Origin of the sequence: Akkermansia sp. JRP_AM1 (assembly GCF_049262625.1) — a bacterium.
Taxonomy (GTDB): Bacteria; Verrucomicrobiota; Verrucomicrobiia; order Verrucomicrobiales; family Akkermansiaceae; genus Akkermansia; species Akkermansia massiliensis.
This window is the reverse complement of sequence record NZ_CP118234.1, coordinates 459,132-516,802: the sequence shown is the minus strand read 5'-3', so window position 1 is coordinate 516,802 and position 57,671 is coordinate 459,132. Positions and strand designations below refer to the sequence as shown.

At 55.8% G+C, this 57,671-nt stretch carries 48 protein-coding genes, 3 tRNA genes and 2 pseudogenes (1 of these 53 only partly in view); 36 read left to right on the top strand and 17 right to left on the bottom strand.

Translation table 11 applies throughout. The annotated features are described in order from the left end of the window. Positions 1-35 precede the first annotated feature (35 nt). The 11 genes from PVA48_RS02380 (at position 36) to PVA48_RS02330 (ending at position 10,608) form a co-directional block, all read left to right on the top strand. Positions 36-109, top strand: a tRNA-Gly gene (locus PVA48_RS02380). 186 nt (positions 110-295) lie between these two features. Then, on the top strand, positions 296-820 hold the full coding sequence (locus tag PVA48_RS02375) for a hypothetical protein (protein WP_146019308.1): 525 nt from the start codon (positions 296-298) through the stop codon (positions 818-820). A gap of 21 nt (positions 821-841) precedes the next feature. After that, the gene (locus tag PVA48_RS02370) at positions 842-2,056 is read left to right on the top strand and encodes a hypothetical protein (RefSeq protein WP_102749521.1); all 1,215 of its coding nucleotides are present in this window, start codon (positions 842-844) and stop codon (positions 2,054-2,056) included. A gap of 92 nt (positions 2,057-2,148) precedes the next feature. Next, positions 2,149-2,388 (top strand): Wzz/FepE/Etk N-terminal domain-containing protein, encoded by a 240-nt coding sequence (locus PVA48_RS02365; RefSeq protein ID WP_215841482.1) that lies wholly within the window; start codon positions 2,149-2,151, stop codon positions 2,386-2,388. Further along, positions 2,367-4,355 (top strand): polysaccharide biosynthesis tyrosine autokinase, encoded by a 1,989-nt coding sequence (locus PVA48_RS02360; RefSeq protein ID WP_022396235.1) that lies wholly within the window; start codon positions 2,367-2,369, stop codon positions 4,353-4,355. Before PVA48_RS02365 ends, PVA48_RS02360 begins: the two co-directional genes overlap by 22 nt. 11 nt (positions 4,356-4,366) lie before the next feature. After that, a complete protein-coding gene (locus PVA48_RS02355) occupies positions 4,367-4,972 on the top strand; it encodes a polysaccharide biosynthesis/export family protein (RefSeq protein ID WP_022396234.1) in 606 nt (201 codons plus the stop codon). Between the two features lie 581 nt (positions 4,973-5,553). Further along, positions 5,554-6,087 carry a helix-turn-helix domain-containing protein gene (locus PVA48_RS02350; protein ID WP_102722427.1) on the top strand — a complete coding sequence of 178 codons (534 nt, stop codon included), beginning with the start codon at positions 5,554-5,556 and terminating at the stop codon, positions 6,085-6,087. A 65-nt stretch (positions 6,088-6,152) separates the two neighbouring features. Next, the gene (gene ruvA / locus PVA48_RS02345; protein WP_102714792.1) at positions 6,153-6,746 is read left to right on the top strand and encodes a Holliday junction branch migration protein RuvA; all 594 of its coding nucleotides are present in this window, start codon (positions 6,153-6,155) and stop codon (positions 6,744-6,746) included. Positions 6,747-6,970: 224 nt separating this feature from the next. Further along, entirely contained in the window at positions 6,971-7,996 is a 1,026-nt protein-coding gene (gene gap, locus PVA48_RS02340) for a type I glyceraldehyde-3-phosphate dehydrogenase (protein ID WP_022396231.1), read from the top strand. A 168-nt stretch (positions 7,997-8,164) separates the two neighbouring features. Next, complete coding sequence (locus tag PVA48_RS02335) at positions 8,165-9,382, top strand: phosphoglycerate kinase (RefSeq protein WP_102727368.1); 1,218 nt, start codon at positions 8,165-8,167, stop codon at positions 9,380-9,382. Positions 9,383-9,642: 260 nt separating this feature from the next. Further along, positions 9,643-10,608 (top strand): hypothetical protein, encoded by a 966-nt coding sequence (locus tag PVA48_RS02330; protein ID WP_102728938.1) that lies wholly within the window; start codon positions 9,643-9,645, stop codon positions 10,606-10,608. Between the two features lie 176 nt (positions 10,609-10,784). Here PVA48_RS02330 and PVA48_RS02325 read toward each other — a convergent pair whose 3' ends face one another. Both PVA48_RS02325 and PVA48_RS02320 read right to left on the bottom strand, forming a co-directional pair. After that, positions 10,785-11,150 carry a glycoside hydrolase family 97 C-terminal domain-containing protein gene (locus tag PVA48_RS02325; protein WP_290503844.1) on the bottom strand — a complete coding sequence of 122 codons (366 nt, stop codon included), beginning with the start codon at positions 11,148-11,150 and terminating at the stop codon, positions 10,785-10,787. A gap of 42 nt (positions 11,151-11,192) precedes the next feature. Further along, a pseudogene (locus tag PVA48_RS02320) lies at positions 11,193-12,601 on the bottom strand (glycoside hydrolase family 97 catalytic domain-containing protein); the annotation flags it as partial. A 497-nt stretch (positions 12,602-13,098) separates the two neighbouring features. Between PVA48_RS02320 and PVA48_RS02315 the strand changes: the two are divergent. Beyond that, positions 13,099-15,645 carry a protein kinase domain-containing protein gene (locus tag PVA48_RS02315; protein WP_423232180.1) on the top strand — a complete coding sequence of 849 codons (2,547 nt, stop codon included), beginning with the start codon at positions 13,099-13,101 and terminating at the stop codon, positions 15,643-15,645. A gap of 142 nt (positions 15,646-15,787) precedes the next feature. Here the strand turns inward: PVA48_RS02315 and mfd are convergent, their stop codons facing one another. The 5 genes from mfd to PVA48_RS02290 all read right to left on the bottom strand — a co-directional run bounded on the left by mfd (position 15,788) and on the right by PVA48_RS02290 (position 23,747). Then, positions 15,788-17,851 (bottom strand): transcription-repair coupling factor, encoded by a 2,064-nt coding sequence (gene mfd / locus PVA48_RS02310; RefSeq protein ID WP_423232483.1) that lies wholly within the window; start codon positions 17,849-17,851, stop codon positions 15,788-15,790. Then, on the bottom strand, positions 17,764-18,963 hold the full coding sequence (locus PVA48_RS02305; protein ID WP_423232179.1) for a hypothetical protein: 1,200 nt from the start codon (positions 18,961-18,963) through the stop codon (positions 17,764-17,766). Before PVA48_RS02305 ends, mfd begins: the two co-directional genes overlap by 88 nt. A gap of 124 nt (positions 18,964-19,087) precedes the next feature. Further along, positions 19,088-20,272 (bottom strand): SHD1 domain-containing protein, encoded by a 1,185-nt coding sequence (locus tag PVA48_RS02300; RefSeq protein ID WP_022396224.1) that lies wholly within the window; start codon positions 20,270-20,272, stop codon positions 19,088-19,090. Positions 20,273-20,307: 35 nt separating this feature from the next. After that, positions 20,308-22,860: an MFS transporter gene (locus PVA48_RS02295; RefSeq protein ID WP_423232178.1), complete on the bottom strand. Its 2,553-nt coding sequence runs from the start codon at positions 22,858-22,860 to the stop codon at positions 20,308-20,310. 35 nt (positions 22,861-22,895) lie between these two features. Then, entirely contained in the window at positions 22,896-23,747 is an 852-nt protein-coding gene (locus PVA48_RS02290; protein WP_215451196.1) for a hypothetical protein, read from the bottom strand. Positions 23,748-24,030: 283 nt separating this feature from the next. On the opposite strand from PVA48_RS02290, the gene PVA48_RS02285 reads away from it, so the two are divergent. Further along, positions 24,031-24,864 (top strand): hypothetical protein, encoded by an 834-nt coding sequence (locus PVA48_RS02285; protein ID WP_146020134.1) that lies wholly within the window; start codon positions 24,031-24,033, stop codon positions 24,862-24,864. 157 nt (positions 24,865-25,021) lie between these two features. On the opposite strand, the gene PVA48_RS02280 is transcribed toward PVA48_RS02285, so the two are convergent. Then, positions 25,022-25,831 carry a histidinol-phosphatase gene (locus tag PVA48_RS02280; RefSeq protein ID WP_102728931.1) on the bottom strand — a complete coding sequence of 270 codons (810 nt, stop codon included), beginning with the start codon at positions 25,829-25,831 and terminating at the stop codon, positions 25,022-25,024. Between the two features lie 141 nt (positions 25,832-25,972). On the opposite strand from PVA48_RS02280, the gene PVA48_RS02275 reads away from it, so the two are divergent. Then, the gene (locus PVA48_RS02275; protein ID WP_022396219.1) at positions 25,973-27,064 is read left to right on the top strand and encodes a phosphate acyltransferase; all 1,092 of its coding nucleotides are present in this window, start codon (positions 25,973-25,975) and stop codon (positions 27,062-27,064) included. Here PVA48_RS02275 and tilS read toward each other — a convergent pair. Both tilS and PVA48_RS02265 read right to left on the bottom strand, forming a co-directional pair. Further along, positions 27,018-28,025, bottom strand: coding sequence for a tRNA lysidine(34) synthetase TilS (gene tilS / locus PVA48_RS02270; RefSeq protein WP_102728930.1), 1,008 nt, complete (start codon positions 28,023-28,025; stop codon positions 27,018-27,020). The genes PVA48_RS02275 and tilS overlap by 47 nt on opposite strands. 104 nt (positions 28,026-28,129) lie before the next feature. Next, entirely contained in the window at positions 28,130-28,405 is a 276-nt protein-coding gene (locus tag PVA48_RS02265; protein WP_022396217.1) for a type B 50S ribosomal protein L31, read from the bottom strand. A gap of 159 nt (positions 28,406-28,564) precedes the next feature. On the opposite strand from PVA48_RS02265, the gene PVA48_RS02260 reads away from it, so the two are divergent. From PVA48_RS02260 to PVA48_RS02240, 5 genes are all read left to right on the top strand, one after another. Further along, the gene (locus PVA48_RS02260) at positions 28,565-29,431 is read left to right on the top strand and encodes a hypothetical protein (RefSeq protein WP_146021181.1); all 867 of its coding nucleotides are present in this window, start codon (positions 28,565-28,567) and stop codon (positions 29,429-29,431) included. Between the two features lie 134 nt (positions 29,432-29,565). Beyond that, positions 29,566-29,641: transfer RNA gene (locus PVA48_RS02255), tRNA-Phe, on the top strand. A 35-nt stretch (positions 29,642-29,676) separates the two neighbouring features. After that, positions 29,677-29,753: transfer RNA gene (locus PVA48_RS02250), tRNA-Pro, on the top strand. Between the two features lie 178 nt (positions 29,754-29,931). Further along, positions 29,932-30,993 (top strand): ligand-binding sensor domain-containing protein, encoded by a 1,062-nt coding sequence (locus PVA48_RS02245; RefSeq protein WP_423232177.1) that lies wholly within the window; start codon positions 29,932-29,934, stop codon positions 30,991-30,993. A gap of 132 nt (positions 30,994-31,125) precedes the next feature. After that, complete coding sequence (locus PVA48_RS02240; RefSeq protein ID WP_423232176.1) at positions 31,126-31,872, top strand: hypothetical protein; 747 nt, start codon at positions 31,126-31,128, stop codon at positions 31,870-31,872. A gap of 28 nt (positions 31,873-31,900) precedes the next feature. Here the strand turns inward: PVA48_RS02240 and PVA48_RS02235 are convergent, their stop codons facing one another. The 3 genes from PVA48_RS02235 to PVA48_RS02225 all read right to left on the bottom strand — a co-directional run bounded on the left by PVA48_RS02235 (position 31,901) and on the right by PVA48_RS02225 (position 33,561). After that, positions 31,901-32,329 (bottom strand): hypothetical protein, encoded by a 429-nt coding sequence (locus tag PVA48_RS02235; protein ID WP_423232175.1) that lies wholly within the window; start codon positions 32,327-32,329, stop codon positions 31,901-31,903. A 136-nt stretch (positions 32,330-32,465) separates the two neighbouring features. Next, positions 32,466-32,939 (bottom strand): hypothetical protein, encoded by a 474-nt coding sequence (locus PVA48_RS02230; protein ID WP_146021178.1) that lies wholly within the window; start codon positions 32,937-32,939, stop codon positions 32,466-32,468. A 265-nt stretch (positions 32,940-33,204) separates the two neighbouring features. Next, entirely contained in the window at positions 33,205-33,561 is a 357-nt protein-coding gene (locus PVA48_RS02225; RefSeq protein ID WP_102728926.1) for a hypothetical protein, read from the bottom strand. A 174-nt stretch (positions 33,562-33,735) separates the two neighbouring features. On the opposite strand from PVA48_RS02225, the gene PVA48_RS02220 reads away from it, so the two are divergent. Beyond that, on the top strand, positions 33,736-34,479 hold the full coding sequence (locus PVA48_RS02220; protein WP_102728925.1) for an outer membrane beta-barrel protein: 744 nt from the start codon (positions 33,736-33,738) through the stop codon (positions 34,477-34,479). A 105-nt stretch (positions 34,480-34,584) separates the two neighbouring features. On the opposite strand, the gene PVA48_RS02215 is transcribed toward PVA48_RS02220, so the two are convergent. Beyond that, the gene (locus PVA48_RS02215; RefSeq protein ID WP_423232174.1) at positions 34,585-35,457 is read right to left on the bottom strand and encodes an IS1595 family transposase; all 873 of its coding nucleotides are present in this window, start codon (positions 35,455-35,457) and stop codon (positions 34,585-34,587) included. 243 nt (positions 35,458-35,700) lie between these two features. Here PVA48_RS02215 and PVA48_RS02210 point away from each other — a divergent pair, with 243 nt between their 5' ends. From PVA48_RS02210 to PVA48_RS02190, 5 genes and pseudogenes are all read left to right on the top strand, one after another. Beyond that, positions 35,701-36,171 (top strand): hypothetical protein, encoded by a 471-nt coding sequence (locus tag PVA48_RS02210; RefSeq protein ID WP_146021177.1) that lies wholly within the window; start codon positions 35,701-35,703, stop codon positions 36,169-36,171. Next, positions 36,152-37,783, top strand: a complete 1,632-nt coding sequence (locus PVA48_RS02205) for a hypothetical protein (RefSeq protein WP_146020135.1) — start codon at positions 36,152-36,154, stop codon at positions 37,781-37,783. The genes PVA48_RS02210 and PVA48_RS02205 overlap by 20 nt, the downstream gene beginning before the upstream one ends. Positions 37,784-37,854: 71 nt before the next feature. Then, positions 37,855-39,165, top strand: a complete 1,311-nt coding sequence (locus PVA48_RS02200; protein ID WP_418990577.1) for a hypothetical protein — start codon at positions 37,855-37,857, stop codon at positions 39,163-39,165. A 254-nt stretch (positions 39,166-39,419) separates the two neighbouring features. Beyond that, complete coding sequence (locus PVA48_RS02195) at positions 39,420-39,704, top strand: hypothetical protein (RefSeq protein WP_102722378.1); 285 nt, start codon at positions 39,420-39,422, stop codon at positions 39,702-39,704. Between the two features lie 54 nt (positions 39,705-39,758). Continuing rightward, positions 39,759-40,738 (top strand): annotated as a pseudogene (locus tag PVA48_RS02190) (Amuc_1434 family mucin 2-degrading aspartic protease). 109 nt (positions 40,739-40,847) lie between these two features. Here PVA48_RS02190 and PVA48_RS02185 read toward each other — a convergent pair. After that, on the bottom strand, positions 40,848-42,170 hold the full coding sequence (locus tag PVA48_RS02185) for a UDP-glucose dehydrogenase family protein (protein WP_102728919.1): 1,323 nt from the start codon (positions 42,168-42,170) through the stop codon (positions 40,848-40,850). Positions 42,171-42,359: 189 nt separating this feature from the next. Between PVA48_RS02185 and PVA48_RS02180 the strand changes: the two genes are divergently transcribed. The 6 genes from PVA48_RS02180 to PVA48_RS02155 all read left to right on the top strand — a co-directional run bounded on the left by PVA48_RS02180 (position 42,360) and on the right by PVA48_RS02155 (position 51,207). Further along, the gene (locus PVA48_RS02180) at positions 42,360-43,349 is read left to right on the top strand and encodes a malate dehydrogenase (protein ID WP_102722376.1); all 990 of its coding nucleotides are present in this window, start codon (positions 42,360-42,362) and stop codon (positions 43,347-43,349) included. Between the two features lie 143 nt (positions 43,350-43,492). Further along, complete coding sequence (locus PVA48_RS02175) at positions 43,493-44,929, top strand: hypothetical protein (protein ID WP_423232173.1); 1,437 nt, start codon at positions 43,493-43,495, stop codon at positions 44,927-44,929. After that, on the top strand, positions 44,926-45,642 hold the full coding sequence (locus PVA48_RS02170; RefSeq protein WP_423232172.1) for a hypothetical protein: 717 nt from the start codon (positions 44,926-44,928) through the stop codon (positions 45,640-45,642). The genes PVA48_RS02175 and PVA48_RS02170 overlap by 4 nt, the downstream gene beginning before the upstream one ends. Positions 45,643-45,660: 18 nt before the next feature. Further along, positions 45,661-47,565, top strand: coding sequence for an NPCBM/NEW2 domain-containing protein (locus PVA48_RS02165; protein ID WP_180975249.1), 1,905 nt, complete (start codon positions 45,661-45,663; stop codon positions 47,563-47,565). A gap of 77 nt (positions 47,566-47,642) precedes the next feature. Further along, complete coding sequence (locus PVA48_RS02160) at positions 47,643-50,033, top strand: LPS-assembly protein LptD (RefSeq protein ID WP_146021368.1); 2,391 nt, start codon at positions 47,643-47,645, stop codon at positions 50,031-50,033. Between the two features lie 532 nt (positions 50,034-50,565). Next, positions 50,566-51,207, top strand: coding sequence for an NAD(P)H-dependent oxidoreductase (locus PVA48_RS02155; RefSeq protein WP_022396205.1), 642 nt, complete (start codon positions 50,566-50,568; stop codon positions 51,205-51,207). Between the two features lie 11 nt (positions 51,208-51,218). Here the strand turns inward: PVA48_RS02155 and PVA48_RS02150 are convergent, their stop codons facing one another. Then, entirely contained in the window at positions 51,219-51,995 is a 777-nt protein-coding gene (locus PVA48_RS02150) for an RluA family pseudouridine synthase (protein WP_102728948.1), read from the bottom strand. A 14-nt stretch (positions 51,996-52,009) separates the two neighbouring features. Continuing rightward, entirely contained in the window at positions 52,010-52,702 is a 693-nt protein-coding gene (locus PVA48_RS02145; RefSeq protein WP_102728915.1) for a pseudouridine synthase, read from the bottom strand. Positions 52,703-52,839: 137 nt separating this feature from the next. Here PVA48_RS02145 and PVA48_RS02140 point away from each other — a divergent pair, with 137 nt between their 5' ends. The 5 genes from PVA48_RS02140 to PVA48_RS02120 form a co-directional block, all read left to right on the top strand. Continuing rightward, positions 52,840-54,222: a tetratricopeptide repeat protein gene (locus PVA48_RS02140; protein ID WP_180970968.1), complete on the top strand. Its 1,383-nt coding sequence runs from the start codon at positions 52,840-52,842 to the stop codon at positions 54,220-54,222. Between the two features lie 301 nt (positions 54,223-54,523). After that, a complete protein-coding gene (locus tag PVA48_RS02135; protein ID WP_205597318.1) occupies positions 54,524-55,075 on the top strand; it encodes a cysteine hydrolase family protein in 552 nt (183 codons plus the stop codon). 447 nt (positions 55,076-55,522) lie between these two features. Next, a complete protein-coding gene (locus PVA48_RS02130; RefSeq protein ID WP_412673797.1) occupies positions 55,523-55,828 on the top strand; it encodes a hypothetical protein in 306 nt (101 codons plus the stop codon). Positions 55,829-56,119: 291 nt separating this feature from the next. Further along, positions 56,120-56,965 carry a hypothetical protein gene (locus PVA48_RS02125; RefSeq protein ID WP_102728913.1) on the top strand — a complete coding sequence of 282 codons (846 nt, stop codon included), beginning with the start codon at positions 56,120-56,122 and terminating at the stop codon, positions 56,963-56,965. Continuing rightward, positions 56,962-57,671 carry the 5' portion of a hypothetical protein gene (locus PVA48_RS02120; protein WP_102722367.1) on the top strand. The gene runs 208 nt beyond the window's last position, so 710 of the gene's 918 nt are visible here — the first part of the coding sequence; the start codon lies at positions 56,962-56,964; its stop codon lies beyond the right edge, outside the window. The genes PVA48_RS02125 and PVA48_RS02120 overlap by 4 nt, the downstream gene beginning before the upstream one ends.

The following is a 57,671-nucleotide window of genomic DNA, read 5'->3' as shown; positions in this document are numbered from 1 at the left end:
CTTACCCCGAGGCTTGAACATAATGCCTCTGTTGTGCGGGTATAGCTTAATGGTAAAGCTCCAGCCTTCCAAGCTGATCACACGGGTTCGATTCCCGTTACCCGCTCCATTTTTTCATTAAATTCACCTGCTAGATACTTCCTTTATGAAAGCCAGGTTCATGACAAAGACGGCGCTCAGTGCGCTGGCACTTGCGTTTGCGGGCGCCCTCCCCGGTGTGGCTCAGCAAACTGCTTCTCCGGCAGCCGTTCCGGCTGTTAATAAGGTTAAAGCCTCTGCTGTTGAAAAGGCTTTTATGAATCAAATGGCAGGTGTTGTCCAGGCCAGCCTGAAGGCCGGCGCCCTGGATATGAAAGCCGTGACCGAGATTCTGAACGCCGCTGTCAAGGCCGGCGTGTCTGACCAGGTGATGGGCTCCCTGGTATCCATGGCCGCAGGCGCTTTCCCGGGCAGCGCGCCCGCTGTTGCTTCCGCCGCCGTTAAAAGCTATGGAACCCAGGTAACGGAAGCCAACGTACGCAACGTGATTGCCTCTGCTGTGGCTGTGCAGCCCCACCCGTATGCGTCCGTCTCTCCCATCTCGGAAGCGGTTACGAAAGCTCTGGGCAGCTCCATGGTAGCCAATGCCGTTCCCGGCATTGCCGTGGGCGTGGCGGCCCAGACGCCTGACAATCCTCTGCAAGGGGTGACCACTCAGACCAGCGGTCTGGTGAGGCCTGGTGAAGAGGCATCCGGAGGGGCCCTGGTCCTGCCGGGCGGTCTTCCCGTGGGCGGCTCTGCTACAAGCCCCGCTCCCATCTCCAATCCTGCCGGAAATTAACCCGATCCATTTATCAATAGCATGAAGAGTCTTTTTTATCTCTCCTTGATGGCTGCCGGCATGCTTGCCGTCCATGCCAACGGGCAGTCCCTGTACACCCTGGCAGGACCGGTCGGTCTGGAAGAATCCCTTCCCCTGAAGTGGACATTCAATCTGGCCGGCGGTTATGACGACAACGTCAACGCTTCCAACTATGACCAGCAGGAAGCCGCTTTCATCAGCACGGACATCGGCGCCTCCCTGGCCAACTACGATTCCGTGACCCAGTACTCCTTCTCCGCCAAGCTTGGGGGTATCTTTTACCTGAAGGACCTTGAGGGAGAGACGAACGAATCACTTTCCAACTCCACGCTCTCCGCCAACCTTTCCCACAGCTTTGACCAGACCCTGCGCTACAACGGCAGCGTGTCCTTTGCGTGGCAGCCGGAACCCAACTATTCCAACGGCATTGCCAACGCTCGCCGGGACGGCGACTACATTTACGTGTACGTCTCCAGCTCCGTGAGCAAGGCATGGACCTCCCGCTACTCCACCACGCTGGGCGCCAACTTCTCCATGATCAACTATCAGGAGGACTCCGCCAAGACGGACAACCGCGACTATGTGGGCATGGACTTCACCAACCGCTACAAGTGGACGGAACGCCTGGCTATTTCCCTGAGCTGGAACGGTTCCTACTGCGACCGCGAATACGGCAACAACGAATTCTCCAACTTCGTCATGGCCGGCGCTGAATACGCTGTGGCTGAAAATACGTCCGCCACGCTCCGCGTAGGTCCCCAGTTCAAATATGTGGAAAGCTACGGTACCAGGACCTATCCTTCCGCAGAATTTGGTTTGAACCACCGCATGAGCGACCGCTTCATGATCGGCACGTTCATCCGCTACTCCAACGAAGCGACGAATACGTACATTCCCTACAGCGGTGCCAGTTACTATTCCAATGAAACGTGGCGCTTCGGCGTGAACAGCACGCTGAAACTGACGCACCGCGCCAGCCTGAACTGCGGCGTAAACCTGATTTCCAGCGAGTACAGCCGCCTGAGCTCCGGCAGCAACAGTGATACGTCTGACCTGACCTTCAATGCTACGGCCGGCATCAAGCTGCTGCTGACTAATGCGCTGGCTCTTACGGCCCAGTACTCCTACACCAACGGTTCCTACGGCGGCTATAACTACCCGATGCCCTCCTACAACCGCAACGTGTTCTCCTTCGGCGTGAATTACAGCTTCTAAGTCTTGACTGACCATTAATGTCCTTACTCCTCTAATTGCGAATGTTCATTCACAATTAGAGGAGTTTTTATCTTACTACCTCACTATCTTTCATGAATGCCCAGGATCAGCAGAACAGTGATCGCATCGTACGCAACATTGACTATTTGCAAGTTTTAAAAAATCGCTGGAAAGAAGTCTTCCTGGTCTTCCTTCTGGTGCTGGTCATTTCCGTGGTAGTGACTTTCCTGATGCCGCCCTCCTACCGGGCGACGAGCCAGTTCCAGATCAAGCTGCCCAAGCCCGTAATGGAAATCGGCCAGGGGGGGACGTGGTCGCCTCCTCCAACGTGACGGCTAACTACATTCCCATGCAGTATTCCGTGCTGACTTCCACTGAAGTTCTGAAGGTGGTGTCCAGGAAGCTGAATCTTGCCGCGGAATGGGGCATGACGGATGAAATGGCGGCATCCAATCTGGCCGGCATGATCAAGGTGGCTCCCGTGCGTGCGACGGACCTGGTGGACGTCATTGTCTCCGGCCCGGATCCCAAACTGGTGCAGAACATCGCCAAGACGGTTCCCGAGGCTTACAAGCAGGACCGTGAAATGCGTGAAAACCGCCTGGTGGAAACCGCCATCAAAAGTTTGAAGGACGTTCTCCGGGAACAGGAGGATACCGTCAATGAAAAGATGATGTCCCTCAAGAAGCTGATTGCGGAAAGCTCCTACCTTCCCACTACCTGGAGAAACGGTGAAAACCGGAGCACTCTGACGGCCGGCATGGAAGAGGAAGACTTCCGGAACGCCAAATCCCAGGCCATGCAGTTTGAAAAGGATGAAAAGGAACTGGCTTCCTACGTGCAGGAACTGCAGCGTCTGCCTGACGACAAGCTGCTGGATTACGTCATCAGTTCCGACCTGCTGAATGCGGAATCCGTAGGAGCCAAGGCCCTGCGTGAAACCTATGCCGAATTTTCCGACAAGCTCAAGGAGAAGGAAAACCTGAAAGCCCAGAACATCGGGGCCAGGCACCCCAAGATGCTGGCGCTGCTGGAGACGGAAAGGATTCTGGGAGAGAAGCTGAACAAGGAGCTGATCGGGCTGCGCTCCTCCCTGAAAAGCAAGCTGGAAATGGTTTCCGCAAGCCGGAAGCACTGGGAGGCGACCGTCGCTCAAAAGGAGGAAGCTCTCCAGAAGCATGTCCTGCAGGTTCCCATGTATGAACAGGCCAGCCGTGATTATGACGCCGCGCTGGACCAGCTCAAGGACCTGGATTCCCGGTACAAGGATGAAATCGCCCGTCTGCGCGTTCCCCGTGAAGCGATTGAAATGTACCAGCTTCCGACCTATCCTGCCGCTCCCTACAAGCCGAACGTGACCATCAACCTGGCGGTGGGCGCCGGGGCCGGGCTGCTTCTGGGCATCGGGCTGGCCCTGCTGCTGGAATTCATGGACACTTCCGTGAAGACGATGGAGGACGTGGAACGGGCCCTGCAGGTTCCGGTGCTGGGCATTATCCCCAAGAATGTGCCGATCCTTCATTCTTCCGATGTGATGGGCCCGGACGCGGAAGCCTACCGTATTCTGCGAACAAATATAGAATTCAATAAAAAGGGATTGGAGGAAATTTCCTTGACCTTTGTTTCCGGCAGTGCCGGGGAAGGGAAGACCACCACCTTGTGCAACCTGGCCTATATCTGCGCCCAGGGCGGCTATGCCACCCTGATGATTGACGCCGACCTGCGCCGTTCCAAGCTTCACCGGTATTATGAACTGGACAATGAAGTGGGACTGACCTCCTATCTGCTGGAAGACTACCCGCTGGAGGAAGTGATTTTCCAGACGCCCATTGAAAACCTGTACGTGATGCCTGCGGGCCCCACGCCCTTCGACCCGTCGGGCGCGTTGAATTCCCGCAAATTCAATGAACTGCTCCAGGAAGTGAAGCAGCGCTTTGACATCGTGCTGGTGGACTCCCCGCCCATCCTCGGCGTCAGTGATTCCGCCGTCATCGTGAGCGAGGTGGATATGACGCTCATGGTCGTCCAGCCCCGCAAACTGCCGCTGAAAGCCCTCCTGAGGCAGAAGCAGGTGATTGAATCCGTAGGCGGCAACCTGGCCGGCGTGGTGATGAATAATGTGGACATCACGTCCGATCACCAGTATCAGTATTACACGACTTATTACTCCTATTATTCTGCGGATGGCGGTTCCTCCGGCGAGAATGCGGACGCCTCTTCCATGAAGAAGGCCGAGCGTTCCGGAAAGGCCAAGGAGCTGGCGGCCACCCAGTCCCATGATAGTGAAGATCTGTACTAACCCATTGCTCCATGAAAAAATACATTTGTTCCCTCCTTTGCCTCTTGCTGGGTGCGGCGGGGCTGGCGTCCGCCCAGTCTCCGGACGCCGTGCCTGCGCAGGGCACCATTGAAATTCAGGTGCGCGGCATTCCTGCGGATGACGCTACGGCCATTTCCGGCCAGTATCTGCTGGACGGCAACGGGACGATACGCATGCCCCAGCTTCCGCCGGGCCACGACGTGCTGCGCGTGGTAGGCAAGACGGCGCGCCAGATTGAAGATATGCTGATGGCCGCCTATAAGAAGGCGGAATTGTACACGGCCCCCACCTTTCTGGTGAAGGTGCAGAGTTCGGACGCGCGGCTGACGGAGCACATTGTGCTGGTGAGCGGCGGCGTAGCCATGAAGAAAAACGTCCTGTGGCGGCGCGGCATGACGCTTCTGGAAGCGATTGTGGGCGCGGGCGACATTACGGACTGGGGTTCCCGGTACGTGCAGGTGACGCGCGGCGGAAAAACCGTGACGTACGATTACTTCTCCATCAAGGACAGGGCGATTCCCATTCAGCCCAATGACCGCATCTTCGTTCCCCAGCGCGGGATTTTTGAAGGGCGGCCCGCGAAGCTCCTGCCCTGAAACATTCTTTTTCATGCCCGGCTTTCCATAGGGAAGCCGGGTTTTTTATTGCCCCGGTTCCCGGAAAATCCATGGAATGCCGGAAAAAACACGTGGGCCGGCGTCCGGGATGGGAACAGGCCGCTGGGGAGATGGAACGCGGAAGGCCTGTCATGAAATTTCCCAGGCCCTTTTCTGGAAATGGGCCGTGCATGCGTGGAACCGTATGGTAGAATCATAGCGGGAAAAAAGTTTTCCCTTGAACCGTACGGCGCCAGTAAAAACGCTGGTGGAAGGGGTTTTTTCCCTGTGCCCGTGAACCTCTGTATTCACCGGAACGGAAGGCCTGCGGGGCGGAAAGAGTTGAGGAACATGCTGTTTCCGCCGGGGGCGTAGGCCCTTTTCCCGTGATTGGCTGATACGGCCTCCGGGCATATATTGCGATGAAATGAGTTCAGTATGAATGTAAAAAACAGAAAAACAAAGAAAAATGTTGAATATTCTTGGACTCAATGCATTTTTGGAATCTTCCAAAAATGTTAGAGTTTCGTGCGGAATGTCTGCATGGAGCTTCGCAATCCCAATGTAAAAACTCATTAACCATGATATACCATTTTAAGAAAACATTCATCGGAGTAGGAGGACGGGAATACATTAACAATCCCAAGCTGAGCTTCCCGGAACATGTGAAAATCCGCCGTCGGGGAACGAATCCCAAATCCGGCCAGCCTTATGCGGAAGCGGGCAGCGCGTTCGTGGAAACGTCCTCCATTGCCTCGCGGCTCTGCTGCAGCGCGTCCGCCGCCCGCCAGTACCTGCACCGTCACGGAGCCCGCTTCCGCGTGGTCCGCAAGGGTACGGGTTCCCTGGCCCTGTACTGGCGGCGTGCGGATGTGGACCGGATTCTCGCCCGGCGGGAGCCTGTACGCCGCCGCGTGCCACCGTGCTACATGGACATGGCCGAGGCTATCGACATGCTGGGGGTGGTGCGCAGCTACATTTACAGGCTCGTGAAAAAGGGGCTGCTGCGCGAATACCGGTGCCGGATGAAGACCGCCCGCGGCCTCCGGGTGCGCTGTTTTTATCACCGGGAGGACCTGGAGCATATCAGGCTGCACGTGCTCCAGAAAAGATGATGGGGCCGGTTTCCGCAGATGCGTTTTTGGCTTGAGCGCGGGCCGGATTGTGTCACGTTATGGGCATGATAGCTTTTCTGCGCGGCACGGTGGCGGAATCATATCCCCAGCGGTTGATTCTGGATGTTCATGGCGTGGGGTATGAGGTGATTGTGCCCCTCTCCACCTTTGACAGGCTGAACCCTCTTCCCGGCAGGGAGCTGACGCTGAAAACCTACCTGCATGTCCGGGAGAACATGCAGGTGCTCTACGGCTTTGCCACGGATGCGGAGCGGGACATTTTCCTGCTGCTGATCGACCGCGTTTCAGGCATCGGCCCTGCCACGGCCATCGCCATTCTTGGTTCCCTGTCCGTGGAGCAGTTCAAGCAGGCGGTGGTGAGCGGGGACGTTTCCGGCATTGCGCGGGCCAAGGGCGTGGGCAAGAAGACGGCGGAACGCATTGTCCTGGAGCTGAAGGACAAGGTGGGACTGGCCGCTACGTGGGAGGCCCAGGCGCAGGGCGCCACCTCCCAGGCAGCGGGGGATGCGGAGCTGGCGTTGATTGCGCTCGGGTTCAAGCAGGTGGAGTCCCGCAAGGCAATCGCCGCCCACCTGAAAGACCATCCGGACGCGGATGCGGACGAACTGATCCGCGCCGCCCTGCGCTCCATGAACTGACCGGCTCCCCCACCCGGGGACCGGCTCCGCAAGCATTTGACTTCCATGCGGGAGCATGCCCGCGGGCAGGGCTTCCTGCGGTCCGCGCAGGCGCGGGAGCATACTGCCATGATGGGGGAACAATAGTGTTGACGGCTGGTTGAATCGTTTTTAAACTTACGGCGTCCATGGTACTTAAATAAGTCCGGGACTAGTAATTAATCAAATCTGAAGCCCTCAATCTTATGGCCAAATATGCTATTAACGGTTTTGGACGTATTGGTCGCAACGTACTGCGCGCCATGTCCAAGGAAGAACGCAACAAGGTTGTTGCCATCAATGACCTGACCCCCATTGAAATGATCGCCCACCTGCTCAAGTATGACTCCACGCAGGGCAAGTTTGACGGTGAAATTTCCATTGATGGAGAATATCTGGTCGTTGACGGTCACAAGATCCTCATCACCGTGGAACGCGACCCCGCCAACCTTCCCTGGAAGAAGCTGGGCGTAGACGTCGTTCTGGAATCCACCGGCCTGTTCACCAAGCGTGACGCCGCCAAGAAGCACCTTGAAGCCGGCGCCAAGAAGGTGCTCATTTCCGCTCCCTCCCCGGATCCTGACCTGACCTTCGTTCTGGGCATCAACGACAGCGAATACGATCCCGCCAAGCACGACATCGTTTCCAACGCTTCCTGCACCACCAACTGCCTCGCTCCCATGGTGAAGGTGCTGGACGACAAGTTCGGCATTGAAAAGGGCATGATGAGCACGATTCACTCCTACACGAACGACCAGCGCATCCTGGACCTTCCCCACTCCGATCCCCGCCGCGCCCGCGCCGCCGCGATCAACATCATCCCGACGACCACCGGCGCCGCCAAGGCCATCGGCGAAGTGATGCCGAACCTGAAGGGCTCCCTGAACGGCGCTTCCTTCCGCGTGCCGACCCCGACCGGTTCCCTGACCGACTTCGTGGCCGTTCTCAAGAAGAACGTGACCGTGGAAGAAGTGAACGCCGCCATGAAGGAAGCCGCTGAAGGCCCGCTGAAGGGCATTCTGGATTACTCTGAAGAAGCCCTCGTTCTCCAGGACATCGTTTCCGACCCCCACTCCTGCATCTTTGACTCCGGCTTCACGTATGTGGTCGGCGGCAACCTGGTGAAGGTCTGCGGCTGGTACGACAACGAATGGGGCTACTCCAACCGCGCCGCTGAAGCCATGAAGAAGCTGGGCGACAGCGTGAGCTGCGGCTGCTCCTGCGGCAAGTAAGTTCTTCCGAACAACGCTTGCTCTTCAGTTGCACGACAAGTCTTGCCGGTTGCCTGCTTCAACCTTCCGGTTCCTGAACCGGGTTTGTCCAGGCGGCCGGGGATTTATCCGGGAGGGCAGAAATGCCCTCCCTTTTTTATTCCATTGAACCAAACAATATAAACCGATATGGCTAAACTTACTGTACGTGACCTTGATGCCAAGGGAAAGGAAGTCCTGATGCGCGTGGATTTCAACGTCCCCCTCAAGGATGGGGAAATTACCAATGACGCCCGCATCGTGGCCGCCCTCCCCACCATCAAGTTCCTGCTGGACCAGGGCGCCCGCCTTGTCCTCACCTCCCATCTGGGCCGTCCCAAGAACGAACCCGATCCCGCTTTTTCCCTGAAGCCCGTTGCCGCCCGCCTTTCCGAACTGCTCGGCAAGGAAGTGAAATTCGTTCCCGCCGCCATCGGCCCGGAAGCGGAAGCCGCCCGCGCCGCCATGAAGGACGGCGACGTGGTCCTGCTGGAAAACGTCCGCTTCTATCCCGGTGAAAAGAAGAACGATCCGGAATTTGCCAAGGCTCTTCTGGGCAATGCCACGCTGTTCGTGAACGACGCGTTCGGCACCGCCCACCGCGCCCACGCTTCCACGGAAGGGGTGACGCATTTTGCGGAAAAGAGCGCCATGGGCTTCCTGATCGAACGCGAACTGGAATACCTGGAAGGCAAGCTGGAAAACCCGGAAAAGCCCTTCGTGGTAATCATGGGCGGCGCCAAGGTGTCCGACAAGATTGAAGTGCTTTCCAAGCTGATGGAAAAGGCTGATACGTTCCTGATCGGGGGCGCCATGGCCAACACGTTCCTGGCGGCTGAAGGGTATGACCTGGGCGCTTCCAAGATTGAAGGCGACAAGCTGGATCTGGCCCGTGAAATCCTGGCGGAAGCCAAGGCCAAGGGCGTGAAATTCCTGCTTCCTGCGGACGTGCGCGTAGCCATGAAGTTTGAAGACGGCGCTGAAACCTTCTGCACGGCTCCCTTCGCGGAAGGCGGCAAGGTGCCGGAAGGCGGCATGGCCATCGACATCGGCGACAAGGCTATTGAAGAATTCTCCGCCATCATCAAGGACGCCAAGACCGTTCTGTGGAACGGCCCGATGGGCGTGTTTGAAATGGACTGCTTTGCCAAGGGCACCAAGGAAATTGCGGAAGCCCTGGCGGATTCCTCCGCCATCTCCATCGTGGGCGGCGGCGATTCCGTGACGGCGGCCAAGAAGTTCAAGGTCCAGGACAAGCTTTCCTTCTGCTCTACGGGCGGCGGCGCTTCCCTGGAACTGCTGGAAGGCAAGGTGCTTCCCGGCGTGGGAGCCCTGACCGACAAGTGCGGCTGCTGCTGCCAGAAGTAACCGTTCACGGCCGGCGGATTGCTTTCCGCATGGTGCCTTGAATGAACCTTTTCATTCCCCGTGCCCGTCTCCGGGTGCGGGGATTTTTTTGCTCCCTGCTGACGCGGCGGAAACTGCGGAAGTTTGCCGGCTCCCGCGGTTTAAGGAAAACCCGTTCGTGCTCCGGTGGCTGCCGGTTCCGGAGAGGGGGATGCAGGGAAAGGCGGCACAGTCCTTTTTTGGGCTTGCTCTGCGTGTGGCCCGCGCTAGGCTGGACATGTATGAAAATGCTGCGCAGCTTCCTGGCCGTGTTCCTGTTGTGCTCTCCCGCGCTTGCGGCGGACGCCTCCGTTGCGGGGAAGAAGGAGCATGGGGGGTATCCGGCCCGGTACATGCTTCTGGAATCCTCGTCCCGCAACAGCCAGAGCCTGTCTACGCCCGTGGCCGCGTATGTGAATGACGAAGGCGCGGAAGTGGCGCTTATCGGGGCCATTCATGTGGCGGAGGCTGATTATTATGCCTGGCTGAACAAGCTGTTCGGCAGTTATGACGTGCTGCTGTTTGAAATGATCGGCGGGGAGGGGCTCCGGAGGGAGGAGGAGCTCCGCCGTAAAATAGACCGCAATAAGCCTATGGGAGGGCTGACGCTGGAGGAGGCGCGGGAATGGAACCGGATGGTGGAGTGGAGGAAGAGAGCCGCCCTTGAGGAAAAGTCTTTTTTGCTGGGGCTGCTGGGAAGCGCGTACCGGGAATTGAGCGCCGCGCTGGGCCTTCAAACCCAGCATCAGGGCATTGATTATTCCGCGCCCCATTTTATCCATGCGGACATGACGCTGGCGGAATTCCGGCAGGCGCAGGCCAGTAAGGGAGAAAACTTCGCCAGCCTGATGCTTAAATCCATGCTGTCCTCCCTGGTGGAGAAGCCCGGGGCGTACCAGCCGAATGAATTCGGCATGATGGTGGATTTGCTTGCCGGGAACAAGGCGGGGCTGAAGAATGAACTGATGCGCATTTTTGCCCATGCTCCGAATGATTTGGAGGATACCGTGATTCTGGAAGGCCGGAATTCCAAGTGCATGGAAGTATTTGACCAATGGCGCGGCAAGGGCGTTCGCAGGATAGGCATTTTTTATGGCGCGGCCCATCTTCCCGGCCTGCACGGAGCTCTTCTGGAACGCGGCTACCGCCTCCGGGACGTGCAGTGGCTCCCGGCGTGGAGCACCATGGAGAAGGCTGGCCAGGACTGACCCTTTTGCCGTCTTTTCCGGTCTTTCCGCGGGTAATGAAGTTGGTGACTGCCGGAGGCCGTAAATGATGGGAATTCTCCCTTTCCGGAAAGGCCGCTTCAAATGGAAAGGGAGAAGAGGAAAATAGCCTCTTCCCCTTTCCTGATGAACTCCCGTTGAGCAGACGGAAGGGAACGCTACTTTCCGGCGGGGACCAGGCGGGCAATGCCGCCGCCCTTGACGCGCATGGTGAAGGAAAGGGTGCTCCCGGAATGGAGTTCCCGGTTTTCCACCTTCCAGCCGTCGTTCTTTTCCGGCAGGTCGCGGAGGATGGTGGCCCGGTACGCGGTGTTCCTGTTCAGGAAGTCCAGGGGAATGGAAACGGTGCGTTCCCGTCCGTCCCCGTTCATCAGGGCAATGTACCACTGGTCCCCGGAACGCCGGGCAAAGGCGGCGCATTCCCCGATGGCGGACGGCGGCAGGACGATGGTCTCATCCCATACGGAGGGAATGTTCCGGACGGCTTCCCGTTCCGGGGAGCCTTTCGGGAAGGCGGCTTCCATGTCTGCGGGGTTGGATACCCAGTGGAGGACTGGGGACGTATAAATGATATTGGCCGCCATCTGGAGGGGCCAGGAAGAGCCGCGCAGCTTGGGCCCGTGGCCGAAGTAGCCGCCAGTGAAATCGGCGTGGCCGGAGACCAGCCGGGTGAAGGGCAGTGCGCAGTAGTGCCGTCCGCCGATGGCGGCCCAGATGTTCTGTTCCCCGCCGTAGATGCCTTCCCGGCTCATTTCATGCGGCCAGGAGCGTTCTTCCCCCGTGGGGGTATTGGCGCCGTGAAAGTTGACCATGAGCTTGTTTTTAGCCAGGTTTTCCGCGACGGCGTCATAAAAGGCCAGGCGTTCCCGGGAGGCGGAATCCATGAAATCTATCTTGATTCCCTTGATGCCCGTTTTGGCAAGGCTGCTGAAAAAGCTGCGCATGCTTTCCCAGTCGTTGGCGGGGTTGTTGACGTCTGACCAGCGCACCCATACCCAGATGCCTACTTGTTTGCCGGCGGCGTAGCTGGCCAGTTGAGCCACCTTGTCCATGCTTTCCGGCACGGTTTTGCCCCATTTCTTCCATCCTTCGTCAACGAGGTGGTATTCCCAGCCGAATTCGGAGGCCATGTCGACAAAGGCGTACTGGTCCTCTTCACGGACGTTTCCGCGGTCCCACCAGGTCCAGGTGGAGCGGCCCGGCTTGATCCAGGGCGTTTTGGCTCCTTCCGGAAAAAGGTTCTTGTCCGGTTCCGGAGCCAGGGAAGGGATGACGTCGTTCCGGACCAGGCCGTTGAGGTCGTCGTTCACCAGGATGACCCGCCAGGGCATCTCTGCGGAAGAGGGGGCGGAAAAGCCTTCCGGGTCCTGGAAATATACCGTCCTGCATGCGCCGTCCTGAAGGGAGAATTTAATGCCGCTCCACTGCCTGTTGAAATTGGCGGCTTCCTGGATGAGGGCGAAGCCTCCGCCCGGCAGTTCCGCCGCAACCGGCATGGTGCGGACATGGCTGCGGGGATTGCCGGGGTCTTTCTTGAAATCGGCTATTCTGGAAGGAGACCAGACTCCCTCGCAGGGACCCAGTGCGGAAGCGGCGTCCTGGGTCCACAGGACGGCTTTTTCCGGGAAGGCGAACGACGTTTTTCTTCCCCGATGTTCAGCACGGGCGCTTTCTGCACGTCTTCCGTCCACTCGTAGCGGAAGGCGACTCCGTTGTTGAAAACGCGGGCGCGGAGGCGGAGGCCGGAATTATCCCCGGAAACCACGTATTCGTTGAAATGGACGGAAGCGGAGGGGTATTTGCCGCGCGTTTCAAAGGTGTCGTGGACGTTGTCCTTCACTTTTTTCACGCTCCATCCCGTAATGCCTCCGGCAAGGTCCTTGCCGTTCACCACGATGCCCAGGCCGGAGGGCTCCAGAACCGTCCTGTTTCCCTTTTTCAGGGAATGGGCGGCCCGGTTATCCGCGTGGAGCATCCAGGACAGACGGCCGTCCGGGGATTGCAGAGAGGCATGCAATTCTCCCGCCTGTCCGGAACCGGGCAGGAGGCATCCTGCCATATTGCTGAAAATAATGAGAGATTTTACAATCATATCTTTGTCAGAATACGTCCATCTTGGCCCGTTTATTGCAAAAGTATGTTTTGGAAGGGCGGCAGCCAGCGCATCTACTTTCCGGAATGGGGAAAAGGCCCTCCCTGCGTGAAGGCCGGGTGGTTCTCCGTTAAATCCGTGGAAGCCGTGAGCTGTTCATGAAGATGAAAAATGGCGGATGTCTTGTTTCCCGTGCAAGAGGTTATGGAGAAATAACCGACCCGGTGAGCGGCAAAAGAATAATCTTTACAAATTAGGTGGAAAAGATAAAAGTAATTTCCTGATCAGATATTAGGATGGAGAGTTGCGGCTCAAATAGTGTTCCCGATTTTCACCATGCGGCAGTTCCGGGAAAAGATGCTCATTTGAATAATGTTTCCGTGCATGGATCCAAATTGACACCTCCCTCTTCCTGGAACGAGTTTTCCGTTTATTCCAAAGAACTCCCGGACGGAGCGACGTTGGAGCATTATAAAATATTGAAGGTGCTGGGAAGCGGCGGATTCGGCATTACCTATCTGGTCCGGGACTTGATGCTGAAGAGGAAAGTGGTTTTAAAAGAGAATTTTCCTTCTTCCTATGCTTACAGAGATCCGTTTACGGGGCGCGTGGTTCCCAATAATGAGCATGACGCCGAGTATTTCAAGTGGACCCTTTCCAACTTTTTGAATGAAGCCCGCATTCTTGCGAGGCTGGATTCTCCAGGTATTGTCCGGGTTCTTTCCGTTTTTGAGTGCAACGGCACGGCTTATTTTTCCATGGATTATGTTCAGGGGCTTCCTCTGGATTACCTGGGAGAACAGCAGCTGCTTGCCGGAAACTGTTATTCGGAAGCCAAGTTGAAGGGATTGCTGATGCACATCCTCCAGATTTTGGATTACCTTCATAAAAAAGGCATCTGCCACAGGGACATCAAACCGGGAAATATATTGCTTACACAGGAGGGAACTCCCGTTTTCGTGGATTTCGGCGCGTCGCGCCACATGGAGAGCACCCATACCCAGACTGTCCTGACGACTCATGGCTTTTCTTCTCCGGAACAGGCTCTCGGCAGGAAAAACACGGGACCTTGGAGCGACATTTATTCCCTGGGCGCTACGTTCTATTCCCTGCTGAAGGGGGGTGCGCCCCCCAGAGGAGAGGAGCGGCTGATCCACGATACCATACAGCCTTTGGCATTGTCCGCGCCCTTGTCCTCCCATTATTCGAAAAATTTTCTCAGGACCATAGACAAGGCCCTTTCTCCTCGGGTGGAAGATTGTTATAACTCCGCGGAAGAGTGGATGAAGGATTTGGGAGTGGAAGGAGGGGCGCTCTCAACCATTAAGTTCTCCAGTGAGGAGTTCAAGTCCGCCCGTAAGCGTTTTTTCAATCTGTTTGCCTTGTCCTCTTCCCGCATCATGTCGGAAGGGCACGAAAAGTGGGGGGCCGGATGGAGGAAGGTGCTGGGGCTCTTCGTTGTTGTGGGCGTGATTGGCGCAACCCTCGGCTATTTTGTTTATGACTGGGGAGGCGGCCCGGAGGAGGACGATGCTTTAGGGCTTCGCTTTCCCAGTGTAATGTCCACCCCCATTCCCCAGATTATTTCAGAATCCAGGGGCGTTTCCTTGCTGAGTCCCGTGGAACGTTTTGACGTCAGGCTGGATAGTCCGTCTTTGTCGCGCCATGCTCTTCCATCCCTGCTTCCCGACCGCTTTTCCTTGGCGTGTGTCCATTTGAGGGTGCTTCAGGAAGACAAGATGTGCCCGCTCCTGTATTTGACCATACGTGATGAGGAGGGAAAGCTGGTTTCCCGGTCTCTCAACGGCTTTTCCTTCACCTTGATCGAGAGTCCTGTGCTCACCGGGTTCCGCTTTGTGGATCTTCCGGCGCTGAATGTGGATGCGCCTTACAGGTTCAGTTTTGAAACCAAGGATAATGTTCCTCATCCGTTGAAGGTTGTTTCTTCCCAGGTTACGACGCTGGAAAGCGGGAAAACCGTGAGGCCCCATTTTAAATTCATTTGCGCGATGGATGACCCCGCGGTGAGAGATTCGCTGAACAGGCCGGAAAACGGCAGGATCCGGGAAATGCTCATCGCCTCCCGGAAAAGGAACCGTACGGAAATTGATTCCATCGTGCTGACGGAACAGGAGAAGGCGCAGGTGCGGAAGTTCGCCAAGGCGGGGTATCCCGCCGCCCAGTATAAAATAGCCCGTCTCATCTTTGAACGGGATGGGAGATACGGAGAGGAAGGAGGCGCCTGGCTTTATAAGGCGGCCATGGGGGGCTTTATTGTGGCGCAGAGGGATCTGGCGTTTCTTCTTGTGGGGGGCAAGGAATTTTTCCCGGATATGCTTCAGTGCCCGGTCAGCCTGTCCCAGAACTATTCTCAGGCGGTTGATTTCCTTCTGATGTCCTTTGCCGCGCAGGATCCTTCCGTGCTGTATATGCTGGGTGTCTTGTATTCCCAGGGGTGGGGGGTGGAATATTCCGCGGAGATGGTCGCGCGCCTGTCCAGGCTGTTGGCCGGTTCCGGTTACGACCTGTCGCGGCTTACCTTGTCGTCCCCCATTTTATCCCATTGGGAGCTTCTGGGGCAGAAGGAGGAAACCTATACGAGGATGCGCTGCTCCATTCCCGGCAGGAAGATGAGCCAATTTTCAGGACTGCGGCTGGTACGGACCTCCGTGGAAGGGGGAAGTATCCTTATTGACAAGGTGATTCTGTTGCGGAACGGGCAGGAGGTCATGTCCCGTTCTTTCCGTACGGCCCTTACCCGGGAGTCTCCCGTCCTGGAGGTCTCCATAAACATGGAGGATTACGCAAAGGAAATGGACAGTTCCGAATGGTCGATAGAGGTCATCATGGCTCCGGCCAATACGTCCGGCATCATGGAAATGATGAGGAAGAAGGAGTTTTCCGGCGCGGAAGAGCTGCGAATTTGATGGAAGGATTTTACCACGGGAAAGGAGAGAACGCGGCATGCGGTTTCCGTCCGTTATCGGAAGCCGTTCGGGGCGGAAGGCCCCGGCGCCGGGGCTTTCCTGTTTCCGCTGGATGGCCCGGCCGGGAAGGCTGTGGCGCGGTTTAGATGTTCTTCAGCATTTCCAGCGCTTCCCGTAGCTTGTCTGCGGGAGAGACGCCTGCCAGCCGCGGAAATTTGTTGGACAGCAGGATAAAATCCCCGTTCCTGGTGAGCATCAGGCGCTGTCCGCTGATTTCCACCATGGAGATGTTTGCTTTGGAGGCCAGTATCTTGATTTTGTGGGAATCCAGCAGGTGATGCACCGTTTCCGGTGCAGGGCCGAAGCGGTCTTCCCACGCGCGGAGCAGGGCGTCCGCCTCCTTCAGGGTGCGGACTGCCGCCAGGTCCTTGTACGCCGAAATGCGCAGGGCTGCGTCGCTGATGTAATCCCGGGGCAGGAAGGCGCCCAGATAATCCTTGCGGGATTTGGCGGCGAACTGCGTCTCGCTGTTCACGATGAAATCCGTTCTCAGGGCTGCGTCCGGCCGGGGGGCCGTGTACCTGCCCTGCATGTGGGCGATGGACTGCTGGAGAAGCTGGCAGTACAGGTCAAAGCCGATGGCGGCAATATGGCCGCTCTGCTGGGTGCCCAGCAGGTTGCCCGCGCCGCGTATTTCCAGGTCCCTCATGGCTATCTTGAAGCCGGAACCCAGCTCCGTGTACTGCTTGATGGCGGAGACGCGCTTGCGGGCGTCTCCCGTGGTGGCGGCGGACCTGGGGAGCATGAGGTAGGCGTAGGCCCGGTGCCCCGCGCGGCCCACGCGGCCGCGGAGCTGGTAGAGGTCCGCCAGGCCGAAGCGGTCCGCGCGGTCAATGATGATGGTGTTGGCGTTCGGGATGTCGATGCCGGATTCGATGATGGTGGTTGCCAGCAGGATGTCTGCCTTCCCCTGCACGAAGGTGCGCATGACCTTCTCCAGCTCGTCCTTGGGCATCTGTCCGTGGCCGATGACGATGCGGGCCTTGGGCACCAGGGCCTGGATGCGGTCCCGGAACAGTTCGATGGTTTTGACGCGGTTGTGCAGCAGGAAAATCTGGCCGCCGCGTTCCAGTTCGCGCTCCATGGCCTTCTTCATGATGCGTTCGTCATAGGGGCATACGCTCGTCTGCACGGGCTGCCGGTTGACGGGCGGCGTTTCAATGGAGCTCATGTCCCTCGCTCCCATCAGCGCAATGTACAGGGTGCGGGGAATGGGCGTGGCGGACAGCGTGAGCACGTCGATGCCCTTGAAGCGTTCCTTGAATTTCTCCTTGTGCCTGACGCCGAAGCGCTGTTCCTCGTCAATCACCACGAGGCCCAGGTTTTTAATGGACACGTCCTCGGAGATGAGGCGATGCGTGCCGATGACGATGTCCACGGCCCCGGACTTAAGCCCTTCCAGCGTGGAGCGGACGTCCGCCGCGCTGCTGAAGCGGCTGAGCATTTCAATCCGCACGGGGTATTCGCTCATGCGCTCCTTGAAGGTGCGGAAGTGCTGTTCCGCAAGCACGGTGGTGGGCACCAGCACGGCCACCTGGCGGCCTCCCGTCACGCATTTGAAGGCGGCGCGGATGGCCACCTCCGTCTTGCCGAAGCCCACGTCCCCGCAGATCAGGCGGTCCATGGGGCGGGTGGCTTCCATGTCCGCCTTCGTCTGGGCGATGGCGCGGAGCTGGTCCTGGGTCTCCCGGAAGGGGAAGGAGCTTTCAAACTCCCACATCCATTTGCTGTCCGGAGGGTGGCTGTAGCCCTTTCCGGTCTGGCGTTCCGCCTGCACGTTGAGGAGCTGGGCGGCGTAGTCCGCCACGGAGCGTTCCGCGGACTTTTTGGCGCGCTGCCATTTGGAATCCCCCAGCTTGTTGAGTTCCGGCGTCTTGCTGCCCAGCCCTATGTACCGTGAAACCAGGTGCGCCTGGCTGAGGGGGACGTGCAGGATTGTATTGTCCCGGTAAAGGATGTTCATTTCCTCGTCTCCGGAGTCCGGAGAGGTGGAAATGTTGATGAATTTGCCGATGCCGTAGCTGGTATGCACCACCAGGTCTCCGGGGTTGATGTCCTTCAGGGAGGCCTGCGCGCGGGCCTTGCGCGCCTTGTCCTCCCGGCTGGCGCGGCGGCGCGCCGTGGCGGACTGGTACCTGCCGAACAGCTCCGAGGAGGAGAGAACGGCCGTTTTTGCCCCGGAATGCTGAAGCCGCCGGGCAGGTCCCCGCGCAGGGCGGTGATGGACAGCAGCGCGGGCGTTCCGGCGCAGATGTCCCGGAAGCGCTCTTCCTCCCCTTCGTTGGGAAAAAACATGCTGACGTTCCATTTCCGGTCCAGCCATTCTCGGATCTGGCGTTCCGCCAGCTCCCGCCGCATCTCCTGCATCACGAAGTCCCCGGCGTCAAAGCTGCCCAGGGGATTGTCATGGATGGCCAGGGAGAAGTCCTCCTCCCCCTCCGCGTTCTTCGGCGGTGCGGTGAGGATGCACACGTTCCCCCGTTCCTTGCAGAAGGGGGCCGTAATGACCAGGTCGCCCGGCTTGATCCAGGCCCGCAGGGTTTCCACGCCTGCCGCTTCCGTCAGGACGAGGTTGACGTGCTCCGTCTTCCGGAAGGAAATCTGGGAGTCCACGTCAAATTCCCGGATGGATTCAATCTCGTCGTCAAAAAACTCCAGGCGTACGGGATGGGAGGACTGGAGCGGGAAAACGTCCAGAATGCCGCCGCGGCGGGACCACTGCCCGCGGGAAATGACCTGAGGAACGCCCTCGAACCCCGCCTCCTCAAACAGCCGTATCAAATCGTCAGGGGCGTGCGTTTCTCCCGTTTTCAGGGTCATTCCCTGGTTCTGCATGCCGTCGGGGGAGGGAACCTCGTCATTCAGGCTGCCTTCCGTCAGAACGACGGTTTGCCTGCCCACATGGCCGGAAGCGATGCGGTGAAGGACGTTCAGCCGTTCCGCGGCAAGCTCCGGGTCTCCCACTTCCTCCCCCAGGGCCACCTCTTTTTCCGGGACGAAGAGGATGTTGCGCACTCCCCATGTTTCCAGTTGCGCGGCAAGGGATTCCTGCGCGCGCAGATGGGGCGCGATCACCCAGGCCCGGGCGGTGTCCGGAATGGTCCTGATGCACAGGGCCGCCACGAACGGAACCCCGGGCAGGGAGGTATGGTCGAAAACCGCCTGTTCCTCCGTGCCCAGTTTCGCGAGTTCCCGGTGAAAGGGTGCGGTGCGGGCCACCCTGTCCATCAGGGCGGTTATGGAAGCGTCTTCTGCCATGCGTGTCTGATAGCCCCTGCTGGTGGAAAGTGTGCCGCCTTTCCCTGCCATGTCAACGGTTTTTCAGGGCACAGACTGTCCTCCGGCCATTGACGGAAGCGTCTTTCCGCATGCGCGGCGCGGGTCAGGAGGAGGAGCGGAAGCGGATTTTAACGCCGGCCTTGCGCCATTTCTGTTCAATCTCCTTGGCCAGCTCCTCATAGCTCCGGCCATCAAGGAGGAGCTTTTGCGCTTCTTTTTCACTGCTGCCGGACTGGATGGCCTTCATGTAGTTCTTCACGCGCTGGGCGTCCCCCTTGCCGTCCATGTGGTAGAAATAGTAGGCCATCAGAGCGGCCAGGCCGTAATTCAGGTTGGCGTTCTCTCCCGTGAACTGGGAATAGGGCATGTTCATGTAGGACTCCAGGCTGGGCGCCTCAAAGTCGTCCCCCAGGGCGCGGCCCCCCGTATTTTTCTTGCCGTATTCCGTCACGCGGGAGACAATGTGGGAACGGTTGGCCCCGAAGTTGAAGCGGCCTCCGGAATACGGGGTCATCCCCATGTATTCCGCGGAGCCTTCACAGAACCAGCTTGCCTGCTTGGCCTCCGGGGACATGAGCTGGTGCGTCAGTTCATGGATGAGGGTGGAGGAATCCTTGTCGCGGTCAATGATGTACGTGCTCCCCATGGTCTTGACGCCCAGGGAATCAAACGGGACCAGGATTTTGCCGCGGTCTCCGCTGCGCGTCGTCCCCAGGAAAATGCCTGCCGTGCCTTCACGGCCTCCGTTTTCCAGGTACGTGCTGAACTTTTCGTACAGGTAGGCGGGGAATTTGGCGGAATCGTCGTGAGGGGGGATGTTGCCGATGGGAAGCGTTTTGTTCGCCAGGTGGGTGGCCTCGAAGAGAAGGCCCAGGCGCTTGATCATGCCGGCGCCCAGCTTGGCGTCGCAGATGAAGCGGAAATGGGGCGTTTCATAAATATACTCCCCTTGTTCCTCCTTGATGGTTTCCACCTTGAAATTGTCCTGGCATTTGACGGTCCTGGGCCATGGCAGGTGGTAATTGTCCGCGGGATTGGAGGAGGCAGCCCCTCCCTTTCCCCGGGCCGCGATGAAATCCCTGTCTTCCCGGGAAAGCTGGGCGAGGGGGATGGAGACGGTTTGGCCGCCAGAGCGTTTCAGCACGGCTTTCTGGCCGTCCAGCCTGACGAACTCGGCTTCCAGGCTTTTCCCCTGGACGCTGGTCCAGGTGCGCCCCTGCGCGAGGGGAAGGAAGGAGAGGGAGCACAGGGCTCCCGTCACCAGGTACAGGCATGCGGGATTCTTCATAAGGCTGGGGTTGGGGATATGAAAGAAAGTTGCTGTTAATGTTTGGGACGCGGCAGCATCAGGAGCAGCAGTCCGCAGAGCAGCATCAGGCATCCTGCCGCCGCCAGGGTGGTGGTCAGCGGAACGCCCTGGTCCTTGAACCATCCCCCGAAGAAGGAGATAAGGGCGCCCACGCCCGCGGACGTGAGGTTGAGGAGGCCATAGCCGGTGGCGGAATAACGCTCGTCGATATGGGAGCGTAGCACAGGCATGAGGGTGGCGTCCAGCAATCCCTGCGCCAGCCCCTGCGTGGCGACGAGGCCCAGCATGAGCACGAGGGGAACCGCAATGTCCCAGCCGAAGATGCCGGGCAGCAGCGCCAGGACCACCAGCGGGCCGGATATGGTGAAGGTGATGCCGGGCACCAGGGCGCGGGCGCGGGCGTTGCGCCGGTACCACATGTCCGCCAGAATGGCGCCGCCCAGCACGGCCACGTACTTGGCTACGGAGCTCCACAGGGTGGCGGCGGGGCCTGCCTCCGCGGAGGAAAGCTGGTATTTATCCTGAAGCAGGGTGGGGTACCAGGTGAGCAGGAACCAGTTCCCGGCGCCTGCAAAGGCGACCACGGCCAGCAGCATCCACATGGGGCGGCCGCTCAGCAGGCTGGAAAGCACGGCGCCGGTGGAAAGATTGGACGCGGGTTCCTTGATGGCCCGTTCGTCATTGTCCACATTGATCAGGACCGTTTTTTCCTTGGGTTCGGACGGCTTTTTGGCCTGCGCCGTATCCGCAGGGGCCTTGGCCGGGTCTTTCAGGAACAGGATGAGGACGATGGCATACGCCACGCCGATCAGGCCGAACAGGGCGAACGTCATGCGCCAGCCCGTCCATGAAGCCATGGTGGCCCCGAAGCCGGCCACGGCCATGCCCACGTAAATGCCGCTCATGTGCAGCCCCGTGGCGATGGAGCGCGTGCTGCCCCGGTGGTAGTCCGTAATCAGGGCCAGGGCGGCGGGGATGTAAAAGGCCTCACTGATGCCCATGGCGCCGCGCGCGATGAGCAGGGACGTGTAATCCTCCGCATGGCCGGTCCACCAGGTGACCACGGACCAGACGACGAGGGAGCAGAGAATCATCAGGCGGCGGCTGTAGCGGTCCGCCAGGAAGCCGCCCACCGGGCTGAGCAGGGCGTAAATCAGCAGGAAGACGGAGGTGACCATGCCGAACTGGGCTTCCGTCTGCGGAATGTCCCGGACGATGGGTTCATGCAGCGCGGAAAGGAGCTGGCGGTCAAAATAGTTCAGCATGACCACGAACCACAGGACGATGACGGCCACCCAGGCCCACAGGCCCGGCCTGGTGTTCGGGTCCGTGACGGCGGAAACATTTTTAACGCCGTTGCGCACGGCGGAAACGATGATGATCGCCATGACGATGACGGTCAGGATGAGAACGGCGTAATCAACCGTGCTCATTTCAAAATGGTACCCTGCGGAGGCGGAGGCGTTCACGGGGGTCCGGACGCCCGGGGCGGTTTCCCCGCTGATGGTCATGATCTCGGAACCCTTCACGACGGCGGGCGCGGTGGCGATGCCGACGGGCCACTCCCCCTGGTGCGTCCATTTGTTTCCGATGACGTCATAAACCAGGATGTCGCGGGACTGCACCACGGGCTTGGACGGGTCCGGCGCGTTGCCGCGCTTGTCCCCGCCGATGAGGATGATGGAATTTTCACGTACCGGGGCGGGGCCTGCGGCGGCGGCTACGGGCGTTCCCGGTCCAGCAGGCTGCTGTTTGCCCGCGGCTCCCCATTCGGCGGGATCGTTGGACGTCATGTCGTAGCCGATCATGTCGGAAAGGTACGTTCTGGCGGTTTCTCCGGCGGCATCCCTGGACAGGGTGCAGCCGCCTGCGATGAACAGGGTGCTGTCACAGACGGCGGCGGTGGAGAGGATGCGGCCCGCACCGGGGAAGGGCGGGAGGGACGCCCATTTCATTTTGGCCGTATCCGGAGTGGTGTCCAGCATGTAGATGGTATTGAGGGCGGCTTCCGGCTGGTCGCTGTCCCGTCCGCCGATGACGAACAGCTTGTTTCCGTGAGCGGCGAAGGCGGCTTCCGTAACGGGGACGGGAAGGGGAGGAAGCTTTTCCACGGAGCCGTCCGCCTTGATCAGCAGGGCGTCTTTCAGGATGCCTTCCGCATTATGGCCTCCGGCTACCGCCAGCCCCTTGCCTACGCTTGCAAAAGCCGCGTAACCCAGCGGAACGGGCAGCGTCCCCACCTTGCTCCATTGGCCGTTGCGGAGTTTGAAAATATCCTGGTGGTACGCCTTAGGCCCGCGTTCTTCCGGCGTTGAGGCTCCCGGAGCGGCCTGGGGGAAATTGGCGCCGCCTGCGGCGATGATGGACTGGGTGCCGTCACTTTCCGTAACGGTTCCAGCCGCCATTCCAGCGCGGCCCGCCGGGTCCGGCAGGTCGGGAATGGCTCCGGCCGGGTGTACATCCACGGAAAAAGAGGCGTTGGCAGCGGGGGCCGCCATCAGCAGCAGGGCGGCGAAAGCGGAGCCGCATGCCCTGGAAAACCGGGTAAGGTGACGTGAAATGTGCATATGCTGGAAGATAGGGATGGGATGTGGGTGAAAAATCAGGAAAGGGTGATGCTCCACACTTCAGGGGAGCGCCTGCCGGGTTTAAGTTCTCCGTTCACGGCTGCAAAACGGCCCTGCCACGCGCAGCACGGAAGGACCGCCCTGGGCGCCGCGATGGGCCCTGCGTCGTGCCATTCCATGGCGGCTGTATCCAGGCACAGGGACTGGTTGTTGAAGCCGGGGTTGGTCTGCGGGGTATACTTCTTTCCGGAGCCGTCGTCCCCGCCCAGCAAATAAATCACGCCGTTCCGGGAAACCGGGGCCGGGGTGGGGGCCGCGGCGATGGCGTAAGGCATCTCCGGCAGGCGCGTCCATCCGCGTTCCGGCGTGAAGCTCCAGGCTTCCGTCAGCAATTCCCGGGCCTGTTTGCCGTCCTCCTCCCGGAGGCCGATGCCGCCGAGCACGTAAAGGACGCCGTCCGCCGCGGCCATCTGGTGCAGGAAGCGTCCGCGGCCCGGCAGCGGGTCCAGCTCCTGCCAGCCCTGTTCCGGCCCGCGTGCGTCCAGCATGAAAACCCGGTTGGTGCAGTCCTGCTCCCCGGGGCGCTCACAGCCTCCCGTAAGATAAACCTTGCCGTCCAGAACGGCGGCGGCCGTGTAAGCCAGGGCTATGGGAAGGGGAGGGAAGGGAGTCACAGTGACGGCTCCGTCCGCAGTGCTCAGCAGGTAAACGTCCTTCCGGTGGCCTTCCTTGCCGCAGCCGCCGATGCACAGCAGGCCTTCCCTGGTGCTGGCGGAGGCTCCGTACGCGTAAGGCGCAGGGAGCGTTCCTGCCTCCGTCCACCCATTCTCCCCCGGAGACAGCGTGAAAATGCGGTCCGTCCACGTTTTGGCGCCGCCTTCAAGCATGGGTTTGTCCGGGAAATTGGTGCCGCCGGCACAAATCATTGTTTCTCCGCATGTTCCGGCATACATGCCGGCGAAACCTTCCGGATCGGGAAGAGAGGGTAAAGGGGACCAGGATGAAGAATAGAGACTCATAACACGTGTAAATGACTCGCGTGATGCTAGCGAAAACCGGGCCGCGGCGCCAGTATTAACCTCTGGTTCTATTTTTTTTGAATAAATTTCTTTCCCCACGCCTCTTACCAACGTAGAAGAGGAGAATCATATGAAGCCTGGAACCTGTTTTTTGATGTTGTGCGCCCTGCTGCCTGCGGCCCTGGCGGAAAATATGACCCTGCGGTCCGGCAGGGTGCTGGAAGACGCCAGCGTGGTGTCTTCCGGAGACGACTTTGTCAGCGTCCAGTACACGGACGGGGTGGCCAAGGTCTCCTACAAGGAGCTCACGGATGCCCAGCAGAAGGATTACAGGATGACGCCGGAGGACGTGAAAGCCAGGCTGGACCAGCGGCGCCTGGAGGACGCGGCGCGCAGGAAAAAGGCGGAAGAGGCCAGAAAGGCGGCTGATGAAGAAGCCAGGAAAATCAGGGAATCCCTGTCTGAAGCGGAGCGGCATCCCCGTTATCTGGAAGGAGCGGATATCTCCCGCATGTTTCTGCTGCTGGGGGAACTCTCCCAGGTGGAGGCGGAAGTCATGGCCCTGCAATGGAATGCCCTGGAAGCGGACCGCGTGGGACTGCCGGAGGATGCCCGTACCTTCCGTGCGAGGATGGGAACCTATCAGGAACAGGTGAACGCCATCCGTAAAAAAAGGGAGACCGCCGAACAGTACTGGCAGGATTTGGAAAAGAAATACCTGGCTCTGAAGGACGGAACCCAGAAGAAAATTGCGGACTTGAACAAGCAGGTCTCCCAGTTGCAGGGGGAAGTAAGGGAGGTGGCCAGCCAGCCGAGAACGGAGCGCATCATTGTCCCTCCGATTATCAGGACGTGGAACTATCCGCCGCCGCCCGTCATTATCCGGCCTTCCCCCTTGCCGCCAAGGCCCCATCCCGTCCCTCCCCGCCCCGTTCCACCGCGTCCGATGCCTTTGCCTGTGAAGCCTGGCTTGTACGGTGGTTGAAAGTGCGTCCGCGGGTTCCTCCTCTTCTTCCGGAAAGCGTGCGCCAGCCTCCGCAGCAAACGGGCTGCCGGAACAGGAAACTCAAGGCACGGGTTGCCCAGGCGGCAGACGCCGCGGCCCCGGGAAGCATTCCCTTCCCGCAGAGGAAAGGGGAAGGTCAGATTCCGGGGAGGGGATACAGCTCCATGCGGCCCTCCTGGAAGGAGGCCAGATGCGTGAAGCCCGCCTGGCGGGCCAGGTCCGCGGCGCGCTCAAAATCCCGGCCCACGTCCTCCGGCTTGTGGGCGTCTGAGCTGATGGTGAGGGGAATATTCATCTCCGCCGCCATCTTTAAAAACTGCGCGTCCGGATACTGTTCGGCGCACTTGTTGCGCCAGCCGGCGGTATTAAGCTCCAGGCAGGCGCCGGACTCCTTCATGGCTTCCAGAGACGGTTCGTAATAAGGACGCAAATCTCCGGAAGGGCGGAAGCCGAACTTCTTGATCAGGTCTGCATGGCCCATGATGTGGAACAGGCCTGAAGCCGCCATCTCCCGGAAGCGTTCCCAATACTGCCTCCATGCGTCCTCTACATCCGTCCGGTTCCAGAAATCCATCTTGTAGGGATTGTCAAACTCCTCCTTCTCCCCCAGATAATGGACGGACCCGATCAGGTAATCCCATGCGTGCAGGCTCTGCAAGTGCTCTATCCATGGCCCAATGCCGGGAAACCAGTCGCATTCCAGCGCGGCGCGGACCGTCAGGCCGTGCGGTGCGGCGCATTCCCGGGCCTCCGTGAGCCAGTCCAGATAGGCCGGCATGTCCGCCTGCTTCATGCGCCAGTCGTCAAAAGGCTCCCCGGGCATTGGGGCGTGATCTGAAATGCCGTATTCCCGGAGGCCGGCGCGGACGGCTGCCTGCACATATTCCTGCGGAGTGCCGGAGGCGTGCAGGCACAGGGGGGTATGGGTATGGTAATCGCAGTACATGGAGGAATGCCCATGTTAGCACGGCGGCGCGGGCGGTTCAACCCGGAGGACGTATTTGCCGATTATTTGCCGTCTTTGACATTATGGGTTGATTTTATGGACAGGATTTTTTAGAGTCGCGTTAAATAGGACACGTGACATATGAGTGATTGGCAAGGCTTTTCCCCGCTGAATGATTTTACAGGACCGCTCCTGGACAACCTGAAGCGTCATCCCAAGCGCATCGTTTTCCCGGAAGGGGAGGATGTTCGCGTGCTGCGCGTGTCCGAACGCTTCGTGGCGGAACAGGCAGGCGTGCCCATCCTGCTGGGCAGGAAGGAAGTCATCAGGAGGATGGCGGAAATGAACGGAATTTCCCTGAAATTCGTCCGCATCATTGAGCCGGAAAAAAGCTCGGACCTTCAAATGTTCTGCGACCGCTATGAACGGGCGGAACAAATGTTCGGCAACGGATTGCCCATGAACACCCGTGAAATCGTCTCCGAGCCGGTCCACTTTGCCGCCATGATGGTGCTTTACGGCCAGGCGGACGCCATTGTGGCCGGGAACATGAAAAGGGTGGCTTCCGTCTTCCGCGCCGTGAACAAATACCGGCAGGAACCCGTTCCTACCAAGCCCCTCTTTGCCATCTCGATCGTTCTCGTTCCCGAATTTGCCAAAAAATTCGGAGGCCGCGGCATCTACTTCCTGGCGGATACCGGGGTGACCCCTGATCCCACCGTGGAAAACATGGCCTACTTTGCCGTGGAAACGGCCAAAATGGCCCGGCACATGCTCGGCAAAAGCGTTCGCGTCGCCATGTTGAGCGCCTCCACCGCCGGGTCCGTGCCGGAACTGGCTGCGGACCGCACCAGGGCCGCTACCGCGCTGGCCCGGAGCATGGTGCAGAAGGACTGCCTGAACAATGAAATCTCCGTGGAAGGGGAAATCCAGATTGACGCCGCCCTGTCCCCGGACTCCTACAGCGTGCGCGTTCACCGCAACTCCATGCTTCAGCCCAGTGACGTGTGGGTCTTCCCGACCCTGGACGCCGCGGACATCTCCAAAAAGCTGCTCTGCATGATGCCCTCCGTATACAACTATGGCCTCATTCTGGGAGGGCTGCTCTTCCCGATTGCCCAGCTCCCGCGGCTGACGGATGAAGACAGGATGTTCGGCACCGCTCTGGTGGTGGGGAATGAAGCCATTAAATTCCACCTGCTGTACCCGCAGGGGGTTGCTCCCCTTTATTGATTGGGCACGGCGCATCCGTGACCATCAGGCGCTTCTCCTTGCGTACGGCCAGCTTGCCGCCGGGCAGGGAAGTCCGGGAAGGACCGTCCGTATCCAGAATGCTCATCACCCGGAGCACGGCGTCCTCCGTCAGGTCCGGAATATGCTGCCGGCGCAGGTAATCATGCACGGCGCATTGCCTCAGCTCCGCGGGAAGCTGGTTGACCTTGGGCAGGAACAGGCGCCCCTGGGGGTCTGCCAGATTCATGGAATCCAGCGCCTGGGAAAGCGCCGTGCGGATTTGGTTCTCAATGCGGCAGGCGCGTGAAAAGGAAAGGCTGGTGTCTCGCTGGAACAGCGTGTCCAGCCTGGGAATGACCTCATGGCGCAGGGCGTTCCTGGTATACTCTGCAGACTGGTTGCTGGAATCCTCCCGCCATGGAATATGGCGATGCTCCAGGTAGGCGGTAATATCCTTCCGGGAAAAATCCAGCAGGGGGCGTACGACAGTCAATCCGTTGGCCCAGGTGGAAACGGGTGACATGCCGTGAATGCCGGAAGCCCCGCGGCACAGGTGGAGAAGGGCTGTCTCCTGCTGGTCGTTCCGGTGGTGGGCCAGGGCCACGAAAGCCCCCGGATAGCCGGCAGCCCATTTCAGGAACAAGGCCTGCCGGGCATCCCGCGCCGCTTCTTCAATGGAAATTCCACGCGAACGGGCCATGCCGCGGACGTCCGCCCGTTCCTGGACACAGGGAACCCCCAGGCAGGCGGCGTACCGGCATACGAACTGTGCCTCCTCCTCCGCCTCCGGGCGCAGCCCGTGATTCACGTGGCAGGCAATGAGGTGGCATCCCGGCATTTGGGAAAGCAGGGAAAGCAGCGCCATGGAATCCCGTCCGCCGCTGATTCCGGCAAGGACGGGACGGCCGGAGCGGAGAAGCTCCGCAGACTGCTTGTCAAAATGGTCTGGTGTCAACGTCATGCTGCCGCCAGTGAAGCAGGAAAAAGGGGCAAAGAGAAGCCTGCAAATAAAAAACCCCGCTTTCCGGAAAGGAAACGGGGTTGGAAAACTGTTGGGGACAAGCCTTACTTGTTGAGCTTGGGCTTGCCGCCGCTGCGGCGGACAGCGCCGAAACGCTTCTGGAACTTGTCGATGCGGCCTTCCGTGTCCACGAACTGGTTCTTGCCGGTGAAGAACGGGTGGGAGTCGGAGGTGATGCCGCAGGAAACCACGAAATGTTCAACCCCGTCAATAACTTCCGTCTTGGGGGAGCGAACGGTGGAATGGGTGATGAAGCGGCGTCCGGTGGTGATGTCGACAAAAACGACCGGATTGTACTGGGGATGAATATCTTTCTTCATGGTGATGTATTGCGTTTCCGACGCAAGGGGAGCACCAGTATAGGAGTGTTTTATTGCATGTCAAGCATCCCCGCATAAAAATGCGGAAGTTTGTGAATGACGGTTCGGGAGCTTGCGGGAGGAACGGTTATGGGGATGATGTAACGGAAAATGGAGCAGGTGCTGAAGAGACCCCCCTGGTGGGCGTGGTTTTCCCTGATGGGACTGGAGATTCCTTCTGCAGCCATTGCATGGGCTTTTGCCGTCAGCCAGTCCCATCTGGTGGTAGTCTCCACCCCCTGGCTGTACCAATTCCTCTTTGTGGCCGTCTGGTGCGTCAACATGCTGGACCGGGTGCTTAAAATATTCCGGGGAGGCCCTGCGGTATACTCGGATGAATGCCTGCTGTTTGCCAAAAAGCACTGCTTCGTCATCTCCCTGCTCATTGTGGTGGCGGCCGTGACGGGGCTGTGGATCATGTTCTTCCAACTGGGCGTGGTCATCTTCCAGTTTGCCCTGCTTCCGGGTATTTGCAGCCTGCTCTTCCTCTACTTTTCCTCCAATCCGCACAAAAAGGGGAGCCTGTCCTCCGGATTCGTCATGGCATCATTCTTTGCCGCCGTCTCCTTTTCTACGGGAGCGGGAATCCCTGCCTACTTCTATGGAACGATGGGCGGAGGCTGGGGCGGCCAGCTGTCCACGCCCACCTGGTATCTCGTCGCTCTGGTCATCCTCAGCATGTTCAGCCGCAAACGGTGGAATGAAGAAGAGGAGGAAGACGGGCAGGACTCCGCCGCCCGGGACATGGTTTCCCTGGTCTGGATGGGGGTGATTGTGATCTACGTCGTCTTCTGCCTGGCCGCCGCCGCCCGGGAATATACCGGTGACGCGTGGATCTATTACGGGCTGGCCATGGCGGGGGTATTCATGTTCGTGCTGGACAGGTTGAAGAAGAACATGCCCCCTCTCCTGCTGTACACCCTCTCCTGGGTGGCGCTGATCTTTCCGCTGTTGCTGAGCGGTATTCTGGCTCAGGCCTCCTCCTGATTGACAGGGAAGAACTTCCTTGGGCCGGACACGGCAAAACGCAGGAAAATTGGAAAAATGATATTTTGTGGTTGCAATACCGGAGATGCGGTGCTAGATTCTGCCCCGCAAACACGTTCTGCGTGCAAGCAAGTGGCTCGGTAGCTCAGTCGGTAGAGCAGGGGATTGAAAATCCCCGTGTCGGCGGTTCGATCCCGTCCCGAGCCACCATTTTTTTCTCCCAATTTTTTAATCCCTTTTTTATACGGGAAGTAGCTCAGCCTGGTGGAGCGCCTGCTTTGGGAGCAGGATGTCGCAGGTTCGAATCCTGTCTTCCCGACCATTTTTTACTCCCAGTAATGGGAAAAACCAGGGAGAGTCTTGAATATTCCAAAATAAGGAGGGAAATAATTTTTGACTTTTTAATTTGATTTCAACATAATGACAAATGCCAGAAGAACTACTGTTGTTGATAAGTCTATTTTAGTTTTTTGTTGTAGAAATTAGTAGAATTTCATCCGATGAATATGAGATTCACGGCATTTCTGAAGCTATTGGGATTAATGGTCTCAACTTTGCTTGCATTATGTTCCTTCTCTCTTGGGGTGGAAAATTTCTCCAACCTTCCTCCTTGTCCCGGAAGCAGGATAACGGATGCTTTAGTGGATTCTTCAGGTATTTTATGGGCTTCAACCCAGGGTGAGGGATTATTCTACTTGGAGCTGGATAAAAATGTCTGGAAAAAGGCAGGAACAGCGGCAGATTTTCCAGATACTGAAAATTTCTATGCCCTGGCTGAAGATGCCCAGGGAAGAATATGGGTGGGAACAGACCGTTGGGGAGTGTGTATTTGGAATGGCAAACAATGGAAAACATACACCCGTAAGACGACATTGCCGGGTGGCCGTGTTTTTGACATTAGCGTCTCTTCTGCAACAGGGGATGTTGCCGTAGCAACCTCGGGAGGCATTGCTATTTATTCCCCTTTGACGGATTCATGGAAGGATGTCACGCGGGCCGATGGCTTGCCTGAAGATCAAGTTTCAGCACTAGCCTTTGATAGGTCGGGAGATTTGTGGGTAGGCTTCTTAACGGCAGGAATGGCCCGGATGACTCTTAAGGATGAATACAAGACCTGTGAGTTTTTTCAGTCAAAATGGCATTCGGATGATGCACGCAAGCTTTCGCAACCTCCGGTTCTTTTCGGTGCAGGGCTGCCGTCAAATTTGTGCAATACCATGGCTGCCAATGGTAATTCCGTATTTGTGGGCACAACGTCAGGACTGGGAATAAAACGCGGTGACAAAGAGATTTTTATCCGGGGAATGGATGCCGTGGAAAAACTGAAAGCGAAGGGAATTATGAAATCTTCCCAAGGTAAATTGAGGCCTCTTCCCGAAGATTATGTGACGAGCCTTTATCCCGTAAAGGAAGGAGTGTGGATAGGCTTCCGCAATCAAGTTCCCATCTTGCTTAATCCGGCAAATATGCAATATGAAAGTTCTGTGAACACTAAATTGGCAGAGAAAAAAAGGGAGGCACAGTCAGTTGTTTTGTTGATCTTCCTGATGGGACTGTTTTAGCTGGAGTTTTTGGAGAAGGGTTTCGGGTCGTTGGAAAACAACAGCCAGTAAAAAGAAAAGACGTCGTCTTGGAGATGAAATCAAACATCCAAAATTTTTTCCATTCCAGATGATCAGGCATGGCATAATTCTTTGAACCAGTTTCAATCTCTGCCGCTTGGCGAAAGGCCTTATGGTATTTGTTTTGCCTGTGATGATTGGGAAACACAGGGCGACTGGTGCAACAGATATGGACGCCATTTTTCCTTAAGACGTTCGGCAAAAAAGTCATGGGGAAATATCATGCATCGTTTTGATCAACGAAAGGATTTCCGAGGCTATTTGTATGACGCCAGAGTAACTCTCGGGCCGAGGAAGAAAATCAAAGATGCCTGGATATCGGGGAAATTCTATGAAGAAAATGCAGCGTCCCGAATTTGTCTGTACAACATCAACGATGCGACCCGTCCCTGTTCCGAATGGAGTGATCAGGGTTATATGCACGGTACCTTTTTTGATGGTCCAGACTTATGGGTTCTTGTACGCGTTCCTGCTGGTAAAAATGAAATTTCCCTCTACTTCAACCAACCCTTATCCAATGACATTTCACGCTATGATCGGGATTACCTGATTGAAGCTCGTTTTGTCGAATCTCGTTTGCCTCAGGAGGTTCTGATTCAAAGGAATGGGAAAAAATCGGAAAATATTGTAAACCTTGAACTAACCCGTATCATGTCGCTTCCTGTTATGGTCCGTACGAGATGCCGGGATTTCGGGAATAATGGAGTATATAAAATTTTCGGAATTATCCCTTTTAGTCTTGTTCTCCCCCTCCTATTGCATAGGGTAACAAAAAAGCTCCTTTCAAAGAAGGAGCTTTTGTTAGATGTTCAAATATGATTTGAATCTATTTTAGACAATAAAAAATTTACTCAGAAGATGAAATAGGGTCACATTGATGCTGTTCTGCTTCATTTTTAACTTGAGCTTTAACTGTTTCATTGCTCATAATATTATCCACATGCACATGACACAATGTTGAAAGACATTCAACAAATAGAAAAATTACAGCTATAAAATAAGCAATAACATAATAAGCCAAGACTGTAGCTGGGGCCAAAAGAAGATAGAGATTTTTTTCACCCAACTCGGAAGAATATCCTTTATACATGAAATAAATTCCTATGACACATGTAGGAAAAGATAAATAAGGATATAGTCTGACTGTAAAAAAATGACCAATCTTATCAACTTTCTCATTAGCCTGCTCATAACGTTTTTCGAAGTAATCTACATGCAAATTTTTTTTATCATTAGATGACATTAAAACACAGAGCTTAGCAAGCCCGTGTTTCATAATGTGGAATATTCGAAATATTATATTTTTAAAATTTGTTGAGGCTTGTCCCATATGTTAGTAGCGATTAAAACACCACACATTACAGCACAAAAATTAGAATATTCGTCTGGCATAATAGGAGTAATTTAATTTCCTAAACAGAACATTTTCCAAACCCAGCATCGAAAATACATTTCAAGTTTTCGACCATTTCTGGGTCATTAGCGCAAACTTTAGCATGCCTATTTTCAGCATCCGTTTCATAACGAAATCTTTTATTGTCAGAGATGCAAAAATCGTTGTTTGAGCATTTACAAAGAAGGTGAACCTCTGCTCCACCTTTCAAGTTCAGGATATCATAACAATCTCTTGCCTCTGGTACAGAGGACCGAACCGCAATACGAATTTTTACTCCTCTATTCATGGCATCAACAATTAAATCTTTTGTTTCTTTAGTGCCATAAATATCAGAAGCAAGTTTAGAACATTGAATGTAAACGTAATTTACTGAAGCACGAATAATTTCTTGAATAATAATACAAGCATGCTCGCGACTGATATTGTCTATCCACTCTGGCGAATCTTCTTCTATTTTTTTAACAAAGTCGTTTTTGTAAAAAATTGACATAATAATTGTAAAACTTAAAAATATCGGGAAAATTATGTCGAACTCTTAAGTCTGGTCAAGCTTTTCCTGTTTTTTTATAATGTTCAGAATGTTTGCTCTCTAAAAAATTACACTTTTTAGCAATTTCATTTGATGGCATTTTGTTTCTGTTATTCCTGTTGGAATTGACTCTTATTGAATGCTATCCGTTCATCTGATGCCATAGGTATTTCCTTATGTCTCAAATAGCTTTCTAACAAATAATAAAAATCGTTTTTAGGGTCTCTTATTGTAGGGATTTACTCCCTCCTAATCTCTCTTCCACCGCCCTCAAAATCCATTCCTCCACAGACAACCCTTCCTTGACGGCCCGCTTGACCACTTCATTCAGAGTAGAATTTTTCATTCGAACGGCGATTTGAGATTCGAGTTCCGAAGGATAGTCCTTACTCATCAAATGACGCAATGAGCCTTGCACGTTTTTAGGGATTCTTTGACGGGCAAACCAGTTATGAACCACGGTGGTTTGGACTCCAAGAGCCTTGGCTATTTCGGCACGGCTAATGGAATGTTCGCTGAGCCATTGGCCTAATTTTTTAGTGTCCACATAGTCCGGTTCAGGCTTGGAATTGCTCGTAAACATGCGGTTTGATTATCTGATAGAACCCAGTTCATAGAAAGAAAGAGCTTGTGTTGTTCGCATTTGTTATGTTAATAACTCGCATATGATGATTATTGCGATTCGCAATTGAGACCCTCAAGAGGGAATCTTTGTTGGCAAGCGTGACTTCATTATGACTTCAACCCATAAACGACCATGAAGAAAAACTTATTTATAACGTGTGCATTAGGTCTATTATCCTGTGCTTTTTCAGTCCAAGCGTCTGACCCTTGGAACTATTATAGAGCAGGCAGTTCTTACAGTTCCCCATCCTATACTCAGAAATACGATTCTACCTTTGGAATGAGTATCAAGGGTGTTTATGGGATTGCGGGAGATAGTGACATGCCCAATCTTGGCGGCGGTCTGCTCAGCCTAAATTCCTATACTGAAACAGGAGATATCGTTCACGAATTGTCTTTGACGGCGGGATTGATGTCTTCCGATGCTAAACATTTCAATGCCTTTGATATTGGCCGCGAATTGGGATATTCCGATGCTCAGATTCAACAATTTCTTAATGATAAAAATATTACGAATGTTGACCTGAAAATCAAATACCAAACATCTATTCCATTACTGGCGGGATATACATTGAACCTTCCATTAGTACAGGAGAAAGCGTATTTCTACTTAGGAGGCAAGATTGGCATCACCTTTAATACATGGAGAGCAACAGCAACGCTTGATAGAAAAGTTTGGCATAATTCCTCTTATCGAATTGAGCGTAAGAGAATTAGTGCTTCAGAATACAATGCTGATTTTACCTTTTCTCTTACGGCTGGCTTCCGTTTTGCCATTGGTAACAAAACAGATTTGATTCTGGGCTATGAACTCCTCAAGTTCCATGAAGTCGAACCCTACCACCTTATCCAAGCTGGCATTAGCTGGACCTTCTAATCCCCTTCGGCGGTGAATTAACTGGCCTCCTTCCTTTCGGGGAAGGGGGCGATTCTTTGATTTGCATGACTTAGGCCGTCACCTTGTTTGCAGGGTGGCGGCTTTTCATTTCCAGCACAACCCCATCAAAACCTCAAAGGCCTCATTTTCGTTCCTATAACATTGCCTGAAACAGAATTCATCCACATATTTCTGTAGGTGTTTAAGGGAGACATGATGAAATATTCCATGAATCCCTCTTTTCAATAAAGCCCAGAAGCTTTCAATCCCATTGGTATGAACCCCATTGCCCGCGCTGAACATAACGTTATGGTCAATCATGATGCGGGTAAGGTTCTTATTGTTAGGATATTTTAGAATATTGTAGCCCTTGAACTGGTCAGTCATGACTTTGGTATTAGGTTTGCAAACCTTGCTAAGGACATTGAATAATTGTTTGCCCGTCAATTGTTTTCCTTCTTCATTCCTATTGGCAACGACGGCATGAACTTTCCCAGTTCCCCTTTCTCTGACTCCAATAACAGGAACTTTAGCCGTCCCTCTTCCTCTAGGATTTTTCGGCAAATCGTCATCATCCCCATGTTCATTTTTCTTCCGGGGTTTTCCTCCAACATAGGTTTCGTCAATCTCAACAATCGCCTCAAAAGTTTCTCCTACCTCTCTTTTTGCCATTGCCCCTCTAATCTTATGCATCATCCTCCAAGCAGTTTTATAAGAAACACCTAATTCCCTTTTCAATTGCATAGCAGAAATCCCTTTTTTAGACAAACAAACCATATTGATAGCATACAGCCAATGCCTTAAAGGCATTCTTGTTTCTTCAAAAATGGTTCCCTTGAAAATAGAGAATTCCATCTTACAGTTGTTGCAATAGGCATTGCGGCAATTATAGTGAGCGTGATAAACCTTCTCTGTTTTCCCGCAAAACGGGCAAACTATTTTCCCATCAAACCGTTTTTCAATCAGGTATTTTGCCACGCTCTCATCATCAGGAAATTTTCAATGAATTCGCGGTACGTCATGTTCTACTCCTTTCTTTTTCTAGGAGTAGTGTAATGGATTATGGGGGATTTACAAGATTAAAGTATATAGTTCCGAAAATTTTATACGGACCGGGCCGGATTCTATTTTTTAAGAATTTCCAGAAATGGCTCTAAAGAGGCGACTCTTGGTGGTGTTTTTCTGAATGCATGTCTGGAAAGCGGCTATCAGAATGCCAGGATGCCTTCCCCTCCGGAACTTACTTCCATAAAAAATGCTGATGTTCCGGAAAATCTACTGAAAGCTTGGAGCAACTGTTTTGTGAAACGGGCCGATTCTCCATTTCATCTTCGCCTTTCCCAAAAATTACTGCTTTATACGTTCAGGAAACTATGGAATGAGGCTTCAGTTCCCGATCCATTGAAAGAAAACTGGAAGTGGCATCTAAAGATTTGGGATGAAGGCGATATCAAGAAATTTGAACAAAAGATGCTTGAGACATGGTCAACGGAGCAAATGAAGGATTCTTATTATCGCTCCAGCTATAAATTCCCCAACAGTCCCAATGTCATTGATTTTACTCCCCAGGAAATCAGAATGATGGATAGATGGAAAGTTGATTGGAAACAATTTATCATTGGAACAAAGCAATACAGTGAATCAAATGTAAATAAAATGAGATTACGGCTGAATGAATATTTTAATCGATAAAAGACATATGAGTATATTGCGGTATTATTATATTGTTCTAATTGCCTGTCCTCTGATTCTGCAAGCGAGTTGGGCGAGCGGGGAGCCGGGAGGTAAAATCAAGGTGGATCCTCAGTCACTTCCCATATGTACTATAGAAGAGGCAGAAGGAGAGGATCCAGAAGATGAGAACAGCAATAAATATGCCATTTTTGAACCAGAGAAAATCAAGGAGTATAAAGCTAAGGGGCAATTCACTGTTGTTGTCGTGGAGCCGCCGCAGCCACATGCAGGATACGAATTGGACGAAGAGAAAAAGTACGAATGGACCGTTACGGAAAAGTTGGAAGTCAAAAATGGAGATCAGGACACTTGTACTGTCCATTCGTCTAACAAGGAACACTGGGGAAAAGTGATCACGGTAAAATGCAAGATGAGTTTTTATGAGACTAAAAACGGACAGAAAAAACATTTGACTGATCTTGAAGCCGCACACAAATTATTAACTCCAAGCCTCCTAATCCATCAAATAAGTTTCAATCACGTACAGGGTAAGCATGACAAGGATGCTATGGATTTATTAAAAACTTATAAAGGGAAAATCATAGATGTCCCGGAAGCAACTTTTGATAAGAATGGCAAAGCAACGAAATCGGAACCTTTTCTCTATATTGGCGGTAAAAAACCTGATCTAAAAATTAAAGCGGAAGTAAAACCTGGAATCATAAAGAAAGCGAAGGTAAAGACAAAGGGTGAGGGAAAAGTTTCGAAAAATTTCCTCCCAGAACTGGATGAACAGGAATTTGATAACAACACAGAATTTGAAATTCCTTTCAAAGATAATATTGATTCCAAATTGAATAAAGGAAATCAACAATGGACTTGGAGATTAACAGAGATTCAAGGAACTGCTCTTACTAACGAGACAATTGTTTTTGAAACAACAGTTAGGAATGGGTATGTCCTGTTTAGTGAACCACTCAAATCGCCGTGGGATATGAATGACAATAAGAAAAAACCATGGATTAAAGCGCTAGATGTAGTAATAGAAGGTTCAGGGAATATAGGGCTTGATAAAAATTCATCAGATTCAATCATAAAAAATATTACTAATTATACTTTTAGCAAGATGGGGTGGACTTATGATACGGTGAGGGGAGCACCAAAGTATACTCCATCACTTGGTACTATTAATCTGGATTCCTATCTTGAGAAGAACAATGGGAATGTAGTCAATTGTTACGACCAATGCTTTTCTCTAACTGCTCTCGTTAGATTGCTTGGAATCAACGTCGAAGGAAATTATCAGGAACCTTTTGGGAATATATTAACTGTCAATTTAATAGGAGTGGGTTCTTGTAATAATCCTTTTTATAAAAATCCTCGCCTTCCCGCAGCTCTTGCGGTCCCAGTCATTCTGAAAACAAATCCCTATTATCAGTATAGGACCGGATTTGGTAATCATGCATATGTCGTATTCGATGTAAGTTTATTTGGTTCTTCGTTTAAATTTATTTATGATGCCTGTGCCGGACCAGTAGTTGGTGATAGTTCTAATTCCTATCAAAAAAGCACGATAGAAAATCCACCTGTTCCGCCTAATAGTAGAATATTTAAAACAGAGTTCTCATGAAAAATATATTGATTATACTATTTACAATATCATGTACTTCCGTTTCATTATTTGCAACGGAGTCTATGCCTTTGATGACAGTAGCTGCGGAAAAAAATAGATCTTCCATGCAAAGCATAAGATTGCATGGGCTAAAAGACTTGGAAAATACTTCCTTTCATTTTGGAAGTAAAAAGTTAACAGATCAGGCGCCTGATCTCAAAAAAATCCTCCATGGATTAAAAGTGAGAAACGGTATTTTTTTTGTTACCTCCGATTCATGGAATCCTATTCTCTATTGCAATCAACATGGACATATAAATGGATCGATGGATGTCAGATACTCCACCAGTGTTTTCGGCATACGGACTGATATGATTATTTTTGAAGGAGCTTCATTCAATTATTGGTCCATGCCTTCCATTTATAAGGAAATAGTGTTAAGCGACGATTGCTGGGTTATGACCAAAGGTGATGATATTCTTTGTTTTACGTTTAAAAACGCTGGATTGGCGTTCAAGGGATTTACCGATCCGGCTACTTTTGTTACCCCCGAAACGGTAAAGACGAGATATGCCTCTACGCGTGAAATGCTGCCTGTACTTAAAGCATTGTCTCTCGTTCTGGATGGGAAAGCGCCGGCTGTTTATGATTTTGATTTAGCCCAAGAAAAATTAATGGAATTCAACCGATCTATCAAACAGCGGGACCGTAGGGCCAGAGAAGTATCCAAACTCCGTTGGCAAAAAGAAGAGAAGCAGCGGGAAGAACGAAAAAAACTTGCTCCCGACTATGGCATTCCCGGAAAGTTTCCTTTTAGCGTTCGTGGGGAATCTGATTTATCGGAAGGTTTAAAGTGGAAAAACTTTGATACATATTTCTCATCTCTTTCGCTTTCTCCCGACAAGAAGGTTATTTTGCCCAATCCCGATCAGGGTGCTATCAATCAGGCATGGTTGAAGACTGTTTGGAAGAAGGGAGACGTGGATGTGGTGGATGAACAGGAAAACGGCGTGGTTGCGCGCCTTCATACGGAAGGGAAAGACGATGACAAGAGCGATATTTGGCTTTTTGTCGGCTATTGCCAGTCTCAGTCTGCGGCCATGAACGAGCTGTATTCACGGCGTTTTCAGAAAACCCCGGACAGGCCTGAACAATGGTCTTGGGATGACGAAATAGCAACAGTGGTCGTCAATCCGTTCAAACTGGGAGATTACAGTTTGGGAAGGCAGGGGGTATTGGGCGATTTTGGCGGAATTATTCCGTCGAGCAACGAGTCGTCCCTCTTTTTCGTGAACGGTAATACGGTAGTAGCCCTTGTTTCCATGGATCCGTCTTGTTCTGTTCTTTCCCTAACAGAGCAAATTGATAAGAGGCTTGAAGCAGTCAGGAAAAACAAATAAATGTTGAACCGTATATGGAACCTGAATAATGTTATCTTGAGAAGAAATCCTGGAGGTGCAGTATTCCGGAGTTTTTTTAGTTCATAAAACCAGATATGGGGGGTCTTCGCCTCTTGTGCCCGGTCTATTTTTCAACGTGCTTTTTTATTGCTTTTGGGAGGCATTCCCGTGTTGAGGGAGATTCTCTTTGTTGATATCATGGAGAAAGCCGATTTTTTACTTGAGCTTCGGAGGGAGGCAAGCAGAGTGAATATATGAAGCAGAGTCAGCAAAAAACAGCCTCCTTTTCCTGGCTGGTGGGGTTGAGGTGGTCATTTGCCGGGTATGTGGTAGGGACGCTTTTTGCGGCGGGGGCAGGGGCGCTGGATTTTCCCATGCTGGCGCGGGCCATGCTTTTGGCGGCGGCGGTTTGTTTTGTCGTGTCTCTTGTTTGTGCGGGGGCGTGTATCCGGAGCAGCAAAGCGGCCCGCTGGTACTTACTTCTTGTACTCGTGATGATTATGATCGCGCTGCTGTTCGGGCGTGAAAATATTAATTAGTCATTTGTATATGTTTTGATTGACCGAGTGTGCACTGATATATAATTTCCGATCATGTTCCTTCGATTATTATCAAGTTTCTCTCTCATGGCTGGCATGACTCTGGTCGCCCAGGCGAACGCCCAGCCTTATCCGGATTCCGATTCCTCAGACGGTTATGATACCGGCTATTATGCGGAAGCTTATTCCGGAGGCTACAATAGCTCTCCGGCTCCCACGGGGAGAACGCCTCCAAGCCCGTTTTTCCCACGCAGTCCTATTTTGAGTTGCTTGGCCCCATGGATTCCAGAAACGGACATGGGAGCGTGAACATACAGAATTGGATGACGGACCTGAATTTGTGCCGGATGTCCAGCGGTTCCTGGGGTTTTTCCTCCACGGCCGCCCTTCGTTTGAGCTGGTTCAACGGAGAAGGCGCGCGCGAGATGGATGTGGATGAGCTGTACACGATTTGGCTGAATGTGACCGCGTCTTACAAGCTCAGGGGGAAGACGAGCCTGGTTTTCGGCGTAACGCCGCAGATTTCCACGGATTTCGATACCTGGACGACCCATAATTTGTTTTTCGGCGGCCATGCCCTTCTCGCAGGTCCCTTGAATGACCGGTTCAGCTATGGTATCGGCGTCGGCTGTTATCCGCAGCTGGGAGATTTTCCCCTCCTTCCCCTTATCCAGTTTGAGTGGAAGGCAACGAACAATTGGACCCTTCAACTGGAAGGAGCCCGGCTTTCCTATATCAACAAGGTGAGCGAGGGGCTGACGTGGGGGCCTTTCGTTTCCGTGGTGTCCGGCACCTGGACGATTCACCATGACCGCCGCGTCCGCCAGTTCGAGTGGATTTCCGGCGTCGCCGGCGTGGGCGCCGACGTAGGCCTGGGACACTGGGGCAGCGTTCGTCCCAGGCTGGTGGCGGACGTCGGTTTTTCCTTTGGGAACTCCGGCACCATCAAGACCAGCAACGGGAGCCATGAGCTGGAGAAGTACCATTACGATCCCGGTTTCTACCTGCGCGCGGGATTGCAGTTTGAGTTTTGATCGGCCAACAGGATTAGCGAATACATAACAAAGGCCCCCGGAGCATTCAGCGCTCCGGGGGCCTTTCTGCAAATGGGGCGTTTGGAGCCGGAATTATTCCCGGCAGCGGTCAGGCTTCTTCAATGGAGGGCCTGCCCACGGAATGGTACTCAAATCCAACGGCCCGGATGTTGGCCGGAGAGAGGATGTTCCTTCCGTCAAAGATGATGCGGTTGCGCATGACGTCCGCCAGCTTTTGCAGGTCCGCATTCGCGTATTCGCTCCATTCCGTGGCGATGATCAGCACTTCCGCATCCCGGGCGCATTCGTACATGTCTTCCTCCAGCGTGACGCCCATGGGTTCTAGGATTGGGGCGGCGGTGTGCATGGCCTTGGGGTCCGTGGCGGTGACGATGGCTCCTTCCCTGCGGAGCTTTTCACACAGCTTGAGGGCGATGGATTCCCGGATGTCGTCCGTGTTCTGCTTGAAGGCCAGGCCCCAGACGGCTATTTTTTTATCCTTGAGCACCCACAGACGGTCCCTGATCTGGTCCAGGAAGTGGATGTGCTGGGTGTCATTGATATGTTCCACTTCCTCCAGCAGGGTGAAGGGAATGCCCAGCGTGCGGCTGATGTTGATGAAGGCTTTGACGTCCTTCGGGAAGCAGGAGCCCCCGTAGCCCAGTCCCGCGTTGAGGAAGTGGCGGGAGATTCGCTTGTCCATGCCGATGCCTTCCGCCACCAGTTCCACGTCCGCTCCCGTTTTTTCGCAGACCTTGGCGACGGCATTGATGTAGGAAATTTTCAGGGCCAGGAAGGAGTTGGCGGCGTGCTTGATGAGCTCCGCAGAGTTGACGTCCGTTTCCAGAATGGGCGCGTGGATGGGCTGGTAGACGCGCTTGATGACGTCCATGGCGCGTTCCGAGTTGGCGCCGATGACGATGCGGTCGGGATGCAGCAGGTCGTCCACCGCGCATCCCTCCCTCAGGAATTCAGGGTTGGAAACGATGTCGAATTGCACGTCCGTTCCTGCATAGCGCTTGATGGTCTGGCGGACTTTTTCACCGGTTTTGACGGGTACGGTGGATTTGTCCACAATGACCTTGTAACCCATTTCCGGTTGGAGCACCTGGGCGATTTCCCGGGCCACTTTTTCAATGTAAGTGAGGTCCACGGAGCCGTCCGTATTGGGCGGCGTGGGTACGGCAATGAAGATGACTTCACTTTCCGCAATGGAATCAGCAATGGAGGAGGAAAATTCCAGGCGTCCCACGGCCACGTTTTTTTTCACGAGTTCTTCCAGCTTGGGCTCGTAAATGGGAATGGACCCGGATTGGAGGGTGCGTATTTTTTCCGCGTTATTGTCCACACAGATGACGTGGTGGCCCATTTCCGCAAAACAGGTGCCCGTGGTAAGCCCCACGTAGCCACTGCCGATGATCGTTAAATTCATGGTATCAGTGCAAATATATGGTAAAAACTTGGTTGATTTAAAGGATAAGGCCTGCAGGGCTGATGTTCAAGCATAATGGGGAAGAGGATTTTTTCTGTCAAAATAAAAAGTTCCTGATTGAGCGCCGTTCTTCCCTGTGCTATAACCGGGACCAGACAGAAAAGATCTGTTTATTTTAATTTGAACGTTATGAAAACACCTATTACCGTTACCGTTACAGGAGCCGCCGGCCAAATTGCCTATTCCCTGCTGTTCCGTATTGCTTCCGGCAGCATGCTGGGACCGGACCAGCCGATCAACCTGCGCCTGCTGGAAATTCCCCCGGCCATGAATGCTCTGGAAGGGGTGGTAATGGAACTGCGTGATGCCGCGTTCCCGCTGGTCAATGAAATCGTTCCCACCTCTGATCCGGATGAAGCCTTCGCCGGCGCCAACTGGTGCCTTCTGGTAGGCTCCGTGCCCCGCAAGGCCGGTATGGAACGCAAGGACCTGCTGGACATCAACGGCAAGGTGTTCATCGGCCAGGGCCAGGCCATCGCCCGCAGCGCCGCCAAGGACGTGCGCGTGCTGGTTGTAGGCAACCCCTGCAATACGAATGCCCTGATCGCCATGCACAATGCGAGCGGCGTTCCCGCCGACCGTTTCTTCGCCATGACCCGCCTGGATGAAAACCGCGCCAAGAGCCAGCTTGCTGAAAAGGCCGGCGTCCATGTGACGGAAGTGACCAACATGACCATCTGGGGCAACCATTCCTCCACCCAGTACCCGGACTTTACGAACGCCAAGATCGGCGGCAAGCCCGTGACGGAAGTCATCAAGGATACGGAATGGCTCAAGGGTGATTTCATCACCACCGTGCAGCAGCGCGGCGCCGCCATCATCAAGGCCCGCGGCGCTTCTTCCGCCGCCTCCGCCGCCTCCGCCGCCGTGGATACTGTCCGCAGCCTGGCTACCCAGACGCCGGAAGGCGACTGGTATTCCGTGGCCGTGTGCTCCGATGGCTCCTACGGCATTGAAAAGGGCCTCATCTGCTCCTTCCCGATCCGCACCACCAAGGACGGCGGCTGGGAAATCGTGCAGGGCCTGCCAATCAACGCGTTCTCCCAGGAAAAGATTGACGCCACCGTCAATGAACTTAAGGAAGAACGTGACGCCGTTTCCTCTCTGTTGAAGCATTAAAGTTGATTTGCTCTTGCGCCGGGCTTCCCGTTTTCGGGGAGCCCGGTTTTTTTGTGCCTTGAAAGCTCCGTAAGCCTCATTTTCTGCGGGACAGAAGTTTTCCCCGTGTTAAAAAGAAAGATGGATGCAGCATCCGCTTATTTATGGACCAAGACCGCATATTATACCGGGGTGAGGCCTTTACACTGACCGGAAATTCCGTGCGCCAGGATGCCGCGCATTGGGCGGAGGTGCAGCCGGATGGCCAGGTGAAGACCATGAAGAACGGCCGTTATTCCGAATGGCGCGTTCTGCCGGAGGCCGGAAACGCCCCGCATTACCGGGGAAGCTTTGAAGTGCTCAATAAGGCCTACAGCCTGGCGCTTAACGAGGCCGGCGCCCTGCTCAATGAAGAAGGGACGTTCCGGACGGGAGCCAACTGGCCCACCGTGTGGACCCGGGATATTTCCTACGCCACCCATCTGGGGCTGGGGTTGTGGAATGTCCATGCCTGCATGAAGAGCCTGAATGCCCGGGTGCGGAACGGGGAGGTGGAGCAGGATACCGGCACGGGCGGTTCCTGGCCCATTTCCTCCGACCGCGTGGTGTGGGGAATGGCCGCCTGGGAGGTTTACTGCCTGACGGGGGACGCCGGCTGGCTGGCCCGTTCCTGCCGCGTGCTGGAAAAGACGTGCATGCGGGATGAACAGGTGCTTGCGGCTACCGGCGGCCTGGTGAAAGGGGAGTCATCTTTCCTGGATTGGCGGGAACAGAGTTACCCGGCGTGGATGACTTCCGCGGACATCGGGGATTCATGCAGCCTTTCCACCATGGTTCTGCATGCGGAGGCCCGCAAGGTTCTGGCACGGATGTTCCGGGAACTGGGGCTGGAGGAGAAGGCGCGGGAATGGGAGGAAAAAAGCGTCTCCCTGTCCGCCGTCATCGAGCGGTTTTTCCGGATTCCGGAGCATGCCCTGTACGGGCAGTACCTGTATGGCCGGGGTTACCCCGTGCTGTCGGAAAAGGTGGATTCCCTGGGCAATCTGCTTTGCGTGCTTCTGGGGCAGGCTCACGGTCCGCATGCCGCCGGAATGGTAGCCGTTCTCCCCCATTGCGTGTACGGCATTCCCTGTTTCCATCCCCAGATGCCGGACGGCGTGCCGCCTTACCACAACCGTGCCATGTGGCCGTTCCTGGAGGGCTATTACGCGCAGGCCGCCGCCGCGGTGGAGAATGAGTCTGCCCTGGCTCTGGCGTTCGCCTGCATGGTGCGCGCCGCCCTGCTGTGTGGGACGAACAAAGAGAACGTGCTTCTGGAAACGGGCCTGGATGAAGGGCTGCTGCTCAGTTCGGACAGCCAGCTCTGGAGCATTGCCGGGATGCTGGGCAGTTTTTACAAGGGGTTGTTCGGCATCCGCCTTCAGCCGGATTCCATGGAGTTCCGCCCCTGTGTTCCGGAGTCTTTTGAAGGAGTTCATGAACTGGCCGGGCTGGAATACCGCGGCATGACGGTGGATGTGCGCTTGCGCGGCCACGGGCGCCGGATAGCGCGGTGCCTGGTCAACGGGCAGGAGGCTCCCCCGTGCTTTCTCCGGGCATGAAGGGCCGCGTGTTCGTGGAACTGGAGATGGTTGCCGCAGAAGAAGGGGCGGGGCAGGTGAATCTGGCCCACATGGGCGGCAGCCTGGAGGCTCCGGAGTGGAAGGCAGCCCGCCATGGAATCGCCTGGGAGGCCGTGGCCGGAGCGGATTATTACCGTGTTTACCGGAACGGCATTCCCGTGTCCCAGACGGAGTATTGCCATTACATGCCTGCCCCCAGCCGGGGGGACGTGTCTTTCCAGGTGATGGCGGTCGCTCTGGACGGCAGGGAGTCTTATCTGAATGAACCCAATGATTATCCTTCCGCGGATGCCCGCATGGAGACGCGCCCCTGCGGGCTGAGCGGGGATGAAGTCTGGTTTTCCCGCGTTACGGAGTCTCCGGACGCCCTGTGCTATAATGTCAACATAGACAAGCCCGGCGTGTACCGGGTGGACGCCTTTTTCGCGAACGGCACTTTTGACGTTTCAGACGGGAACACCTGCGCCCTGCGCAGCCTGTACCTGGACGGGCGGCGCGCGGGCACGCTGGCTTTTCCCCATACGTCACGCTCCGGCAACTGGGAGCATTTCATTTATTCCACGGCGGTGGAGGTGGTGATGACGCCCGGTCCCTGCCGCGTGGAAGTGGTGTACGACTCTTTTTCCGAGAATATGAACCGTCTGGTGAATGATATGGTGATAAAACACCTCCGGTTTACCCGTATATCCTGACATCGGTTCATGGATTTTATGTCGAAACGCTTTTTTGTCTTATTGCTGGCCCTGGGCGCCGGGGCGTGGAACGCCCCCGCCATGGGGAAGGATGCGGAATCAGCCTCCCGGTCTCCGGCTCCCGCGGCCCGGGAAGGGGCGGAGTTCACCCGCCTGCCCGTGAGCTGGACGGTGAATCCCGGGGATGCCGCCAACGCGCGCGCCGCATGGAAGGCCCTGAGCGCCTATCACCAGGGGAAGCCCAAGTCTTCCAGAAAGCTGCACGTGGTTTACGTAACGTTCAAGGACAGGCCGGCCCTTGAAGGATACCGGGAACGGTATGACCATATCCTGAAGAACATCCAGGCCTATTATGCGGACCAGATGCAGGCCAACGGGTTTCCTCCGCTTACGTTCCAATTGGACCTGGACGAACGGGGGAAGCTGGTCATTTACGATGCCTATGTGGACAGGCCCATGAGCGAGATGAACGTGCAGAGCTCCGGTCCCGTCTCCCGGGAGGCGGCCAAGAAGGTGCTGGCGTCCAAGGGGATTGACATTGAAAAGGAACACGTGCTGATCGTGTGCCAGCTGCCGGACGGCGTAGGGCCTTATTACGGCGGCGGCTTCAGCCACCAGGGAACGGGCTGGACCTGCGACCAGGAGGGGCTGGATCCCGCCAGCTTCCTGGATACGGAGATGATGCAGGGTGGCCGCTTCAAGGTGACCAAGGGGAAGAACGCCACCATTTACATAGGCGGCACGGCTCATGAACTGGGGCATTCCTTCGGCCTTCCGCACACGGGCAACGGATGGGACTACCCCAACGCGGGGGATTCCCTGATGGGCCACGGCAATTCCACGTACGGCAATGAACTGCGCAACGAGGGGAAGGGGGCTTTCCTGGCGCCTACGGACGCCCTGAAACTGGCCAGCGTTCCCCTGTTCAACGGCGTGGAGACAGAGCTTCCTGCTGACGCCTCCTACGGGCGCATGATCGGCAAATACGTTCCGGGGTCCTTTGAACGGCTGGAGGCCATTCCCGTCAAGGACGGCCTGCGGCTGAAAGGCCGGGTGCGCCTGACGCGGCCCGCTTATGGAATCGTAGTCCACCTGGACCCTCCCGGCGGTTCGGATTATGATTCCAATGCCGTGGGAGCTTCCCTGAATGGAAAGGGAGAGTTTGACCTCACCATCTGCCGGCCCGGCTACAGGGGCGGCTTTATAGAAATGCGGGTGGCCGTGCTGAACTGCGACAGCACCCGCAGCATGATTACGCTGCCCGTGTGGATGGACGCCCAGGGGGCCAAGACTCCTTCGCTGGCCCAGACCGTTTACTTCGGCGACGTTCAGAACCTGTGGATACGCGGCCGCGCGGAGGAAGCCCGGAAGGCCCTCGCGGAGGTGGAGCGCAAGCATGGCTCCCGTCCGGAGGTGAAGGAATGGCTCCCCATCTGGAAGCGCGCCCTGGAGCGCCAGGACCCCTCCCTGGAGGCTACCCCTGCACAGATTCCTGCGGAAACCGCCAGCGTCAGCCTGAATGACTGCAAGCCCTCCGTGGCTCAAGTGGGGTGGGCCGTTCCGTTGTGGGACGTCCTCTTTCCGTCTGACCTGGGGCCCGTGCCTTTCTTCAGGACGATCGGGAAGCCGGAACGCTTCATCCTGGCGCATGCCCCGGCCGTCTTTTCCTATGACCTGGACGGACGCTGGAAGGAGTTCCGCGCGGATGTGGGGCTGCCCTTCGGTTCCCGCGGCAGCGTCAAATTCGGCGTGTACCTGGACGGGAAAAAGCTTGTGGAAACCCCCGTGCTCAAGGACGGCTCCTCCGTTCCGGTGAAGGCGGCGGTGGAGGGCGGCAGGAAGCTGGAAATCCGCGTGGATGACGCCGGAGACGGCAATGCCGCCGATTGGGGCATCATTGCCAACGGCATTCTGACCCGGTAAATTTCCGCTCCACTGGCGGAGAAATGTGACATTAGGCTTGTCTTTTGTCCTTTCTCATAGTGTTCTGTGGACTAGCCATGATTGGGATGAATGCAAAGCTATGGGGTGCCGCGGCGCTGATTGCCGGCGCTCCCCTGTTTGCAGAGACGCCCGCGGAACAGCCGCCGTCCTCCCCGTCCTCCGGTTCCGGGCAGGAAGAACCCCAGGGGGAAATGGCGGGGAACCTGCTTTCCGGCACGCTCATGCCGCAGATTCCCTCCAATATCTCCATCACCAATGACGGGCCCATCAGGGTGGAGAAAGCCAGGAAGATCATTTTTGAAGGCCCGCGCGTGCACATGGTCACGGATACCGGGGTGGAGGTGTTTGCGGATTACGCGCAGGCGGATATGGACCGGAGCAGGGTTTTTCTGAAAGGGAACCTGTCCATTTACCAGAGCGACAGCAAGACGCGCACCAACAGCCTGATACGCGCCAGCAGCGCGGAGTTCGACTGGGAGAACGAAGTGCTCCTCACGGACGCCATCCGGGCGAAGATGGAAGGGCTGATCCTGCGCAGCGGGAAGTTTGAATCCCGGAAGGACGCCGCCGGCAAGACCTATCTGGAAGCCCGTAACGCCTCCGTTACGGCGGAGGACGTCAGCGAACCCCTCACCTGGATTTCAGCGGACAGGATACGCGTGTATCCGGAAGACAGGTTCTCCTTCAAAAACCTGACCCTGTATTACGGGGGCGTTCCCTTCTTTTACTTTCCCTATCTCAGCCATTCCCTGAATCCGGAGGTGGGCTATCTTCCCCTTCCCGGCATGCGGTCCATCTGGGGGCCTTACCTCCTGAATGAATACGGGTTCCTGCTGGGGGAAAAATGGTCGGACAACGGCATGCCTTCCGCCGACTATCTGGGCACCCTCCATGTGGATTACCGCACCAGGCGCGGCTTCGCCTACGGGCTGGACATCCGTGACGTGCTGCTGGAAAAGGACTGTCCGGACATGACGGGCCTGTCCTTTTACAAAACCCATGACAAGGGGGTGAAGATTAACGCCGGGGATGATGAATACCGCGAGCACCTGGACCCGGACCGGTGGCGGCTGGCGCTCCAGCAGATGTGGTCCCACCGGGTAAACGCCCGCACGGACTGGCGGCTGAAGGCCAACGTCAACATGCTGAGCGACGAGTACATGCTCCGCGACTTTTATCCGGAAATCTATCAGCGCAATTCTTCTCCGGATAATACGGTGCTTCTCTCCCGCACGGACGACACGAATGATTTTTCACTGCTGCAGCGTTTCGTTCCCAACAACTTCTACATGGCGGACCAGCGGACGGAGTTCAGCTATGAACGCATCAAGTCCCCCATTTTCCGTTCTCCCGTCATGTATGAAAGCCGCACCAGCTTCGCCTTCCTGAAGCAGTACGTCCCCCCTTTCATGCGGACGGAAATCCGGGATATGCTGGACGAGATGGAGCCCGGAACCACTTCCTATGATTACTGGGCCCGCATGCTGATGACGGACAGCTACAGCCGGTTCCATTCCTTCCATGAAATTTCCGCCTCCAAGAAAATCATGGGGTTCCTGAACCTGACGCCCAAACTGGGCGGGGGCTACACCGGGTATTACGGCGTGGAGGACTACAAGCCGCTCAACCAGGGGATTTTTTATGCCGGAACGGATGCGGACTTCAAATTTTCCCGCCGTTATTCCTCCGTGTACAGTGATTCCCTGGGCCTGAACGGCATGAACCACATCGTGCAGCCCCATTTTACGCTGGCGTACGTGAAGACCAACCGCCTGAGCGAGCTTTATCCCCAGATTGACGGAGACACCCCCACCACCAATCCGCCGTCCCTGAGCCTGGGCAGGTATACGGAGATTGACTCCCTCCCAACGGGGCTGGTATTCCGGTACGGCCTGCGCAACATGCTGATGACCAGCCGGGACGCCAATTCCCACCGCTGGTTTTCCTGGGATGTGTTCATGGATGCGTACCTGTATGACCCGATCAACCAGCGGGACTTCTCCAACCTCTTCTCCTTCATGCGCTGGAACCCCGTTCCGTGGATGGAATACCGGTCGGAAATGCAGGCCCCCATCCTGGGGAAGGACAAGATTTCCGGCTGCCATGAGTACAACAACTCACTGCGCTTCATGCCGTGGCGCTCCACGGAATTCGTGGTGGGGCACCGTTACCTGAACCAGCACTCCCTGCTGGAGGACAGCAGCCAGCTTGACCTGCGCGTTTTGCAGCGTTTTTCGGAAGCCTGGGCATTCAGCGGCAAGTGGCGCTTCTCCCTGCTGGACGGAAAGCTGGACATTCAGGAATACAACGTGTACCACAACATGGGTTCCTGGTATTTGGGCGTGGGAGCGTTCGTGCGCAAGAACGGGAATAAAAACGAATTCGGCCTGGGCATCAGCTTCACCATTCAGCAGACCGGGGACTACATGCCGGTCAAGTTCCTCTAATGTCCGGGGAAGGTCGCGGTTCTCTTGTAATGGGTGCGCCGGAAGCGTTTCTCCTTGTTACGGCATCCGTGTTTTTAGGGATGGAAGCTGCCCGGGCTGTGTGACGTTTTTCCGGGGAGGGGGGCTTTTTCTCCGGGGTTGCGTGATTTTACAGGGGCCGGGAAACCGGGATTCCCTGGTTGGAGCGGAATGCGAGACAGGCCGTCCTCAAGGTGAGTGAAGCTGGAAGATGAACGAATCAGCTTTTGTTCATGGACCCCCCCGGACACGGTCCAAGGCCGCATTTTTACAATTCGTCCGTCCACGTTCATCTTCTTTTCAGGGAGGGCTGGGGCTTCCGGCGTACCGGGTAGGAAAAGTTTTTCCGCAAGAACCCGCTGCCGCGCTTGTGCCGGAACCTTGGCTTGCATTCCGGGGAGGAAACGGGGAAGATGCCATGACATGGGGCAAACCGCGGCGCATGCCATGGCGGCAACGCCGCCCGGCGCGCCGGCTACGCGGAAAGCTCCCGCATCAATCATTTTATACGAATATGAACGCTCAGGAATTGATCAAGACGCTGGAATGGCGCTATGCCACCAAGATATTCAACCCGGACCGCCAAATTCCGGCAGAGGATTGGGAAGCCCTTCTGGAATCCCTGCATTTGAGTCCTTCCTCCCTCGGTCTCCAGATGTGGAAATTCCTCGACGTGCAGGATCCGTCCGTGCGCTCACGGCTCCGGGAGGTTTCCTGGGGACAGCCCCAGGTTACGGACGCCTCCCATCTGGTAGTCTTCTGCGCCCGCAGGGACTTCAAGCCGGAGGATGTGCAGCGCTATCTGGAACGCATTGTGGAAGTGCGCGGCGTCACCATGGAATCCCTGGAGCAGTACCGCGCGCGCATTTTTGAACTGGTGGATTCCAAGTCTCCGGAAGTCCTGAAGGCATGGCTGGAACGCCAGGTGTACATCGCCCTCGGGTTCATGATGAGCTGCGCCGCTGACCTCCGGGTGGATACCTGCGCTCTGGAAGGAATGGACCCTGCGGCCTATGACCGCATTCTGAACCTGGAAGGCTCCCCGTACTATGCGCTTTGCGCCCTGGCCCTGGGCTACCGGGATGAAGAGGCGGACAAATACGCCCGTCTGGCGAAAGTGCGCTTTGACCGGGATGACGTCATTCCGGTCGTCTGACGGAATTTTCTTTAATCCCCCGCTTCAAGCAGTTGCCGCATGTCTTCCGGCAGCGGGGCTTCCGCGGTGAAAACTTCTTCATCAAACGGGAACTCCAGCCGGCAGGCATGCAGCGCATGGCGCGGCAGGATCAGCCGTTCTTCCAGCTCCCGGCTCCAGCCGTGCTGGATGTATTCCAGATAGCAGGCTTCAGAGGGGCCGTAAATCTTGTCTCCCAGAATAGGGTGGCCGAGGTGCGCCAGATGCACGCGTATCTGGTGCATGCGTCCGGTTTCCGGAATGCACCGGACCAGGGCCAGCGGGCCGCGGGGCGTGTTCCACGTCCGTTCCGTCCGGAAAACGGTGGCGCATGCCTTCCCGGCGGGGTGAACGGCCTGCTTGACCCAGATGGGGCTTTCCGCGACGTCCCCCTGTCTCAGGATGGGGGCGGCGCAGGTTGTTTCCGCCCACTCCGGCCGGCCTTGCACGATTGCCAGGTATTCCTTGTGCATCCGGCGCCTCTGCATGGCCCTCCCCAGCTCGCGCGCCGCCGCCTTGTTCTTGGCGATCAGCGTCAGGCCGCTGGTTTCCCGGTCCAGCCTGTTGACCAGGGAAAGGGCGGCTCCGTTGGCTATTTCATAGCTCAGCAGGGCTTCCACGCCCTCCAGCAGGTTGGGCTCCTTCTTCCCGTTGGACGGGTGGACGATGAGGGGAGCGCCCTTGTCCACCACAATCCAGTCCCCGGACTCCCCCGCCACCTCAAAGTGCGGAAAGCAGGCAATAGGAGCGTCGGAAATGGGAATCCACATGGCGAACAGGAGGATTACAGCGCATCCGGACGGATGGGCATCCATTCCCCCGGCTCCAGGTTCAGGCTGTCCAGATGCAGGGAGCCGATGGAAATGCGGCACAGGGAGGCCACGGGAGCGCCCACGGCGGCCAGCATGCGGCGCACCTGGTGGTACTTCCCCTCCGTCAGCGTCAGCCGGGCGCGGCGCGGTTCCAGGATTTCCAGCACGGCGGGGGCGCAGGGGCGGTCCTCCCCGTTCAGCATGAAAGTTCCGGAGGCGAACAGTTCCACGGCCTCCGCCGGAATGTCCTCTTCCGTGACGGCTTCGTAAACCTTGGCGACGTGATGCCTGGGGGACGTCATGCGGTGGATGAATTTCCCGTCGTCCGTAATGAGAAGCAGGCCGGACGTTTCCTTGTCCAGCCGTCCTACGGAAGAAACCGCGGGGTTCCTGTGCCGCCACTGGAAGGGCAGCAGGTCGTAAATCACGTCCCCCTCCCCGTCGTCATGGCTGCACGTATATCCCGCGGGCTTGTAAAGGGCGGCGTACAGGCCGTCCGGGAACTCCACCGGCTCTCCGTCCAGCAGGATGCCTTCCGCCTGCACCTTGTCCGTGGGGGCGGAGCAGGGTTCCCCCTTGAACGTGATGGAGTGGCGTTTGATCCAGCCCGGCGCTTCCCGCCTGGAACAGTACCCGTAGCGGGATAAAAGAGCATCCAGTCTCATACGGCGTATTTTTTCCTAACGGGAACAAAAAACAAGGTTGAAGTATGCCTCCCCGGCTGATAGCATTAAACTATTACATGCGGAGCCTCCCCGTTTGGAGCGCTGCCGTTGTTCACCATTTACGCTTATATAGTTCCATGATTGAAACGATTACAGAAGAACAGTTGACCCCCCAGCAGGCCGAATTTTGGGTGCGCGCCCGCCAGGCGGTGGACATGAACAATTATCCCTATGCCGTCAGCCTGCTCAAGGCCCTGGTGAAGCAGCTTCCCGGCTTTCTGGAAGGCCGCAGGGCGCTCCGTGCCTGTGAAATCAAGCTGAACCCGGAAGCCAAGAAAGGCGGTCTGTTCAGCGGCATGAAAATCAGCACCAGCAAGCTCACCTCCTCCAAGAAGGATGCGGCCACCCAGCTTTCCGCGCTGGAAGACGAACTGGAAAATGATCCTTACAGCATTCCGGTCAACGAGGCCCTGTACACGGCCGCCATGGACGTGGGCTTCCCGGACCTGGCCGCCTTTGCGCTGGAAACCGTCCGCCAGGGCCATCCCGGCAACAAGAAGATGCTCCACATGCTGGCCTCCCATTACGTTTCACGGGACATGCCCGCCCAGGCTGCTGAGGTGTACCATGACCTCGTGAAGCTGGACCCCACGGACAGCGTGGCCGTGAAGAGTGAAAAAGACTGCATGGCCCGCGCCACGATGCAGCAGCAGAAGTGGGAGGAAGCCAAGAGCTTCCGGGACGTGATGAAGAACTCCGCGGAAACGAACTCCCTGGACAAGAGCGACAAGAAGGGCCTCACCCGTGCGGAGCTGGAAGAACGCCTTGGGCTCCTTTCCGCCCGTTATGCCCAGAACCAGCAGGACCTGGCCGCCGTGCGCGACATCGCCGGCGTCTATGAACAGATGGAGGACTGGGCGAATGCCTATTCCTTCTACAACTACGCGTTCAGCCTCAGCAACAATGATATTTCCCTGGAAAACAAGGCCTCTGAAATGAATGAGCGCTACCGCAAGGCCCAGGTGGAGGAAATCCGCCGCCGCGCCGCCGCGGAGCCGGACAACAAGGAACTTCAGGAACAGCTCGTCCAGTTCAGCAAGGAAGCGGCGGAACAGCAGGTGGCCGTGTGCCGCCAGCGCGTGGAAAACAACCCCACGGACCCGCAGACGCGCTTTGAACTGGGGCAGGCCCTCTTCGACTGCGGCAACTACACGGAAGCCATTCCGGAGCTCCAGCGCGCCCGCAACAACCCCCATATCCGCATCCGCGCCATGCTGTTGCTCGGCAAGTGCTATGACGCCAAGAACATGCATGATATGGCCCTGCGCCAGTTGGAGGAAGCCAACAAGGAACTGATTGAAATGAATGACACCAAGAAGGAAATCCTTTACATGATCGGCCTGCTTTATGAAAAGCTGGGCAAGAAGGAGGAATCCCTGGCGGCGTTCCAGCAGATTTACGACGCCGAATACGGCTACCGCGACGTAGCCAAGCGCGTGGAATCCTCCTACAGCAATTAAGGTTCCGATCCATTCCGCGCCCGCGACGGGGCGCCATTCTCAAAGCCTTTGCCGGAGACGGCAAAGGCTTTGTTGCTGGATGGACGGCCTTCCTGCGGATGGGCTGCGCCGGGCCGGAAGCGGCCGCGGCGGCCTCCTTTCCGGTATGGCCGCTGTGAGGCTCTTTTCCCGGGATGCTTCCGTCAAACGTATTACTTCATCTGCCAGATTCCGCAAAGGCAGCGGTAGCGGGGAGGAGAGGAGTACACGCGCTCCTGTAATTTTCCTTGCCCGCCTCTGCAAGAACTGGAAAAATGGCCGGATGGAGAAGCTGATGCAGGCATTGCTTATTATTGACGTTCAAAATGATTATTTTCCTGGCGGCCGGTTTGAACTGGCGGGCGCCGTTGAAGCGCTTGAACGGACCAGGGCCGTACTGGACCGGTTCCGGGAAAAGGGGCTTCCCGTTATCTTTGTCCAGCACATCAACACCCGTCCGGACGCTTCGTTTTTCCTCCCGGATACCGTCGGCGCGGAAATCCATCCGGACATTGCTCCCGCGGGGGATGAGCCGATTGTCGTGAAACATGCTCCAAACAGCTTTTTCCGGACGAATCTTCTGGAGCTCTTGCAAGCCAGGGAAGTGAATGAACTGGTTGTCTGCGGAATGATGACCCATATGTGCATTGATACCACCGTGCGCGCGGCGAAGGATTACGGCATTCCCGTCACGCTCCTGTATGACGCCTGCGCTGCCAGGGATTTGAAGATCATGGAGCATTCCATCCCGGCCCAGACAGTACAGGATGCGTATATGGCAGGCTTGAATGGAATGTTTGCGGAAATCAAGCTGGCGGAGCAACTGGAACTTTAGGGTCCCTAGCCGCAGAATGTGCCTCCGGAAAGCAGGGCAAAATGCCTGTAGGGAGGGGCGCCCCCTGTTCCCCCTCTGTGCGGCCCGGCCCGTTTTTTTGGGCAAAACACGCGGTTTGCGGGAAATCCTGTAAAATATATCCACAGTTAATCAACATGAACCTGGATAACGGAAATGGAACAATGCCGGGCGTTGCCCGCATCGGGCTAATCGAGCATGCCTCGCAGGGACGCCGGGGGAGGGATTTCCGGTGGCGGCGGCACGCATACCGGAAAAACGCTTGCGGCGCAGCGGGCGCTTGAAAAATATTCCTATCCCTATTTATCCATTGACCATTTAAAGATGGGGTTGATACGCAGCGGAATATGTCCCCTTGCACCTGAAAGCCCAGATGAAGAGCTCACCCCCTTCCTTTGGAGCGTTATCAGGGAAATTGTAAAAACCGCCATGGAAAATGGGCAGAATCTGGTGGTGGAAGGGTGCTGCATCCCCTTTGACTGGAAGAAGGATTTTACACCGGCCTGCCGGGAGCAGATCCGGTATGTTTGCCTGATTTTTTCAGAGGATTATATTCAAAGGCATTACCATGACATCATGGACCATGCAAACGCGATTGAGCAGCGCATGGATGAGGCGTCCTGCACACGGGAGAGCCTGCTGCGTGAAAACAGGGACAACCTTGAGAAATGCAGGCAGCATGGGTGTGACTATCTGTTGATTGAGGAGTCCTACAACGTGGATATCGTGTTGTAAAAACGGAGGTCTCGTGTGAGGCCTTTCCGGAGAGAGGCGGCGCCATGCCTGCCTGCGGCTTTCCATAGCGTCAGGCATTGCTCGGGATGGACATTTCACCCGGGCGGAGAAGTTTTCCGGCAGCGGCTTCCCGGTTTTACAACATGGCCGGAAGGCGGCTTTGCGGGAACGGAATGCTGCGCTGCCACCGTTCCCATGCGGCGGCAGAGGGAGTGAATTCCTGACGTTTTCATTTTACCCTTGATCCTTGAAAGGGAAATGCTAGCGTGAATTACTGTAACAACTGCCCTGATGAAAATCTTTTTCGCAATTCCCGTTTTTTGCCTGTTTGCGGGCGTTTCCGCACCGGGTGACGAGGCGCCGGAGGAAAAGGCGGTTTCCGTCATTCTTCTGTCGGCTACAAGTAAAATCCCTTGGGAGCCCGGAATAAAAAAACCGGAAAGAACGTTCCAGGTCGTGCTGGGTTTTTCCAATCCCGGTCCCGGCAAAATCATAGGGAGCAGAAAGGAGGGCATCCGCCTGGAGATACGTGATTCCACCGGTGGAGGGAACGTTCCTTCCGATTATGTTGATTTCCTGCATGCCCGCGATCCCGAATTCAGGATGGAAACGGAAGATTGGGTTCCCGCTCCGGACGCCCGCTGGGTGAGTGTAAAGGGGAATATGCTGCTGGTGACAGCGGAGAAGGAGGTGACGTCCGAGGGCTGTCTTTTTTCCATGGACAAGGAAAAGGAAGAACGCCATGTTGTTCTGAAAGGCGGGAGCCTGATGGATGACGGCCGGCAGGGAGACGCGCAGGCTACTCTGAAAATAACAAGGTCGCTCAATAAGGATTCCGGAAAAATAAACCTGAACGTGGAGCTGGTTTCGTCACGCATGCTGGGTATTTGCGGAGTGACGCTCATGAAACCGGACAGTACTCCCGTGATGGGAAAAAATTGGAGCTGGGGCTATTCTTCCGGTTCCGGCGGTTCCCTCTCCTGGGAATGGGATTACAGGCTGGAACCGGAAGAAAAGGGGGAGATACAGGTCTTGGTGAATTACATGACTGAGCTGAAACGGATTGACGTGCCTGTCGACCTGAAATTCGGTTTGTCCGGAATGGTCCGGGAAACTTCACGGCAGCGGAAACCATGAAGGCGATACATTGTTTATGGTGCGGCATCGTCTTCTTCCTGCCGGGCTGGCACCCGTGCCGGGGAGCGGAAGAGGGGAAAATGGAGGAAAAAGTGGGAATCGTCTTTAGGGAAGCGGGGTTGAAGCGGGACACGGGGAATGACGGCGGGGAAGGGGTACTGCAATGGAAGTGCAGCGCCGTTCTTTTTATCCGCGAACCCTGGGGGTTTGGAGAGAGTAGCGTGGTGGAAAACCAGTCTTTGGGAAGGTGGGCAGCGGATGGCAGGGAGCTGGCCCCTGTGGAATTTCAAACGGCATGGCTGAATGAAAATAGTAGAAAAGGAGTGAGTTTCACGGTAATTGAAGGCACTGCGGCCAATCTGCCCCCTGCCGGCTGTGCCTGGATCCGGCTGAAGGGATGCCTGAGGGTCCCGGTGGCGCGCACGCTGGAAAGCCCTGTTTACGAATTGCCTTTAAGGCAGGGCGCCGCCGCCTTCATTCCGCTTCCTGGCATTGAGGAAGAGAACGGCGGGAATGTGAACGATGTGGTGGAACCGTGCGAGCTGCCGGTGGGGAACCTGTATGTGAAAAAATGCGAGCGGGTGACGGAGGATGGAAAAAAACAGCTCATGCTCAGCATTTGTCTGGACGCGAATAACGCGTTCCGTCCGGAAAAATTCCAGCTTCTTGACGAGAATGGGAAAGTGCTGGAGTACCAGTCCCTTGA

Coding starts and splice junctions, on each gene's coding strand:
- PVA48_RS02195 (WP_102722378.1), top strand. CDS start 39,420: ATGAAGCAGAGTCAGCAAAAAACAGCCTCCTTTTCCTGGCTGGTGGGG.
- PVA48_RS02210 (WP_146021177.1), top strand. CDS start 35,701: ATGCCTTCCCCTCCGGAACTTACTTCCATAAAAAATGCTGATGTTCCG.
- PVA48_RS02180 (WP_102722376.1), top strand. CDS start 42,360: ATGAAAACACCTATTACCGTTACCGTTACAGGAGCCGCCGGCCAAATT.
- PVA48_RS02335 (WP_102727368.1), top strand. CDS start 8,165: ATGGCTAAACTTACTGTACGTGACCTTGATGCCAAGGGAAAGGAAGTC.
- tilS (WP_102728930.1), bottom strand. CDS start 28,025: ATGACGTTGACACCAGACCATTTTGACAAGCAGTCTGCGGAGCTTCTC.
- PVA48_RS02300 (WP_022396224.1), bottom strand. CDS start 20,272: ATGAAGAATCCCGCATGCCTGTACCTGGTGACGGGAGCCCTGTGCTCC.
- PVA48_RS02325 (WP_290503844.1), bottom strand. CDS start 11,150: ATGGAAGCCGCCTTCCCGAAAGGCTCCCCGGAACGGGAAGCCGTCCGG.
- PVA48_RS02135 (WP_205597318.1), top strand. CDS start 54,524: ATGGAGAAGCTGATGCAGGCATTGCTTATTATTGACGTTCAAAATGAT.
- gap (WP_022396231.1), top strand. CDS start 6,971: ATGGCCAAATATGCTATTAACGGTTTTGGACGTATTGGTCGCAACGTA.
- PVA48_RS02160 (WP_146021368.1), top strand. CDS start 47,643: ATGATTGGGATGAATGCAAAGCTATGGGGTGCCGCGGCGCTGATTGCC.
- PVA48_RS02145 (WP_102728915.1), bottom strand. CDS start 52,702: ATGAGACTGGATGCTCTTTTATCCCGCTACGGGTACTGTTCCAGGCGG.
- PVA48_RS02185 (WP_102728919.1), bottom strand. CDS start 42,170: ATGAATTTAACGATCATCGGCAGTGGCTACGTGGGGCTTACCACGGGC.
- PVA48_RS02330 (WP_102728938.1), top strand. CDS start 9,643: ATGAAAATGCTGCGCAGCTTCCTGGCCGTGTTCCTGTTGTGCTCTCCC.
- PVA48_RS02220 (WP_102728925.1), top strand. CDS start 33,736: ATGAAGAAAAACTTATTTATAACGTGTGCATTAGGTCTATTATCCTGT.
- PVA48_RS02295 (WP_423232178.1), bottom strand. CDS start 22,860: ATGCACATTTCACGTCACCTTACCCGGTTTTCCAGGGCATGCGGCTCC.
- PVA48_RS02125 (WP_102728913.1), top strand. CDS start 56,120: ATGAAAATCTTTTTCGCAATTCCCGTTTTTTGCCTGTTTGCGGGCGTT.
- PVA48_RS02170 (WP_423232172.1), top strand. CDS start 44,926: ATGAAGGGCCGCGTGTTCGTGGAACTGGAGATGGTTGCCGCAGAAGAA.
- PVA48_RS02290 (WP_215451196.1), bottom strand. CDS start 23,747: ATGCTTGAAGGCGGCGCCAAAACGTGGACGGACCGCATTTTCACGCTG.
- PVA48_RS02165 (WP_180975249.1), top strand. CDS start 45,661: ATGTCGAAACGCTTTTTTGTCTTATTGCTGGCCCTGGGCGCCGGGGCG.
- PVA48_RS02150 (WP_102728948.1), bottom strand. CDS start 51,995: ATGTGGATTCCCATTTCCGACGCTCCTATTGCCTGCTTTCCGCACTTT.
- PVA48_RS02205 (WP_146020135.1), top strand. CDS start 36,152: ATGAATATTTTAATCGATAAAAGACATATGAGTATATTGCGGTATTAT.
- PVA48_RS02140 (WP_180970968.1), top strand. CDS start 52,840: ATGATTGAAACGATTACAGAAGAACAGTTGACCCCCCAGCAGGCCGAA.
- PVA48_RS02265 (WP_022396217.1), bottom strand. CDS start 28,405: ATGAAGAAAGATATTCATCCCCAGTACAATCCGGTCGTTTTTGTCGAC.
- PVA48_RS02155 (WP_022396205.1), top strand. CDS start 50,566: ATGAACGCTCAGGAATTGATCAAGACGCTGGAATGGCGCTATGCCACC.
- PVA48_RS02275 (WP_022396219.1), top strand. CDS start 25,973: ATGAGTGATTGGCAAGGCTTTTCCCCGCTGAATGATTTTACAGGACCG.
- PVA48_RS02230 (WP_146021178.1), bottom strand. CDS start 32,939: ATGTCAATTTTTTACAAAAACGACTTTGTTAAAAAAATAGAAGAAGAT.
- PVA48_RS02280 (WP_102728931.1), bottom strand. CDS start 25,831: ATGTACTGCGATTACCATACCCATACCCCCCTGTGCCTGCACGCCTCC.
- PVA48_RS02235 (WP_423232175.1), bottom strand. CDS start 32,329: ATGAAACACGGGCTTGCTAAGCTCTGTGTTTTAATGTCATCTAATGAT.
- PVA48_RS02175 (WP_423232173.1), top strand. CDS start 43,493: ATGGACCAAGACCGCATATTATACCGGGGTGAGGCCTTTACACTGACC.
- PVA48_RS02245 (WP_423232177.1), top strand. CDS start 29,932: ATGAATATGAGATTCACGGCATTTCTGAAGCTATTGGGATTAATGGTC.
- PVA48_RS02355 (WP_022396234.1), top strand. CDS start 4,367: ATGAAAAAATACATTTGTTCCCTCCTTTGCCTCTTGCTGGGTGCGGCG.
- ruvA (WP_102714792.1), top strand. CDS start 6,153: ATGATAGCTTTTCTGCGCGGCACGGTGGCGGAATCATATCCCCAGCGG.
- PVA48_RS02365 (WP_215841482.1), top strand. CDS start 2,149: ATGAATGCCCAGGATCAGCAGAACAGTGATCGCATCGTACGCAACATT.
- PVA48_RS02350 (WP_102722427.1), top strand. CDS start 5,554: ATGATATACCATTTTAAGAAAACATTCATCGGAGTAGGAGGACGGGAA.
- PVA48_RS02130 (WP_412673797.1), top strand. CDS start 55,523: ATGGAAAATGGGCAGAATCTGGTGGTGGAAGGGTGCTGCATCCCCTTT.
- PVA48_RS02370 (WP_102749521.1), top strand. CDS start 842: ATGAAGAGTCTTTTTTATCTCTCCTTGATGGCTGCCGGCATGCTTGCC.
- PVA48_RS02225 (WP_102728926.1), bottom strand. CDS start 33,561: ATGTTTACGAGCAATTCCAAGCCTGAACCGGACTATGTGGACACTAAA.
- PVA48_RS02375 (WP_146019308.1), top strand. CDS start 296: ATGAATCAAATGGCAGGTGTTGTCCAGGCCAGCCTGAAGGCCGGCGCC.
- PVA48_RS02305 (WP_423232179.1), bottom strand. CDS start 18,963: ATGGCAGAAGACGCTTCCATAACCGCCCTGATGGACAGGGTGGCCCGC.